Below are 57,671 nucleotides of genomic sequence, written 5' to 3' on the forward strand. Positions count from 1 at the left end.
AATCGCTACGTTGTATTTCTTAATGAGTACCTTCTTTAGTTCAGCAACTGTAATATTTTCACAATCGATTTGTAATGCTGGCTTACTTACTTCTTCTTGTAAATGTGTAAATAATAGTACTTCAATCATATTCTCATCTCCTCTTCAGGCTCACCATTCTCATATGCTACATTCTCTAACTGATCACCAATCCATGATTCACCATCTTCCCAAAATTCTTTCTTCCAAATTGGAACGATTTGTTTTATACGCTCCATAATATATTCGTTCGCCTCATAGGCTGCTTTCCGGTGTGGTGTAGAAACAGCGACGACAACAGCAAGATCAGAAATTTGTAATGTACCAATGCGATGTGTAATGGCGACAAATGTCCCAGGCCACCTCTCTCCTACTTCAGTACCAATTCTCTCAAGTTGTTTTTCTGCCATTGTTTTATATGCTACATACTCTAAATGTAGCGTACGACGTCCTTTCGTAAATTCTCTAACAGTACCAACGAAAGTAGTAACTGCGCCACACTCACGACGAATTACTTTGTTTGTAACTTCCTCAATTGAAATAGGTGTATCAATTACTTCATAATACGTTTGTATCATTTTGCACCTCTTATCTTTGTATAAGTTAGTAATCTATTTTTCTATTATTTGTATGATCGAAGTGGTTCTTCCCAAGGCCACTCACTTCCAGCGTTTGATTCTAATAACAGTACCGAAACAGTTATTCCTGCTTCAAATCCTCTCGTTCCTCCCGGCAGGACGATAAATGCGTTCGCCTCTGCAAGTGAAGAAATTGCACTAGATTTATCTAAACCAACTGGTATAGCTTGCAATGTTCCATCTACAATTTCCACTTTCCCTCTTACAAATCGAGTAAATGGATTTGCTTTCGGAAAGTCTTTTTGTAATATTGCCTCTGCACGAAATACGTGCGGATTTTTCTTATACAAGTATGTTCGAATAACTGGCCGAACAAATAATTCACAACCGACATAGCAAGCAGAAGGATTACCAGATAAACCAAATAGTAGTTTTCCTTCTACCTCAGCTACAGTTGTCACACTTCCTGGTCGCATCGCTATTTTGTTAAAAAGTACATTAGCTTGTAACCTCTTATGAATAGCAGGTAAATAGTCATAATCTCCTACCGAAACGCCACCAGTTGTAATTAAAATATCGACTTCTTTCATCGCTTTTTTTACAGTGTTATAACACGTCTCTAAATCGTCAGCGAATTGCCCATAATACTGTACAACTCCGCCGGCTCGTTCAATTTGAGCAGCAATCATATAAGAGTTACTATTTCGAATCTTTCCTAGCTTTAATTGTTCATGTACTTCAAGCAGTTCGCTTCCTGTCGTTACAATTCCAATAACCGGCTGTTTTATAACATGTACGGAACTATAACCAAACGTAGCAAGAAGCGCTGCTACTCCAGGATTAATAACAGTCCCTTTTTTCACAAGGATGCTATTTTGGTTTACATCTTCTCCTTTAAAAGAAATGTTATCGCCAGAAGAGAAAGAACGTTTTAATACCATATAAATCTTTTCGTTTTCTTCAAATCCTTCCGTTAGCTCTAACATAACAACCGCATTACACCCTTCCGGAATTGCGGCACCTGTCATAATACGGACAGCTTGAAATTCTTTCACTTCTTCTGTAAAAACAAAGCCTGCTCCAATTTCGCCAATTACTTCAAATTGAATGGGGTTACTACTACTCGCTTCTTTTGTATCTTCCGCTCGAATCGCAAACCCGTCGTACGGAGAGCGATCAAAATGCGGAACATCATGATCTGCAATAACATCTTCTCCAAGTGTTCTACCGTAGCTTTCTATAAGAGAAACCTTTTCCATTTCACCTTGGTAGGCATATTTCATTACACGAGCAACTGCTTCTGCTACTGGAATTGGTATACGTTTATCTAACATTCTTTTTTCACCTCGTTTTAATAAGGAAAAAACGATTTTTCTGTTCATCCTATATATTTGGCGTATAATCGTTTTGCTATTTTTACATCATTTGTCCCATGAATAAATGCCCTACCGTCTATAAATAAAACAAAACGATATTCATCAACTAGAAATGATAGTAAGTAAGGCGTTTTTTTAACATGTACACTTTTTTGTAATCGTTTTTGAATTTCGGTTAAATTAAGATTTCTCTTTATTCCTGAACGGATTTGAACTGTATTCCGTCCGCATAACACTTCCGTTTTCATTTGCGCTTCAAATATTAGGCTTGGATACGTTCGTGATTTCCCACAAGAAGGACATGTACTTTTCTTCTGTCTATTTACTTTTAATGAGAGATATTGATTGTTCCAAATATCAAATGACAACATCGACCCTCTTAATGATTCATAATCACCCACCAATATTTTCATCGCCTCTGTAACTTGGTGAGCAACGACCATTTGTACAGCTGGCTGAATGATTCCGGCTGTATCGCATGTTGCACCGCCCATAGGATGATCCATTAGACAGCGAAAACATGGTGTTTTCCCAGGAAGAATTGTATACGTTACACCGTAACTCCCAATGCATCCGCCATATATCCAAGGTATATTTTCTTTTTGTGAAATGTCATTTATAAGTAGACGCGTATCGAAATTGTCAGTCGCATCTAATATGAGATCCACATCTTTTGTTAACTCTTCTATTTCTCGCATTGTGACATCTGTTACAACTGGTACAATTTCCACTTCAGAATTAATCTTTCTTACATGTTCTGCTGCTGCAATTGCTTTTGGTTTACACTGCTGCGCATCTTCTTCTGTATATAACTGCTGCCGCTGTAAATTACTCCATTCGACGTAGTCACGATCAGCAATTGTCAATTTCCCAATTCCCATCCTAGCAAGTGCTTCTGCATTCGCAGCTCCTAGCGCACCCGCACCGATTAGGAGCACATGCTTTTCTCTTATTTTTCTTTGTCCCATTTCACCAATTCCAGAAAACAACACTTGTCTTGAATAACGCTCTTGCATAAGAAATCCTCCTTTCACTATCCACCAATGTAAGACATTTCAACTTTTGGACGTTTACTTGTATTCTCAACCGTTCTTTCATCTGAATATCGATCTGTTCTATATCGCCATGTATCATTTAAAATTTTTAATAGTGATGCATCAGAAATATTTTCTCGAAGAAGCGTTCGCAAATCCGTTCCTTTCGCTCCAAATAGGCACGTGAAAAACTTGCCGTCTGCCGAAATACGAGCTCTCGTACAAGAAGAACAAAATGACTCAGAAACAGAAGTAATAAATCCAACTTCTGCATTACTCCCTACATATCGATACAATTTCGCAACCTCTCCAAAATAACGAGGCTGAGCGGGCTCAATTGGATATACACGATTAATTTTCTCTATTAATTGTTCCTTCGTAATGACTTCTTCAAAATTCCATCCGTTTGTACTGCCTACATCCATAAACTCAATGAAACGGAGCTGAATTTCTTTTTCTTTAAAATAACGAGCCATATGAAGAATTTGACTATCATTCATCCCTTTTTTTACGACCATATTTACCTTTACTTCTAATCCAGCAGCATTTGCTGCTTCTATTCCTTTCAGTACAGGTTTTGTACTTACATTTCTTCCGTTAATTTTTTTGAAGACATGGTCCTCTATCGCATCTAAACTAATATTTACACGTTTTAATCCCGCGTCTTTTAGCGCCTTAGCTTGTTTTGCTAAATGAATTCCGTTTGTTGTGAGTCCAATGTCTTTTAAGCCTTCTAGATTTGTAAGTCTTGCAATTAATTTCGGTAAGTCTTTACGCAATAAAGGTTCACCGCCAGTAAGCCTAATTTTATTAACTCCCATACTTATAAATAATCTAGCTAACCTTTCTATTTCATTAAATGTTAATAAACACTCTTTCTGTAAAAAAGCATAATCAGGTCCGAACACTTCAGCAGGCATACAATATGTGCACCTAAAATTACAACGATCAATAACTGAAATGCGTAAATCTTGAAGTGGCCGCTTTAAAGAATCTTTCATGTTCTCGTGCATCTATATCCCTTCTTTTCTGCTGCAATCCTTAGTAAGCTTTCATTTTTTTATTTGCCTTCATTATAAAAAAGAAGCTACATATTCAATGTGACTTTTCTCACATCACTTTCCCCATTCAAAAAATTTTCACAAATCCGTTCGCATTTTGTTCACATCTTTAGCCACTCCTCCTTACGGTCATTGAAATTTCAATTTATTTTTAAATAGCTCTTGCATTTTCATCATACTTACACTCAAAATAGGAAATGTATTGCTTATAAGAAGAAAGGTGATCACTGTGGCAAACAGTATGACATTATCTCAAGATTTAAAAGAATTACTTGCATCTGTTGAATATAAAATGCAGATAAAAAAAGGTAGTTTTATTTTTCAAGAAGGTATGGAGGCAACAGAACTCTATATCATTCACTCAGGGAAAGTACAAATTAGTAAACTTAGTGCTGACGGACAAGAATTAACACTTCGAATTTGTTCGGAATATGACATTATTGGAGAATTAACATTGTTCACGGATAATGCAAAATATTTATTAAACTCAAAATGTCTTGAAGATGTTGAAGTAGGTGTAATAAAACGTGAAGCGTTAGAAAAAGCATTACTCCAAAAACCCGCTCTTGTATTTGAATTTATGAAATGGATTAGTGAACATTTAAGAAGAATGCAAACGAAGTTCCGAGATTTAGTATTACACGGCAAAAAAGGTGCCCTGTACTCTACTCTTATACGAATGACAAATAGTTACGGTGTATTAAAAGAAAATGGCATTCTCATCGATTTACCATTAACGAATCAAGAACTCGCTAATTTCTGTGCAACTTCACGTGAAAGTGTAAATCGAATGTTAAATGAATTAAAAAAGCAAGGTACAATTTCAATTCATAAAGGAAAGATTACAATCCACGATTTACAATTTTTAAAATGTGAAATTGCTTGTGAAGATTGCTCTGCTTCTGTTTGTAGCATTGATTAGCATCTTATTTAGATGCTAATCTTTTTTCAATTTAAACTACTTATTAACATTTATTCCCTATGTAAACAAAAACGAGGCCTTCCATATTAGACCTCGTTTCGTTTTAACCATTAGCTCCTATCCGTTTACAGCAGTATTATTTTTTCAACTCATTAGGAATACGTCTTCTGTAAATCACATAACTACGGCTTACATATTTAATTGGGGCACTAAATACATGTACAAGTCTTGTAAATGGCCACACTGCGAAAAGCCCCATCCCTGCGAGAATGTGAATTTTAAACCATATTGGTACTTCCATCATATATTCAACTTTCGGTTGGAAAATAAAGAGACTTCGGAACCAAGGGCCAATCGTTGTACGATAATCAAATCCTTTTGAATCGATATTTAAAAATGTTGAGGAAAGTCCTGCTAGCATTACGATAAGTAATAAAATAAGCGCAATATAATCTCCCTTTGTACTCGTTGCAATGATACGTTTTACAGTTACGCGGCGGTACGTTAATATAATTAAACCGCTAATAGAAGCAACACCTGCCGGAAGCCCAAAACTAATTGCTACTACATGATACATATGCTCAGAAATACCTACTGAACGGTATACAGCTTCTGGAATTAAAATCCCCATAACATGACCGCCAATTACGAACATGATCCCAAAGTGAAATAATAGACTTCCGAGTCGGAGCATTTTCTTTTCTAATAGTTCACTAGATTTTGATGTCCATCCAAATTGATCATAGTTGTATCTAAAAATATGTCCACCGATAAAGATTGCAAAAATGATATAGGGAAACAATACCCATAGAAATTGATCCATCATTTTAACAACTCTCCTTTCTAATTTGTCTGTACACCCCATGTTTCGATAGCGAGTAGAACAGCCGCAAGAATTGGTTCATACATACTGTCTGCTTCTTTTAATTGAACGTGTAACGCTTGTATATTCTCCGTGTATTTACTCATAATTGGTTCACTGTCTATCTCATTTGCATTTGCAAAGAACTCAAGCAATAGCGGTAAATAATCAGGTAATTCTTTATCTGTTACTTCAAAACCAGATTTTTTATAATGCTGTTTTAACTCCAGTAATTCAATACCTCTTTCTCTTTGTTCACCAGTGTTCATATAAGTAAGATACATATTTGTTTTCTTACCAAAATCGAATGTATATACGTAACTATCAATGAGTTGATCATTCGTTTTATCTAGCACTTGCTTTATAAAGGCTGTAAGTGACGCTTTAACGTCTTCCTGTTCTATTGTTTCAACCTCTTCTTGCAATTCAGTTACAGCTTCTCTCCACCCTAGTTCAGGATAGGAGAGAAGAAAAGAAGAACAAGAAAAAGCTGTTTGTAAACTTTGTCTCATAATTTTCTGCCCCCTTTATTTAAGAAATTGTCATACAAGAGCCTGGACCACCTGTGAATGATAAACCACAGCTTCCTTGTTCGCTATATAAATCTGCCACTTGTTCACGGTGAGATGTCGGGATAACGAAGCGATCTTTATATTTCGCAATGGCAAGAAGACGATACATATCTTCTACATCCTGTTTCGTTAAACCAAGTTCTTTTAATACAGCTTCATTTGGCTCTTTATTAATTTGCAGTGCTCTCATATATGTTCGCATAACAGCCATTTTTTTCAATGTAAGACGAATGTGTGATTCATCCCCTGCAGTGAGTAAATTCGCTAAATATTGAATTGGAATACGCATATTATCAATTGCAGGGAAAACCTCTTCTGCTTGCCAGTTACTACCTTTCCCTTCCACCATGTTCATAATTGGGCTAAGCGGAGGGATATACCAAACCATCGGCATTGTACGATACTCCGGGTGAAGAGGCAGAGCAATTTTCCAATCGATAATCATTTTATAGATAGGTGAATGTTGTGCTGCTTTAATCCATTCTTCAGGAATGCCTTGTTTTTTCGCTTCAGCTGCTATTTCTGGATCATTTGGATCTAGGAAAACAGTAAGCTGAGATTCATATAAATCTTTTTCGTCTTCAACAGAAGCTGCTTCTTTTACTTTATCAGCGTCATATAGCATTACTCCAATATACCTGATACGTCCTACACATGTTTCTGAACAAATTGTTGGCATACCAGCTTCAATACGTGGGAAGCACATTGTACATTTTTCAGCTTTATTCGTTTGCCAGTTAAAATACACTTTTTTATATGGACAAGATGATACGCAGAATCTCCATGCGCGACATGCATTTTGATCTACAAGAACAATTCCATCTTCTTCACGCTTATACATCGCACCAGATGGACAAGATGATACGCAAGATGGATTCATACAATGTTCACATATGCGTGGTAAATACATCATAAAGACGTTTTCAAAATCTGTTTTAATTTCTTCTTCCATTTTCTTTACGTTTGGATCTTGCAATCCAGTTATATGTCCGCCTGCTAAGTCATCTTCCCAGTTTGGACCCCATTCAATTTTGTCGATAAATTCGCCTGTAATTGCTGATTTCGGACGAGCAACTGGCTGATGCTTACGCTGCGGACTATTTGTTAACGTTTCATAATCATAGTTCCAAGGTTCAAAGTAATCATCAATCGTTGGTTGATCTGGATTGTGGAAAATATTCATAAGACGTTTCATTTTCGAACCGGATTTTAGCTGAATTTCACCATTTTTCAATTCCCAGCCGCCTTTATATTTCTCCTGATCTTCCCATTGTTTCGGATAACCAATACCTGGTTTCGTTTCTACGTTATTGAAATACATATATTCAGCACCTGGACGATTTGTCCAGGTGTTTTTGCATGTTACGCTACAAGTATGACAGCCGATGCATTTATCTAGGTTCATTACCATTCCGACTTGTGCTTTAATCTTCAAGCCAATCTACCTCCTTCAGTTTACGGATTACAACATTTAAATCACGCTGGTTCCCAGTTGGACCATAATAGTTAAATCCATAACTTAATTGACCATATCCACCAATCATATGTGTCGGTTTTACGTGAATTCGAGTTGGACTATTATGCGTTCCCCCGCGATTACTTGTTAATTTCGTACCAGGTACGTTAATGTGACGATCTTGCGCATGATGCATAAATGCCATTCCTCTCGGTATACGGTGCGTTACAACAGCACGCGCTACAACAACACCGTTACGATTAAAGCACTCAATCCAATCATTATCTGCAACACCCGCTTCAGCAGCGTCCTCTTTATTCATCCAAACAGTTGGACCACCTCTAAATAGCGTTAACATCGGTAATGAATCGAAGTACATACTATGAATCGACCACTTATTATGCGGTGTTAAATAGTTTAATGTAATTTCTTTCCCTTCTACTTCAGGTCGTGATTTACGGAACGGTTTATGTTGCAGAATTGGTTTAAATGTTGCCATCGTCTCACCAAATTCTTTCATCATGTCATGGTCTAAGTAGAAAGATTGTCGACCAGTTATCGTTCTCCAAGGGATGAGACGTTCCACATTTGTTGTAAACGGTGAGTAACGTCGTCCACCTTTTTCTGAACCTGTAAAGGCCGGAGAAGTAATTACTGTTTTCGGTTGTGCTGTAATTTGTTCGAATGTAAAGCATTCTTCTTCACGTTCTTCTGCTAAATCACGTAGTTTTAAATCTGTTTGTTTTTCAAGTGCTTCCCATGCTTTTACTGCCATATGACCGTTTGTTGTAGAAGATAGTGTTAATACCGCTTCAGCAGCATTGATTGCTTCTTTGATGTCTGGACAACCTTTCGCGATAGAATCCGTTCGAACGACTCCTAATTTGCTCTTTAATTGCTCATACTCTTTTTCTGCTGACCAAGAAATCCCTTTCGTACCAATCGGTTGTTTTCCGGCATTTGGTCCAAGCGCAGTCATTTTGTCATAAATCGTTTTATAATCCCTTTCAACAACGTGAATTTGTGGCATCGTTTTACCCGGGATTGGTTCACATTCACCTTTACTCCAATCTTTAATCTTGCCAAGTGGTTGCGCTAATTCTTGCGGTGTATCATGAAGAAGTGGTGTTGCAACAACTTCTTTCATTGATTCAAGATCAATTTTCTTCGCTAAATCTGACACAGCTTTAGAAAGTGAAGTGAAAATATCCCAGTCAGAGCGCGCTTCCCACGGTGAACCGATTGCCGGATTAAATGGATGTACAAATGGATGCATATCTGTACTGCTTAAATCGTGTTTTTCGTACCAAGTTGAAGCAGGTAAGACGATATCAGAATACAGTGCTGTTCCAGCCATACGGAAATCTAAATTAATGAGTAAATCAAGCTTCCCTTCTGGCGCTTCTTCATGCCACTTTATTTCTTCTGGTCGTAATGAATCACTGTCGTCATTCATTAACCCATTTGTTGTACCTAATAAATGTTTTAAGAAATATTCATGTCCTTTACCAGAACTCGAAATTAAATTTGCACGCCATACGAATAAGTTGCGCGGGAAGTTGTTTTTGTTATCAGGATCTTCAATTGCGAATTTCAGTTCTTTTTCTTTTAGTTTTTGCGCAACGTATTTTCCGATTTCTTCTTGCGTTGTTGCACCAGCAGCAACAGCCTCTTTATATAATTCAATTCCATTTTTCTCGAATGTTGGATAAGAAGGTAACCAGCCAAGTCGTGCAGCTAATACGTTGTAATCACCGTGATGTTGATAACGAGAGTTACCTTCAACTGGTGATGCTAAATGTCCAACAGGTGTATCTTCATAACGCCATTGATCTGTTACGAAATAGAAGAAGGATGTACCGTTTTGTAATTTCGGTGGACCTTGCCAATCTTTTGCCATCGCGATTGTTTGCCATCCTTCTGCTGGTCTTAATTTTTCTTGACCAACATAATGAGCCCAACCACCGCCGTTTACACCTTGTGCTCCAACGAGAAGAACAAGATTTAAAACGGCGCGATAAATCGTATCAGAGTTAAACCAATGGTTAATACCTGCTCCAACAATTATCATTGAGCGACCATTCGTATCAACAGCATTTTGTGCGAACTCACGAGCGATTTGAATAATAAGCTCACGTTTTACACCTGTCATTTTCTCTTGCCATGCAGGTGTAAACGGTATGTCATCATTGAAGTCTTTTGGTCCTTGTCCGCCAAGCCCTCGGTTCACACCGTAATTTGCTAACGTTAAGTCGTATACAGTTGTAACGAACAATTCGCCCTCTTCTGTCATAACCTTTTTCACTGGAATCGTACGTTCTAATATTTTGTTTCCATCATCAGAGAAGTACGGAATTTGTACAGTTTGAACACTATCCTCCATTCCAAGTAAAGAAAGACGTGGATCAATCTTTTCACCTGTTTCTTCATCTTCTAAACGCAAGTTCCATTTCTTTTCATTATCCCAACGTGATCCCATTGTGCCGTGAGGTGTTGCAAAATCATTCGTATTCTCGTTCCAAAGAACAGGTTTCCATTCCCCTAACTTCGTTTCTCGTCCAATATCAGAAGCATTTAAGAACCGATCAGCAACGAATTGATCTCCTTTTTGTTTCAATGTGACGAAGAAAGGAAAATCAGTATATTGCTTCGCATAATTTGTGAAATATTCCACTTGATTATCTACGTAAAATTCTTGTAAGATTACGTGCCCCATTGCCATCGCAAGTGCACCGTCTGTACCTTGTTTCACACTAATCCAATCATCCGCAAACTTTGTTGATTCAGCGAAATCAGGACTGACAGAAACGACTTTCGTTCCTTTATATCGAACCTCTGCTAAAAAGTGTGCATCTGGTGTTCTCGTCATTGGTACATTTGAACCCCATGTCATAATGTAACCAGAGTTATACCAGTCACTACTTTCTGGTACATCTGTTTGATCGCCCCAAATTTGAGGAGAAGCTGGTGGTAAATCCGCATACCAATCATAGAAGCTAAGCATCGGTCCACCCATAAGTTGCATAAAGCGACTACCAGCAGCATGACTTAACATCGACATAGCTGGAATTGGTGAAAAGCCAACATTTCGGTCTGGACCGTATTTCATTACTGTGTACAGTAAAGAAGCTGAAACGAGTTGTAACACTTCATCCCAATTCGTACGAATGAATCCCCCTTTACCACGCGCCTGCTTATACGTACGTGCCTTTTCACGGTTTTCCACAATGCTTTTCCAAGCCTCTAATGGTGACTCGTTATTTTGCAATTCTTCTTGCCACATATTCCAAAGAACACCACGTACATACGGGTATTTCACACGAAGTGGACTATAAATGTACCAAGAAAAACTTGCTCCACGTGGGCATCCTCGCGGTTCAAAATCTGGCATATCAGGACCTGTAGTCGGATAGTTAAGCTCCTGCCCTTCCCAAGTTACAATTCCATCTTTCACATATATATTCCAGCTACATGAACCAGTACAGTTCACGCCGTGTGTAGAACGAATTACTTTATCATGCTGCCAACGCTTTCTGTACACATTTTCCCATTCGCGATCTTCATATGTTTCTTGTGTATGATTATCGTTATAACGATCTATTGGTGAAAAATATTTTAAACGTCTCATTAGTGCTGAAGTTTTTTTCTTCATACTGTTCACTCCTTTAATACGTCTCTCTTACATACCCTTACTATAAGAGAGGTTGTAAAATACAGATGTGACATTTCGCACAGTTCAAGAGATTGTCAAAAATTCCGGAAAAAATATAAAAAAGTGAACATCTAATCAGTGTGGAGGGCTCACATCCTTCACTGACTGTTAAATTACTTCCTTGCTTCTAGCAAAGTTTAAGATGAAGTACAGATAATAATGAGCTTGCAAAAAATTTCTTATATAATAGAGACAGTAATTTGGGAGTAGTTAAATTTAATATACCTAAATCGTTAAATGAGTTAATAAATGAAAATACAATACTTTAAATCCACCATATCAAGGGCAACTATCCTGAAAATAGTTGAACAAAAAACGCCAGGAAATCCATATGAATTGTCAGCAACTTGGATTGAATCAATAGAAGAATACAACAAGAATGGCAGGATTTTAAGATAATAATACAAGGAGTATATTATGAAATTAGAACCGCTTTACGCAGAAAACATTATAGTAGCCGTCATATATAAAAATGAGTTTAGATGGTATGTAACAGATAAAGAACTATGGTTTTTAGATTATAATAAATTAGATAATGCATATAAAAATTTAGGTATAAGCATTGAAGATAATGACGAAACGGAAGAAAGAAATGGAATAAAAGTATTAGATCATGAAAATGTAGAAGTATTTTTAGTAAGGATTAATCAATATAAAACAACTAAAGAAGAATTAAATTATTTACTACTTGAAAATATTAAAAGGAAAAATGCAGGAGAAGATCTATTAGATTTTAGTCCAATCTTATTAATTAACTTTGATAATAAAATACTATATTCAATGTTTCCAGAACCGGCATCCTACGAAAACTATGTACCAAAAGATTGAAGTGGTACATATGAAGATTTCACTGAATTCATACCTACATCAGAGAAATATTGGATAGATAAGTTTAATAATAATCTACTTTTACTATAATTTAAGTAGGAAAATAGTGATGATAGTATAAGAATTTATTACCTTAATAGAGCTTATGAGATTAATAGAGAAGTAAATAGAGTCACTAAAGCCAGAAATAAAGGAGTAAAATAGTCATGAAATATCCATATAGTTTTGAAGTGCTTAACAGTAGTGATTTAGTTATGAGACTTCCTCAAGAAATTAAACTTGTTGAAACTTTTTTAGGAATTGAAGTTACAGCTTTTGGAGATTGGATTTTAGAAGAAATACATAATGTTTTAAACGGAGAAAAAAATTATGTAGTAGTAAATGGCAATATTTGTGGTTTAGAAATTCGGAACGACACAACTACTGTGTTAGACAATTTAGCCGAAGATGGTAAAGGAGAATATTGTGAGATTGAAACAATGGAATTGGTAGAATTAATTCATATTTGGTTAAATAAACGAAAAGAATATAAGAAAGATAAAAAATAAAAGAGTGTAATAATTTAAATAGCTGACCTCTTCATGTGAAGTCGACTTTATTTTTTATTCATATACATTTTAATCACAAGGCATATTAATATATGTTCCAAACTTTACGCGTAGGGTTTCCTACGCTATTTATTTTGCTCATTGAGGACAATCTTTCCTTCCCTTCCTATATGTTTTACCCACAACAATAGTTTATATCAAGATATATTTTACATAAAACTACAAATCATTATTTACTGTATTGCCCTTAGTTACGGAAACAATTATACTAGATATAATCAAAATAAATAATCTGAATATTCTCAGAATTAAAGTTGGAAGTTTTACTATCTACAAATAGAATTAGAAATATGTCCACTAAATAGATTAGAAAACGATAATAACATTAGGAGGATTACGATGCCCCAGCTTGATTCATTACATCCCACTGTAGAAAAAATAATCAATAATATTGAAAAAATAATGGTCGGAAAACGAAAAGAAACGATCTTAGCTTTGACAGCTCTCTTAGCTGAAGGTCATGTGCTATTAGAAGATGTTCCTGGTGTCGGAAAAACAATGCTAGTACGTGCTCTTTCTAAATCCATTGATGCTGATTATAAGCGAATTCAATTTACACCTGATTTATTGCCGTCAGATGTAACAGGAGTTTCTATTTATAATCCGAAAGAGCTCCAATTTGAGTTCAAGCCTGGACCAATTATGGGGAATTTTGTACTTGCTGATGAAATTAATCGTACATCTCCAAAGACACAATCTGCTTTACTTGAATGTATGGAAGAAGGAAATATTACAATAGATGGTATTACAAGACCTTTACCAAAGCCGTTCTTTGTCATGGCTACACAAAATCCGGTCGAATATGAAGGAACATATTCTCTACCAGAAGCTCAGCTCGATCGTTTCTTATTGAAACTAAAAATGGGATATCCTACACCAGAAGAAGAATTTGAAATTTTAAACCGGATGGAAAAAACAAATCCACTCTCTCAATTACAGACCATTACTACAATACAAGAATTAATTTATTTACAACAAAGCGTACGGGTAGTAAGTATGGACAAAGCAATTAAGCATTACATTGTAAAGCTTGTTAATCAGACTCGTACGTACAGTTCTATACAGTTAGGTGCAAGTCCACGTGGTTCGATTGCTTTAATGAAAGCTTCACAAGCTTATGCATTTATCCATGGCAGGAATTATGTTATTCCAGACGATGTTAAACTTTTAGCCCCTTACGTTTTAGCACATAGACTCATTATAAAAATGGAAGCAAAATTTGAAGGAATAACTGGCGAACAAGTTATCGCAAAAATCGTTGCACGAACTACCGTGCCTACTCAAAGGACAATGAACCCTTGATGAAACGAATGCTGCGAGCGCTATATCACGTTATGAAGTTATTGCTACTCCCTTTATGCCTAGTCTTAACATTTGTGTACGCTATGTTTCAAGGAGGGTTTGTCAGTTGGTTTTTATTTTACAGCATAATTCCCATTGCTCTTTATTCACTACTACTCCCCTTCTACGCTTTACGGGACGCTGAAGTAAAGCGAATAACAAACCAAAATGGATATGTAGTAGGAGAACAATTTGTAAGCACGATTACAATAAAAAGAAAATTTCCTTTTCCCTTACTTTATTTAGTTATAGAAGATGAACTGCCACCACAATTTATAAGTTGTAAACAAATAAAGATGAATAAGGTAGTACTCTTCCCAGGATTGAAACGAAATATTTCGTTTCAATATGTTATTGACACAATCCCTAGAGGCGAGCACACTTTTTCAAGCGTTCGTGTCAAAACTGGCGATTTATTCGGCATGATGGAGAAAGAAGTAACTTTTTCAGTTCCAAATACATTTTTAGTCTATCCCCAGTATGTAGATATAGCGTATCGACAATTGGAAAATCATTTCGAACAAGGAGCGCTTTCAGCAAATATAAATTCAGCAAAAGACTCTACAATCTCGGTCGGTGTCAGAGACTATAAACCTGGCGATCGCTTTTCATGGATCGATTGGAAAGCAACTGCACGAACAAACAATATTATGACAAAAGAGTTTGAACAACAGCGCAGCCATAATATCATGATATTCATAGACAGAACCGAGTCTCCTCTATTCGAATCAGTCGTCACATTTACTGCCTCTATCGTAAGGGCTGTCTTGAAACAAAATTCACCAGCATCATTCGTGTCTATCGGAAAAGAACAAACTATTTTCCCTTTAGACAATGGAGATACGCAGTTACAACAAATCCTTTGTCATTTAGCAAAAGTACAAGCAGACAGTGTATTCCCGCTCTCCCAGAGTGTAGACATGGAACTAAGAAAAATTTATGAGCCCGTCACGGTTATACTCGTGACCAGTAATCTTTCTCCCGATATTCAAAAGGCGGCTGATTGTGCTGCTATAAGAAATAGAAAATGTATGGTTTTTGTCGTGAAAGAAAAAGCGAATCAACTTTCACACCGAGAACTCAGTATACTAGAAACTCTAAAAAAACGACAAATATTTGTAAACACGGTTTATGAAAACCGGTATACAAACGTGTTTTTTGAGGTGAACAAATGATGATATTACAAGCAAAATACAAGTGGGATACGAACAGATTCTTCATGCATGCATGTGTATTTCTTCTTTTACTAGAATGGCTAAGACCTCTTATAGGTATTACAAATGTAGGTAGATTAGATATTTTCGTAACATTTATAGGAATTTGCTTCGCTCTCTCTTTTTTTCAAACGAGGTGGCAGATTCCTATAAAAATTGTCACAGTCTTATTTATCATTCATTCCCTATATTATAAAAATGCTTTTATAAATCCATCTTGGCTAACAACATTCTTTTCTGATATGTTTCGAAATTCCTCCCTGTTTTTCCAAGGGAATTTACTAGATATTTCTCCAGTTTTTCCGACGTTTTTATTTTTTCTCTCATTTTGGTTTTTGAGTTCTTTCACTTCATTTTGGATTATTCATAAAAAACGTGGGTTTCTATTCCTTGTATTGACTATTATTTATATCGCAACTTTTCATAACTTACATTTATACAATGCAAACTACGCTATTATTCGTACTGTTGTCATCGGCTTTTTTATGCTTAGTCTTCTTCAAGTAGAACGAATAAAAGAACGTGAACACTTACAAAATTATGCTAGAGAAATCTCAAAATTACTTAGACCACTTACAATATTTATCGTATTATTAGCAACCATTGCATACTTTGCTCCAAAATTTGGCCCTCAATGGCCAAACCCAATGGATTTTTTAAAATTCAACACATCTGAAGCAAGTAAAGAACAAAAAATTTCTACAATTGGGTATGGTTTAGATGACTCGCGATTAGGCGGTCCTTTTAAGGCGGATCCTACAGTTGTTTTCACAGCACGAACGCAAAACAAACAATATTGGAGAGTAGAAACAAAAGATTTTTATACAGGAAAAGGCTGGGAAATTTCTGAAAATCCGAAAAAGATTTCTTTTAAAAATAAAAACGACGTCGTAAGCTGGTACGAACAAAATACAAAAATGAAAACGACTGAGGCAACAATTACCATGCAAAAAAGTTATCCTCACCTTACCTATCCAGCAGGATTAGTATCAGTTGAGGCTGCTTCTGATGTATCATACAGTGTTGACCCGTTTTCAGAAAAAATTTATACAATGAATGGAGACTCTTCTACTACTTTACATTCGTATAAAGTAACATATGAGATCCCTGAGTTTTCCATAGAAAACTTGAAAGCTGTAAAAACAAATGAAGGTCAAGAAACAAATCCTTATTTTATGACAAAGTACACACAACTTCCCAAGTCATTACCACAGCGCGTAAAAGACTTGGCTGTCAATCTTACAAATGATAAAGACAACCGATATGATAAAGTATTAGCTATTGAAAATTACTTTACAGACAACTCTTTTACATACGAATCAACGAATGTCTTATTCCCTGCCAAAAGCCAAGATTATGTAGATCAATTCCTTTTCGATACAAAAAGCGGCTACTGTAATAATTTTTCGACGTCTATGATTGTACTACTTCGTTCTGCCGGGATTCCTGCTCGCTGGGTAAAAGGCTATACAGAAGGAACTCTTGACAATACACTTGCCTCTGCAGAAGGTGAGGATGTTTATACAATCACGAACGATAACGCACACTCTTGGGTCGAAGTATATTTCCCAGGATACGGATGGATTCCATTCGAACCAACAAAAGGATTTACTAATCCCTATAATTTTATAAATAATACGCCTGCTCCTATTTCACAAAATAGCGAAGCAAATAATTCTAATAACACGCAAATACAACAACGAAATAATGAAGCAAAACTTAAAAGTTTAATAAAAAATACAGAAGAAGCTTCTACTAAAAAGGTCACAAATTCTCAAACTAGTTTTTCTTGGTGGTACGTATTCCTCTCTACGATACTAATTAGTATTATGGGATACATTCTCTTCACCACTAGAATGATATGGAGGACATTTCTTATTATTCATTTCTATAAATACCGAAAAAATGATGCTGTTTATCAAAAAGCTTACGGTGCACTTTTAAAACAATTTGCAAGAATTGGCATACCACGGGGTGAAAGTCAAACATTCCGAGAATACGCTCTCCATATCGATACACTTTACAACTCGGCCGATATGCAACAACTTACTGCCAGTTATGAGAACGCTATGTATAAACAGGGGCAGGCTGCAGCAGAATGGAAGAAATCCGTACACTTATGGGAAGTGCTTATGAAAAAAGCAGCTTCTCTACCTAAATCAGATGGCTTTGATACAGTAATTTAATCTTGAAAATGTAAGTTTAAAGAAAACGTCTCAAAGAACTACATTGTTCTTTGAGACGTTTTTTAATAAAGTGAAACTCCTAATTATTCTCCAAGTACCTTCTCAATCTCAACCTCTAAATCTACCGGCTTCGTCTGTGGTGCAAAACGCCCTACTACTTTCCCGTCTTTTCCAATTAAAAACTTCGTAAAATTCCATTTCACTGCTTTCATACCGAGTAAACCTGGTGCTTGTTCTGTCATGTATGTATATAAAGGATGAGCCTTATCACCTTTCACATCAACCTTTGCAAACATTGGGAAGTTTACACCGTAGTTTAATTCACAAAAACTAGTAATATCCGCTTCTGTACCTGGTTCTTGTCCTCCAAATTGGTTACAAGGGAATCCGAGTATTTCAAGTCCTTGGTCTTTATATTTATCATACACCTCTTGTAATCCTTTATATTGCGGTGTGAAACCACATTTACTAGCTACATTTACAATAAGAAGTGCTTTTCCTTCGTAATCTTTTAACGATTTTTCTTCACCGGTAATTGTTTTAGCTGAAAAATCATAAACTGTCATTGTCTTTGCCCCTCTCTTCACTATCATTCTATGTTTATACTATACTACATTCGTGAATATACATCTCTTATTACGTACTTATAAGATATAATGATAACGCTTTATTTCCGTTCAAAATTCGACACATACTACTAGACTTTTATGATGGAAAGTTTTACAATTGAAATGTGAACAAAATGTGACAGTTTATATTCCATTATAAAAGAAAAGGATGGTGTCCATTATGAAAACTGCACAACATGAAACGATTTCAAATCGCGAGTTTTATTTCGTACTATATATGATGTTATTGTATGTTACTGGCTGGGTAATCGATGTAAATGGTTTATTCTTAAGCTCCTACTTTAATTTAGCAGGAGAAATTATGCTTCCATTAGTAGGCGGGATTGTTGGACTGTTCATTATGTCTATTAATAAACAACAAACGAAATAATAATATTACAAAAAGGCAGAAGACGAGCTTCGTTTTCTGCCTTTTTTCTATTTTAGCGTATAATAGAAACATGCAGTATATAAGGAGTGGTAAATATGAAAAAAGTAGAGCAATTATCTTCTCACCTATATCTGATTGATGATTTCGATTTACAACATAATGAACGAACTGGTACGTACGTTTTATTAGGTGACGATATTACTTTAATTGAAACTTGTGCAGCCCCTTCTCTTCCGTATATTTTAGAAGGCTTACAACAATTACATATTGATTTAAACGCAGTTAAAAACATTATCGTTACACACGTTCATTTAGATCACGCAGGGGCTGCTGGTTTAATGATGGAAAAGTGCCCAAATGCTACTTTATATGTGCATTCTCGCGGTGCTCGTCATATGATTGACCCAACAAAACTCATTTTAGGTGCAAAAGCTGTATACAAAGAAGATTTTGATAAACTATTTGATCCAATTCTTCCTATAGAAGAAGAACGTGTTCGTATTGTACAACATGGTGATACGTTAAAAATTGCCGAAGAACGTATCCTTACATTTTACGATACACCGGGGCATGCTAAGCACCATATTAGCATTCACGATTCATTAACAAACGGGATTTTCACTGGTGATACAATTGGAATTTATTATAGAGAACTCGCAAACGTTGGTGTAGAACTGTATCTACCATCAACGTCCCCTTCACAATTTCAACCAGATGCGATGATTGCTTCTAAAAATCATATTCAAAGTATGGATGTAGATACTATTTATTTCGGTCATTACGGCGCATCCTCTCATGTTACAGAAGTATACAATCAACTGGAACATTGGCTACCTATTTTCGTTCAGACTGGTAAGGAAGTCTTTGAAAAGTATAATGATTTCGATGAAGCGACTAAAGCTTTACAAACTTTGTTAATGGATAAAATCTCTTCTCATCTTACAAGGTTAAACGTTCCATCAGATCATTCCGTTTATAATATTTTACATCTAGATATAGAAATTAGTGCAATGGGCATTATTGATTATTTCACGAAGCAAGAAAAAGCAAACTCCACTATTAACTAACAGTAAAAGAAGAGATATACAACAGTAGTTATTGTATATCTCTTCTTTTTTTGAATATATTTTGAGTAAAGGATGGTGGAATATAATGCAAAAAGTGATGCTATACCTCTGCTTTACATTATTTATCGTCTTATTATTATTTGTAGGAGTAAAAATTCAATTTTATTTAGATACAGACACGCAAGTGAACTTTAACGTTTATCCAAGATTATTCTACTTTACACTCTTCCCTCTTATAGTTGGCATTTTATTACGATTCCTTCAATCTATTAATCGCGAAACAAGTAAACAAAACTGGAGCTTTCAACCGGATAAATTTATTGCTATTACAGTGCCTACACTATTCATTTCCTTTTCCCCAGCACTACTCTTTTCACCACTTGCAGAATACCTACCTTATTTAGTTAATATTATTCTAATAAATACAACTTTTGTTACGATAATTAGTTTAATAGCTGGTTATTCCCTTTTAGATTGTTTTATACAAAAAGATACTGCAAATATGAAAAAATATAATTGAACACTCTTTTTTTGTTTTAATAAAAAAGCTCAAAGCTAAAGCATTGAGCTTTTTACTTATCTCACCTTTTCATCTACATACTCCATAAACTGCTCCGCTTGAATAAATCTTTCTTTGTACGCCTCAGGTACTTCTTCTACTTTCATCCCACCAGTTGATTTTGTCTTCACTTGTACGATTTCATATGTCATTAAAGCTTCCACATAACGGTCAAACTCTTTTTGTGTTAATACTTCTTTACTAGACTTATGACCATTTAATTTATCAAAGTATGGCTGAAGACCCATACTTACCTTTTTCATTTCTTCTCTTTTTGCTGGTGATAATTGATCATAATCAATATTACCGTTCGAATCTCCGTATGCAAGCTTTGCATTTGTTAATTTTTTTAGTTCTTTTGTAAACTCTTCATATTCTTTCGCACCCATTTCATTTTTTGCTTCTGATAATTTTGCACTAAAACGCATATACGCCTCTAATGTCATCGTTCCGGCATGTTTTTTTAAATTCTCGAAAGATCCGTATATACCGTCCGCCATAATAGATTGATACGCAAAACCTGTCGTCGGGATTAAAAGAGCTGCTGCAAGTACTCCTGCGATAAGGCGTTTCTTCCTCTTACTCCGCCCGTGCTTCATTTTTATTTGTACGATTACTTTTTCTTTTAAATCCGGCGGGGCAACAATACCTTTTGCTTCTTCTTGTATAGATTCCCTAACTCTACAATCTAAACTCATTTCACATTCCCTACCTCTCCTAAAAAGATTTCTTCTACTTGCTCTTTTTGACGTAGTTTCTTTAATGCCGCATGAATTCTAGATTTCACAGTACCAATTGGAATATGTAATATTTGTGCTACTTCTTCTTGTGAATAATCATGTAAGTATCTTAAGATAATAACTTGTTTCAATTTATACGGTAATTTATGAATGAGTTCAATTAGTTTTTGGTTTGATATTTTACTTACAACATCGTTAGAAAAATCAATTTGCACTGACTTTCTTTGCTCTTCTGCTTTTTTTATAATTCGTAGTCGCATCCACCTCTTTCTTCTATAAGAGTGAATTTGTTTAATCGCAAGTCCAATTGGCCAAGGACGAAATGGCTTCTCGCTATCATACTTACGAAGCGATTCATATAGTTGTATGTATATTTCTTGAACGACATCATCTACATCCGTTTTATCCTCTATTAAAAAATGTGCTGTTTTATATATTTCTTGAATCGTTTTATCATACAACTTGCTATATGCTTCTTTATTTCCTGATAAAGTTAATTGGATTAAATGTGCGTAATCTATTTCACCCTTCATATTCCAGCCCTCCTTTGTCTTACACTATATATTGGCAGGTAATTCATATTTCGTTCGATTTTTTAAAGTTTTTTTATATAAATTAATATTATGATTCATTGAGTTCATAAGCTTCACTTATAACCACACATAACTATTATATATTTTTCCAATTTCTGATAAAGATTTAAAATAATTTATATAGTCAAATTTAGGAGGATATATGATGAAAGCTATCGTTGTAACGTCGTTCGGTGGTCCTGAAGTGATGAAATATACAGATTTGGATATACCGGCTATTTCAGAAGATCAAGTTTTAATTCGCGTTGTTGCTACTAGTGTAAATTTCGCTGATATTAAATTACGTTATGGTAAAAAAGGAAATAAAGCACTACCTTTTATTCCAGGTATAGATGCCACTGGTATTGTAGAACGTGTCGGTTCTCATGTGAAAAATATTCACCCTGGACAACGTGTCATTGCTTTTCCTCAAAATGGATCTTACGCAGAATACGTTGTTGCAAATGAAAATCTTACTTTCGTATTACCCCATGAAGTTGACTTTCAAACTGCAGCCGCTTGTCCAATCGTATCTTTTACAAGCTATAATTTACTCGCAAATGTTGCAAGGCTTCAACAAGGTGAATCTGTACTCATTCATGCGGCTGCTGGCGGAATTGGCACTACTGCTATTCAACTTGCTAAACTATTAGAGGCTGGAACAGTTATAGGCACTGTCGGAAGTGAAGCAAAAAAAGAAATTGCTTTAGATGCTGGAGCTGATTATGTTATTTGTCATCAAGATGAAGATTTTGTAGAGAAAGTCAATGGGCTGACAAACGGAGAAGGAGTGAATATCATTTTGGACTCTATTTCTGGAACTGTTTCTGAAAGAAGTTTAAACTGCCTTGCTGATTACGGTCGCCTCGTTCATTTCGGTAATGCTAGCGGTGAAATTGGTAACTTTCAAACGAAAGATTTACATGCAAGTTGTCGCTCTATACTCGGTTTTAGCTTTGGAACCACACGAAAAAAGCGTCCTGAACTGCTCCAAGAAACTGCAAATGAAGTTTTCCGTTATTTGCGTGACGGACGTTTACAAATTAAGGCTACGAAATCTTTTCTACTTCAAAATGCAGGGAAAGCACATGAATGGGTCGAAAGTAGAAAAAGTACAGGGAAAGTAATACTAACTGTTTAGTCCTCTTCCTGAAATGAATACTGGAAACAGAGGTGGCATTCATGGGATCACGAATTATGCATGTTATTATCGCTAACGGTATTGCTGAGAAACTATCTATTCACGATAAGACTTCTTTCTTACTTGGAGCTGTAGCCCCTGATGCTGTTCATTCAAAAAAAGAAAAAGGAACCTCACATTTTTATGCCGGTACAACGAAGAACTATACGAGAAGAATAGATTATGATTCATTTTTTCATAAATATGAATCACATATAGATTCCCCATTTATTTTAGGCTATTATACCCACCTCATTGCCGATGATAATTGGCTAAGTGGATTTTTTCTACCTTGGCTAAAAAATAGAATAGAGAATGACGAAACTATCGCACCCCTGTACTATAACGATTTTAAATTGTTAAATGCAAAGTTGCTTCATCATTACGATCAAGAACAACAGCTTTTCTCTCTTCTCAATCAAGAGGCTCACATTGTGGATATTGAAGAGGTTTCTAAAGAAAACGTTTTAGCTTTTCGAAAGTATCTTTTTGAAGATATGTTGTATCCAAAGCAACATTTGCATGAAGACTTACAAGTATTTACGTTTGACCAAATCGTTGGCTATATTGAGACAGCTATTAAAAAAGGAGTATTTTTTATTAAACAACTCTCTAATGAAAAATCCACTTCAAAAATTTAATCCCCCTCAAATATATTTGAGGGGGATTTTCACATAGCAATATTATTATTGGTTCTTCTCCATAACCGCAAAATAATTCCCTTCGCTATCAGCAAAGTTAAACACTTTACCAGAAGGCATGGTTACCATTTCTCCAACAGTAACATTTTTATTTGTTAAATCTGTATATAATTGATCAAGATTTTCTGAGAAGAACATTAGGGACGGTGTACCAAGATTCAATTCTGGGCTCATTTTAGAAATAATTTCTTTATTATGTAATATAATGCTCGTTTCTGCACCGCTTTTCGGAGCGATTTCAATCCATCTCATTCCTTGCTTATTATCTTCCTCTGCAACTACATAAAACCCTACCTTTTCCGTCCAAAAATTTACTGCCTCATCTTGATTATTTACATATAACATAATTTGTCCTACTTTATGGATCATTACATTTCCCCCTAATGGTTTTTATATTCTATGTAGCTTTCTACAAATACTATCGTTATTCCTTTTGAGTTGGTATGTACTTCTTTGCAAAATTTATCGACTGACTCATCCCATCCAGTTCATCAAAATAATCATTTCTTTCAATCATGTTATATCCGTCGAATCCAATTTTATCTAATACTTTGAAGAATATATCGAAATCTACTTCACCATTCCCTGCTGCGACTTCAATATACTTACTTGAACGATCACTTTTCACTTCTTTACAATCTTTAATATGAGTTTGTACTATATAATCTTTTAATAGTAATAAACCTTCTTCCGGATTTTCATTTACATCACTTATTAAATTTGCTGGGTCAAAGTTAACAGCTAGTCCTTTCGAGTTTGCAGTTTCTAAAAATCGTTTTAATACTATTGCTTTTTCAGATCCCGTCTCAATAGCAAAGACTCCCCCAAATTTGAACGCTAATTCCCCTATTTCATTACAAACACGTAGCATTTTATCATAGTAGGCACTTTTTTCATCATCTGGAACTTTCCCAATATGAGCTGTTATGTTCTTTGCCCCAAGCTCCAAACCTCTGTCAGTAATATATTTAAACTGATCTATTGCACTCTCAGCTTCTATTCCCATAATTCCATTTTCTCCAAAACTAATTGCTAATGATGGAATCTTTATTCCATTAAAAGATACGCTTTTCTTTAAAGCATTCCACTCTGCCATTGGAATATTAGCTAAGTTAAAGTTTTTATTCATAGCATATAATTGAATATATTCTAACCCCCATTCTCTCGCCTTTTTTATTCCTTCGTTTACTTCAATATATTTTGTATTCAAAAACATTCCTAATTTCCTATCCATATATGTACCTTCTTTTTATTATTTCGCATCATTTTAATATTCGACTTTTTTATATTATTTCCTCGTATAAACCAAATAAATAAACTACCCTTTTTTCGATACTCCCAGTAGAAGCATATATATGATAGGCACATTAAAAACACTAATACAATTCCCATTATCACTTGTTTACAAACAAAAAAGACGTAACTACAAATAGTTACGCCTTCTCCATCATTTATCTAGGCTTTTTCTTCCCAGTAAATGCTGGTTTCTTTTTCTTTGGTGCTTTCGGTTTCGTTTCTACGAATGATCCTTTGAACATTTCTTGCTTCGTAAATACGATGCCTAGTTTTTTCGCAAATTGCAGTAATTTGCGCTCTTCTTGTGGAGTTACAAGAGATACGACAGTTCCTTCTTTACCCATACGTCCAGTACGTCCTGAGCGGTGAATATATTGGTCTACTGTGTCTGGTAACTCTAGATGAATTACATGTGTTAAATCGTCAATATCGATACCGCGCGCTGCAATATCAGTAGCAAGTAGAATTTCTAATTTCCCTCCGCGGAAAGCACGCATTGTCGCTTCGCGCTCTTGTTTACTTGCTTCTGCATGAAGAGCCGCCGCTTTCATTTTACGGAATTTCAATTTCTCTGTAATTTCATCTAAACGGAATGGATCGTTTAAGAAAGCAACTGCTTTTACATCGCCCATATGCATAATTCTTCTTACGTAATCATTTTTTTCGCGTCGCTCACAAATGATATACGTATGCTCAACTAAGCTTTTTGATTCTGCACGTGTTACACGTACTAATTGTGGTTCCACTGCTAAATCACGTGCCGCATCTTCTGCCGCTTTTGTCATTGTCGCCGAGAAGAATACTAATTGACGATCGCGCATCGTTGATTTAATTACATCTTGCACTGCGCCCATCATTTTTTGCTTTACAATTTGATCAAACTCATCAAATACAATTGTTTTTACTTCATGCATTTTTAGCTTTTTCATACGAATTAATTCTAAAATACGGCCTGGTGAACCGACAATTACTCTTGGGTGTTTCTTTAATTTTTCAACTTGGCGCTTAATATCTGCACCACCAATTAAAGATGCACCTGAAATTTCAGTTCCTGCTGTAAACTTTTGAACCTCTTCATGAATTTGCATTACAAGTTCACGTGTTGGCGCTAAAACAACAACTTGTGGCTGTTTTACTTCAGGATTAATTTTATGTAAAAGTGGTAATAAGTACGCTAATGTTTTTCCTGTTCCAGTTGGAGATTCAGCTATAACGTCTTGTCCTTCTAAAATAGTTGGAATCGCTTGTTTTTGAATTTCAGTTAACTCTTTAAAACCAGCCTTCTCCCAAGCTTGTTGTAAAAATGGTTGCATATCTTTTATCATTTGTTTTTCTCCTTTATCTCTATTTTTGAAGAAAATGCTGTATTGTTCGCACCGTTTCTATCATGTGTGAAATAACAGCTATTAAATCATCAACATGGTCTTCTGTAATCGCTTTTTGAAATAGAACCTCTACCTTATTATGATATGAAATCGCTCGCTTATTATATTCGTATGAAACTTTCTGCATAATCATTCTTTCTTTTCCCCATATAGAACGCATTAATGTTTCAATTTCTTCGCATTTTACTTCTGGTTGTTCTAACGGGAATGAAAATGCTAGCTTCATTTCACAACCTGGTGTAAACTGAGGCACTTCTAGTATTTCACCAGACAAGTTCTTTGCATCCACAGATAATGAAAATGTTGCTTCTACTAATGGTTCAAACGGTTCTGTTAATTGAAATGAGATATGATATATACGACTTAATGAAGCAAGATCCATCATATCTTTTCGATCTGTTACAAGAATATCTCCATGTAGATCAAAATCATACACAGCACCTTCTACGATTACTTTTAAATTGTCAAAAGCAGTTGGATCAAACATAATTTCCTCCAAAAAACAGGCGCCTTTCGATGGAAAGGCGCCACTTGATGTATATATAGTTTACAGATAAACGAGATGAATTACAACCTTTTAGAATAAACCTACTGCTTTTCCATCTTCATTTACATCCATTTGAAGTGCTGCTGGTTGTTTTGGAAGACCTGGCATTGTTAACATTGTACCTGTTAACGCAACGATAAAACCTGCACCGATAGATGGTTTTAACTCACGAATTGTAACAATAAAGTCAGATGGACGACCTAATTTTGTTGCATCGTCAGAAAGAGAGTATTGTGTTTTCGCCATACAAACTGGTAGGTTACTCCAACCTTCTCCTTCATATTGAGCTAATTGCTTACGTGCTTTCGGAGCAAATTCAATATCTTTTGCGCCATATACTTTTTGAGCAATTGTACGAATTTTTTCTTCTAAGGGTAATTCTAATTCATAAAGTGGTGCGTAGTTGTTTTCACCTTTTTCGATTTCTTTTAGTACTTTTTCAGCAAGGTCAACTCCGCCTTGGCCACCTTTCTCCCAAACTTCTGTTAAGGATACTGCATAGCCACGCTCATTACACCACTCTTGTAAGTATGTAACTTCTGCATCTGTATCTGTAATGAATTTATTAATTGCAATTACGAAAGGCACACCGAAGCTTTGAATTGTTTCAACATGCTTCTGTAAGTTTTCCATACCTTTTGCTAATGCATCTACATTTTCTTCTTTTAATTGATCTTTTGCAACGCCGCCATGCATTTTAAGCGCACGAATCGTCGCAACAATAACAACTGCTTCTGGTTTAATGCCAGCTGCACGAGCTTTAATATCTAAAAACTTCTCAGCGCCTAAATCAGCACCGAATCCAGCTTCTGTAATAACATAATCACCTAATTTTGCTGCCATTGTTGTAGCGATAACACTGTTACAACCGTGAGCGATATTCGCAAATGGTCCGCCATGAATGATAGCTGGTGTATTTTCTAACGTTTGTACTAAGTTCGGCTTTAATGCGTCTTTTAATAATAGTGTTAACGCACCTTCTACACCTAAATCTTTAACCGTTACAGGTTGATTTGCAAAGTTATAGGCAACTACGATGCGAGATAAACGTGCTTTTAAGTCTTGAATATCTGTTGCAAGGCAGAACACGGCCATAATTTCAGATGCTACTGTAATGTCAAAACCGTCTTCACGTGGTACACCTTGTACAGGTCCACCAAGACCAATTACTACGTTACGAAGGGCACGATCATTTAAGTCAACGCAGCGTTTCCAAACGATTTTACGCGTATCAATTCCAAGTGTGTTTCCTTGTTGGATATGATTATCAATAAACGCTGCTAATGCGTTATTGGCAGTTGTGATCGCATGGATATCTCCAGTAAAGTGAAGGTTAATGTCTTCCATTGGTACGACTTGTGAAAAACCGCCACCTGCTGCTCCACCTTTTAATCCCATCGTCGGTCCAAGAGATGGTTCACGAAGTGCAATTACTGTTTTCTTACCAATTTTGTTAAAAGCTTGACCTAAACCAACTGTTACTGTTGATTTACCTTCTCCAGCTGGAGTTGGGTTAATTGCTGTTACTAAAACAACTTTACCGTCTTTCTCATCTTGTAAGCGCTTAAAAATATCAAGAGATAACTTACCTTTATAATGCCCGTATGGCTCTAATTCATCTTCTAAAATATTTAAATCAGCTGCAATTTCTTGAATCTTCTTCATACTCGCTTCTTGTGCGATTTCAATATCGGATTTCACTGTTGTAGTAGTTGTCATATACCCTAGTCCCCCTTTAATTGGTTCTGATGATATTGTATCAGTTTTTTGTATTTTCTGCACTTATTTACCTCCTAAAAATTCTTTCATTTCTTTATACGTTTTTTAACATAAATACCCATAAGAATGTTAACGATTGTTGCAACTCTGTAGGTAGTTGACCTAACATCTTCTCGTTTACTCCGCGCTTATATACGCCGATGCCATCTACAACTTTAAAACCTTGTTCTTTCGCTAACTGTTCAAATTCCCAAGGCATCATTGTATTACAAACAACGTCTTTTCCGTACAAGCGAGGATAACTATTCTCTCGTGGCTTTGCTGTCGGTCCTAAAATTGCAATACATGCATATCCATCTTTCTTTAACACACGCTTTATTTCATTTAACGCTCGTAATGGCTCTTCCGTCCATTCTAAAGAATTAATTGCCATAATTGATTCAAATTGCTCATTTTCAAATGGTAATGCAGAAAGATCTCCTTTTATAAAAGATAAATTCGGTCCTTCCCCGCGTTCCTTACCTTTTTGAATCATCACTTCCGATAAATCTACTCCCACTGCTTTATAGCCTGCGCGACTTAATTTATATGTACCGTACCCATCACCACAACCAACATCGAGCACTAGTGCTTCTTTCTTCACGTATTGTTCAAAAAACGGAATAATTGTGCTCCTACTCCCGCTGTCCCACATCTCTTGACTATTTTGATTCCAAAACTCTGCACTACTATCCCATTTCTTTTCTGCTGATTCATGCCAATTAAATTTCGTCATACATTCCCCTACCTTCACGTATTATCATTCATTTCATTCTACATCATTTTCCAAAATTCCTGTTTTATCCCGCTTGCAGTAAGATACCTACCTCAAAATTCAATGGATGCGGACCAGTTAATGGGAGAGAACTGCTCATAAAAATCCAATTGTTGCTGGCTGATAATCAGTCCTAGTGAAAAAAATCCCACACTTTATCTTCACTAGGAGATGGATATGTTAACGATGGAATGCGTATTCTCCAATTTTTGCTTTACTTGGGTTTAACTCATACTCATGCTCTTCTCATTTTGAAAGATACTATAGATACACCCAATTGAAAGAGAGGGATGTACATGCGAAGAAAGAGAAATCATCATTTTAAAAGTGGTGAAAAAAACGAAGAGTATGCTGCTGAAATATCACCAGCTGGCATTCCAATTAGACATAAGCGTAAAGAAATTGCAAATGAGATAGAAGGTACAAATACCGGCGCAATGGTAGGCTATGTCGCTTTATTTCTTTCGTTATTCTCCATTGCTTTTTATCCCGTTACGCTCGGCTCCCTAGCAATTTTAGTTGGCTTATTAGCTGTCAATTTCGGAGCAAGAACACTTGGATATACAGCAATTGGTTTTGGTAGTTTTTCTGTTTTATTTACTTTACTTTATCCGCTTGCTTTGTCAGCGTTTTAAAAAAACACACCAAGTTATACTTGGTGTGTTCATTCGTGATACAACATAATATGACCGCATCCACAACAATGTTTCGCTGTAATTTCTTGAAACACTGGATAATTTTCTTCATCTCGATGCTCAATAAATACTTTTTCAAATCGATACATGTTTGGTGCATATGCCCAATCTTGTTTCGTTCGTGCATATAACGTTGAGGAAAAAAACTCCTCACCACCGCAAACGATACATGTGTTCTTCATCGCTATCCCTCCTATGCTTGTCTTACTTCATCTATATGAACATAAGCATAAAAAAAAGACCTTCTATTACTAGAAAGTCTTCTCTGAAACAAAAAGAAATGTACCAAACATTCCTACTCCGCTATATTCTTTTGAAACACCAGCTTCTGTTTTAAATGTTTGCTTTACAGTCATAAAGAATACACCATTTCGTGCATCTGTACTTTCAAATTGTAGTTTTTCTTTTTTACCATCTACATTTTGCGTGCATTCAAAACTACTCTCATTACAATTCAACGCATACTTATCCTCTACATACACTTTAAAATCTGATTCTTTCGGACAAGTTATAAGTAATATTGCCACGAGAATAATACTTATAATACCCACAATTGTATAATATTTCTTCATTTGTACTCCTTTCAAATGACAAGAAAACTTGACTTCATACGCCAAGTTTTCTTAGTCAACAACCCATTGCCACTCTTGTTCTTTCTTATCAAAAATGAGCCAACCTGTTTCTGTTGCTTCCTCTTTCAATTCATCGATATTATCTAACACCTCATCCGTACTTTCATACGAACCAACTACATATACCGGAATTTCAAGACCTCTTCTTGACTCAATCTTCCCTGCTAGATCTATGTAAAGACCATCTTCCATTAGTGGAATCAGTCCCATGATCAATTCTTTTGAAATTGCTGGGAAAATTTTTGATTTTTGGAAGAAAGAAAAACGTTTCTTACCGAAAGCACCGAGTTTATACGGAATGACTTTACTTAACATTCCTACAAAATCAGCAATTCTACGATAATACACTTTGTTGTACCATCCGTCATCATGTGAAAAATAAACAAATCGATTTTTCAACAGCGGAAAGAATGTTCTTGCAAGTGGTTCTTTTTTGTGAGCCAAATATAATAATTCTGCAATTTCTTTCGGCTCTAATTCATCTAAATCGCTTGCATCATCAAAATCTACCCAACAAAATTCATCAAATTCATCAATCTCTGCTTGAATTAACTTATGTATATTTTCTTCCTCAACATATTCAAATAAAGTATGATAATGAAAATCCGTCCATTCAAAGTTGTGCTTCAAAAGCAACACTTGATGAAGCGGTGAAGGGATGTTACTCGCAAACTCTTTAAACGTAATTCCTGATGTAATAAAACAATGACCTCGACGATTACCATTAATATATATCATATTCTTTACTTGGTCAGATCCTCCAGACAAAGCACCTAGCCACCTTCGTTTTATATGTTTCAATTCTATAGCATATTTTAACATGAAAAATTTTAGAAACATAGAAAAAACTTCAAAAACTATTTACAATTTCATGTGTTTTATTACATAGTGATTACAAGAAAAAACGCCTGCTCATAAGCAGGCGTTTTTAAAGGATTTCATCTGGGTTTTGAGGATGATGATTTCCCTCTTTCTTTTCTTCTTTTTGGAACATCGATTGAATTTTATCAATTGTTTGTGGAGCTAATTCAATCATTTTTTCTGCTAAATGTGTCGCATTTTGTAGATGAAGAATATTTACTCCATCTTTATTCACCACAAGAAATGCTACTGGTGTAATCGAAACACCACCCGCGCTACCGCCACCAAATGCAGCGTTACCGTTCGCTCTTTGTCCATCATTCGTTTGGAAATCAGAACCTCCTGCTCCAAAACCGAACGCTACTTTAGAAACCGTTAACACCACACCACCGTCAGCCGTTTGAACAGGCTCTCCAACAATCGTATTTACATCAACCATTTCTTTTAAATTTTCCATTGCTGCTTTCATTAACCCTTGAATTGGATGATCCACCGTTCATAACCTCCTTTGTCATATCTTTCCTAGTTTTTCCGAAAGTTTGTGAACTAAACATAAAATTTTATATTGATTTCAAAAAACTTAAGTTGTAATATTTAGAAAAATAAAAAAAGAGGTCGATTCGTTATGATGCGAAAATTAACAAAGAAAGATCATGAACAAGTATTCACTTACCTAAAAGAAGAAGCAGCCCTTAACTTGTTTATTATTGGAGATATTGAAGCTTTCGGTTATGACACAGATTTTCAAGAACTATGGGGAGTATTTAAAGAGAATGGAACATTAAAATCAATTTTACTCCGATTCCACGATTCATTTATACCATATAGTAAAGAAGACTTTGTTACCACTGATTATGAGGCACTTCTTTCCGCATATAAGCCACTTAAACTCTCTGGTAAGTCAACTATTGTAGAAAAGTTTGAAACTGCTCCAAGTCTACAATTAGGCGTCAAAAATGAAATGTATTTTTGTGAATGTCTAAATGACAACAACTTACCTGACACGCCTATTCATGAAACGATTAAACTTGCGTCACTCGATGATATAGAACGAATTATGAAATTACGAAGTGACATTGCTGAATTTCCGACTACTAATGAATCAGAGAAGATATTAAGGCAGGCTATCGAAACGAATACAGGACGCACATACTATATTGAAAAAGACGGCGTGATCATCGCATCCACCTCTACTTCCGCTGAAAATTCATTATCCGCTATGGTAGTTGGTGTATGTACACACCCGAATTATCGTGGAAATGGATATGCTTCACTCATATTACAAAAAATGATTCAAGACTTTACGAAAGAAGGCCGAACACTTTGTTTATTTTATAACAATCCAGCTGCTGGACGAATTTATAAACGTCTAGGGTTTAAAGACATCGGGATGTGGACGATGTATCGATAATAAGAAGTACTCTATAAGAGGAAATAGTTGTAACTTAGCAATAAAAGCCGATTACACAAAAATTTCACACCGTTATTATGAAGATGGAGAAACTACTTGTAAAGCCGTGCCCCTAACTAAAACATGTCATGTATTCAAGCTAAATTTAGACAGATAAATGCCCCAGTTGCATCTACTCCAGCAATTGGGGCGTTTACCCTCAAATTCTTTCCACTATATTTATGAAACATTTATTCCACTTATGTCGCTATTATCATTACGTGCAAATGCTCTTTTTAATATTACTGCTTCTTATTATACTGTGCTTTAAAATCAATATATTCCTGTCTCGCGTCCTGATTATTACCTTGTTGACTATCAAAGTATGTGTGTATTTGTGATATGTGTTCTACTGACTTTCCTTCTTCATTTCTCTTTTTATAATTCACTACAATACTCACTTCCAATATCTGCTCTGAGCCCTTTGTAAACTCAATATGCAGTGCGATCGATCCACCACCATATTCATCATATTGTATTTTCAACTTATCATTAATAATATTTTGAAACTCTGATTCAGTTAATGTATATCCAACAGTACTAGGCTGACCAAACTTTTTTATATCACCTCCTGGCTTCATCTTTAGTTTCCCTATCCCTTTTAAACGATCTACAATTAAGTTCACGTATGAAACATCCAGACTTGAATCCGTACTTTGTACCTGTCCATTCTCATAACTAATATTTGTACTATAATTAACTTCTTCTTTATAATTTTTATTATCTACTTCCGAGGTAATTTCTTGTGTTGTATTTCCATATAAACTTTTATCTTTCGTATTATATATGCCTTTCGAAGTTTGATAGATTGTTTTACTGTGCTCTCCATCTTCCTTTTGCTCATATGTACTATATATACCTCTTTGTTTCACATAGGCATATCCATCATCACTAGCGGACATAACCTTTTTCATATCACCTTCATCCAAAGCTTTGACAAATGGCTTATAATCTATCTTCGTCTCCCCAAAACTACATCCACTTAATAAACTTGATACTATTAACAGAACTATCATCATCCTAGCTTTCTTCTTTAACTTCATACTGACACCCCCTTGATTTCTCTAGGCATTTTTAGGTTCATTACATTCCCATTTTGATAGTAATATAGTTCACCTTTACTTACCGGTATTTATTAACTCATACAGATTATATTGAAGATACTTTAATTTTTAATAGCATCGATTTTTATACAATCCTTAATTGTTTATATATTCCGTTCGAATTTTCAGAAATCAAAACTTATTTTATTTCTTTGGCTTGCTTTTTTTCCTTTTCTTCATAAAGCTTTAGTCTTTTCTGACGTTCCTTTTCGTGCTCTTCCCACGAAATATAAAATGACGGAAACTTAAATCTACAATAGGCTAATAATTGGAATTCAGCTGCACCTATGGCTACCGCGTACATTACAAGAGTTCCTGCTATATACCCTGCTAATATCTCTATTTCATAATCATTATGAAAATAAATTAAAATAAGAAGGATTAGTGCATATACCGTAACACCAATCATTACGTTGTTTTTTGTTTTACTAAAAAATGAAGCTGTCCTTTCATCCATACTAAATGCTCCACTCTCTGCTTGTTTAAAGGTATCAATTGTTGTCACCAGATGAACAAAAACTGCTCCTAGAAACAATAAACCCACATACAATAATGTAATTTGATCAATCGAATAATTTGAAATTGCTGGAAGTATAAACAATGTGAATCCTATAGTTCCCAGCTGAAATGTACATAATAATATCACAAGCGCTTGCAACCTTTGACATTTAAAACGAACTTTTGGAAATAGATATAGAATTAAAAAGATTACTTGCAAGGTATATAAAACTAATTCAATACAAACAATTATTTTGTCAAAGAGATTTGGATAGTAACCCCAGCCAAATTTAACTAATGCTCCAAAAATAAAAAGCATGAATAATGAACTATAAACAGTTGCGCCAAGTATAAACACCATGGAGCGTTCTGGGCTTAAACGATTTCTACATGTAATTCTAAATTCATCTAAATCTTCTTCTTTTATGTTCCACATTTGTTAGCTCCACCTTTCCCCGAACTATAGTATATTACCAAAATAAAGATTCAATTTTCGTAGTCACTGATTTTATACCTTTTTATGTTCATCACCACTCTTAACTATCTCTTTTGTTGTACTGCGCCTTGTATTTTAAATATTCCTGTCTCGCATCTTGGTTATTATCCTGTTTTCTATTAAAATACGTTATTATTTGGAACATATTTTCTACTAATTTTCCATCCTCATTCTTTTCTTTAAAATCTATATCTATCCTCATTTGCAAAATTTGTTTTGGATTTTTTGAGGCATCCAGGTGCAATACGATTGTTGCTCCATCAAATTCATCGTATTGTATCTTTAATTTATTATTAATAATATCTTTAAATTCAGATTCAGTTAGTCGATATCCCACTGAATTAGGCTGATCAAACTTTTTTATATCACCTTCGGGCTTCATCTTTAGTTTCCCTATCCCATTTAAACGATCTACAATTAAGTTTACGTATGAAACATCTAGATTTGAATCCGAACTTTTCACCTGTCCATTTTCATACTTAACATGAGTACTATAAATAGTTTCTTTTTTATAATTCTCATTTGTCCTTTTTCCCTTGTCTTTTTCTATATCAGTCATAACTGTTTGTATCGCCTCTCCATATAAACTTTTATCTTTTGTATTATATACACCTTCCGTAGTTTGACGAATTGTCTTACTATACTCTCCATCTTCTTTTTGCTCAAACGTACTATAAATACCTCTTTGTTCCACAAAAGCATACCCATCATCACTTGCAGACATAACCTTTTTCATGTCACCTTCATCCAATGCCTTAATAAATGGCTCATACTCTACCTTTTCTTCAAAAAAACTGCATGCTTGTAGTAGGCTGATTGTTATTATGATAGTAATCATTTTAGAAACCTTTTTTATGTTCATTTCATCATCACACTACCCACTCTACATTTTCGATCAGATAACCTTCTAATCACTTTAATCACCTTACATAATTAAATTTTCTTTTAGAAGTTAAAATACTCTCTTGTAAATAATTACTTTTCTATCATCAAAACGTACAATACGCACTTTCTTTATGCCTTACGTTTCGATTTACCTTTTTTATTTTTCTTTCGATATCTTGGAGTCTCTCTTTTATGTTGCTCCCACGTTTTATTAAATGATGGAAATTTAAATCTGCAATATGCTAATAGCTGAAATTCAGCTGCACCGATTGCTATCGTATACATTAAAAAGGTCCCTACTACATACATAAATAAATCATCAAACCCATAATCGTTATGAAAATATATCAAAATAAGAATAGTTACTGCGTATAGTGTAGCCCACTTCATCATCTTTCCTTTTGTTTTACTAAAGAAAGAAGCAGACCTCTCATCCATACTAAACGCACCTTCACTTGCCAATTTAAATGTATCTATTGTTGTTACGATATGAAAAATTACTGCTCCTAAAAGCAATAAACCCGCATACAGTATTGTAATCCAATCAATTGAATTATTAGCCATTTTAGTAACAGTCAAAGCAATAGGAGCTATTGTTGCCAATTGGAATGAACATAATAATACGACAAGGGTTTGTAGTTTTTGAAATTTAAATTGAGCTATCGGAAATGAATAAATGACGAAAAGAATTATTTGTATAATATATAAGAATACTTCTAACTTAACAATTCCTATATTAAAGAGAAGCATGCAGTAATCCCACCCGGCTGATAAAACAATAGAAAAAATGGTTATTGAACTAAATAGTATTCCTCCAAACATAAATCCTGTAGCCCCCTCAGGACTTAAACGATCATTACATGTCATCCTAAACTTATCTAAATCTTCTTCTTTTATATTCCACATCCTGGCTCTTCACCTTCTATACGTTTCAATTATTTTTCGAACACTAAAATTCTATTAATATATTATTTATTTTTCGTTTTGAATTTCTTATTTTGTTTTCGAATTCTCCCACCCATTCTCTCATTCTCTTCCCATGACATATTAAATGACTTGAATTTAAATCTACAGTACGCCAATAGTTGGAATTCTGCCGCTCCAATTGCAACCGCATACATTAATACAGTTCCCACTCCATACATAACAAAAAAATCAATTGAATAATCATTTTGAAAATACATCAAAATAAGTAGTATTAATACATATATTATAGCCCCCTTAATCATAGCTCCTTTTGTCTTACTAAAAAAAGAGGTGGATCTTTCACCACTACTAAACGCACCTTCACTTGCTTGTTTAAATGTATCTAGCGTTGCTACAATATGAATAATAACTGCCCCTACAAATAGTAGCCCAGTATACATCCTACCAGTTGAATTGTCAGCCATTTCAGAGACAATCGAAACTACAAATAATATCGTTCCAAGCTGAAACGCATATAATAATATAACGAGCGTTTGTAACTTTTGAAATTTAAAACATGCTTTCGGAAATAGATATATAATTAAAAATATAATTTGAATACTAAATAACACAATTTCAGTTTTAACAATTGTTCTATCAAAAAAATTGTTGTAGTAATTCAAATTCCCTACAAAAATAATAAACATAAATATTGAAATATAAAATATTGTTCCAAGCATAAAACCCGTAGCACCTTCAGGACTTAAACGGCCTTGACATGTTATTCGAAATTTATCTAAATCTTCTTCTTTTATTTTCCACACCCTGACATTTCACCTTCTATACAGTTTAAATAATTTTCATCCACTAAAATTCTATTCCATTCTTAATATTTTTAAGTACATAGATTTTTGTACAACTAAATTCAGATAATCTTTTAGGTATATCATTACCATATTAATTACCATAATCATCTAATCAGAATGCTTTTTGATGGTTCAAGTAGTGTCTTTTTTCCTCAAAAGTTCCAAATATTCTTCTTTCAATTAAGTATAACCGTCTTCTTGTCACCTTCATCCAATGCCTTTATTAGACTCTCATACTCTATTTTGATTTACCAAAACTATACGCGCTCAGTAAAACATAACTGTTATCACAGTAACTATTTTTCACTACCCCTTTACTCATATCTTCACAACATTTATCGTTCTCAAAATTCAATTAAAATATATTATTTTTGATTTATATACTCTTTTTCATAATTTACATATTCTTTTTTGGAACTTTGATTATTATCTTCCCTGGTATGATAATATGTTGAAATCTCTTGATTGCATTTTATAAGCTTATCTTCTTTTTTTTCTTCATAATTTACCGATATTGTTATTTGTGTTATTCTCATTTGATTTTCTTTTGTATCATTAGGCGTATTAAACTCAATCATCAATATTGCAGAATCAAATTTATCATATTTTAAATTTAACTTATCATTCATTATGCTTTTAAACTGTAATTCAGTTAAATCATAGCTTATTATGCTCGGTTCACTAGATCTTTTTTTATCTTCACTCGGTTTCAATTTACTAAGTTCATTTAATCCTCTAAACATTAATTTTACATATGAAACATTCATAGCTTGATCCTGGGCTACTGAACGGGATTTTTCATTTTTTAAATTTGTACTATAGACCGTTTCTTTTTTGTAATTTTGATTACTACCAACGTTTTTATCATTTTTTATATCAGTAACAACCTTTTGAGTTGTTTTCCCATATAAGTCGTCTTCTTTCACATTATATACTCCATGGGTTGTTTGATATATTATCCTGCTATGTTCACCATCTTCTTTTTCTTCATAAGTACTGTCGCTAGTCTCTTCTTTCACATATGCATATCCATCATCACTCGCAGACATAACCGTCTTCATATCACCTTCATCCAATGCCTTTACTAATCTCTCATACTCTATCTTCGTCTCCCCAAAACCACATCCACTTAATAAATTTGCTATTATTGACAGAACTATCATCGTCTTGGCTTTCTTCTTTAACTTCATACTGACACCCCGTTGATTTCTCTAGGCATTTTTAAGTTCATTATGTTCCTTTTTGGAAAGTAATACATCTCACCTTTACTTACTGATATTTACTTACTCGTACAGATTATATTGAAGATGCTTTAATTTTTAATAGCATTGATTTATATACAATCCTTAATTGCTTATATATTCTATTCGAATTTTCAGAAACCAAAACTTATTTTATTTCTTTCGCTTTCTTTTCCTCCCTCTCTTTATAACGTTTTAAGAATTCCTGACGTTCTCTTTCATGCTCCTCCCACGAAATATAAAATGATGGAAATTTGAATCTACAATAGGCTAATAATTGGAACTCTGCTGCACCTATGGCTACCGCGTACATGATTAGAGTCCCTCCCGCATACAATCCTAAAATATTTAGTGTATAATCATTATGCACATAAATTAAAATGAGAAGCGTTAACACATAAATTAGAGCACACTTAATTGCAATCCTCTTTGTTTTACTAAAAAATGAAGAGGATTCTTCTCCCGTATTAAATGCCCCTTTACTTGCCTGTCTAAAAGTATCAATAGTCGCTAAAACATGTAAAATGACTGCACCTAAAAATAATAACCCAACATACATTAATGTAATTTGATCAATTGAATAATTTGACATTCCCGGGATTATCAACATTGTAAATGTAATAGTACCTAGCTGAAACGCATATAACAGTACCACAAGTGTTTGTAGTTTCTGAAATTTAAATGGCATCTTAGGAAACAAATAAATAATTAAAAAAATTACTTGAAGACTATAAAGCACTAACTCAAGACTAACAATTATTTTATCAAAGAGAGTCGGGTAATAACTCCAACCAAACCTTATTAACCCTACAATAAGAAAAAACATTATTAATGAAATAAAAAACATCGTTCCAAACATAAACCCTGTAGCCCAATCGGGACTTAAGCGATTCTTGCAAGTACTTTTAAATTCATTTAAATCTTCTTCTTTTATATTCCACATATAATTACACCATCTTTTCTAAAATCATGTATTAACTCTATATTTGTAAACAAACTAGAAATAAATAAATGTTTTGATATTTCATATTAAACTAGCCTTTTTTACTTTTTTTAACAAACACAAAATACAGCGATAGCATTAGTATTAAGCCTATTCCACAAACCAATACACCTCCATATTCTTTCTGGTATAAAAAAATAAACATAGTAACAATATAGCTCGGTATTGACAAAATAATGAGCCACTTCCCCAGAAACTCTGCTATTTTATATAGAATTAAAAAAATAAACATAATCCCAGCAATAATAGGTGCTATTACACCTTCAAAAAAACCTTTTTCTTTTTTTACGGCTTTAGAATCTTTATTCAAGATCTTACATTCCTCCCTTTACTAGTTAATTTATGAATAATGTATTCATTCTATCTTCAATATAAGTTTACAAGTATCATTTATAACTTTCATTTCAGCTTTTGTTTCGCCTTTGCTCTTTCTCTCTTATTCTTTTTCTATTTGCTATAAATTCCTGGCGTTCCTTTTCATGTTGTTCCCACGTAATGTTAAATGATGGAAATTTAAAGCGACAATACACCAATAGGACGAATTCTGCTGATACTACAGCGAATATATATAATATTATTGTTTGTGTCACATAAATTGCCATTTCATCAAATGTATAATTAAGGTTTAAAAAAATTAATACAAGTAGAACTATTACACCGATCGTTATTCCAATCAATAAATATAATTTCGTGTTAGTAAAAAATGAGACAGCCGGTCCTTCTAATTTATATCCTCCATGCTTTGCTTTTCTAAAAACATCGATCGTTACTACAATGTGAGTACAGATTGCACCTAATAGTATTAAACCGATATAAACCAATGTTTTATTGTCACATGGAAAATCATATATTCCTTCAACAACCATAACTAGGAAAGGTAATGTCGCTAACTGAAAAGCATAAAATACAGTTACGATTGTTTGTAGTTTCTGTAATTTAAAAGCAATCTTTTTAGACATGAATAATATTAAAAAAACGAACTCCAAAACATACAACTTAACCTCAGTTTGTACAACTATCTTTTCAAAAGGAGTTAGAGAAATCTTATCACCGTTCAGCAAAACACCTAAAAACATGATGAGCATTGGTATAGAAGTATATGCAAAAACTCCCCCATAAAAGATTCTTATATAATCCGGACTTAATCGGTTTTTATTTGTAATTTGAAAAAAACCTAAATCTTCTTCCTTTATTTTAAGCATTCATCTTTCCCCATTTCGACGCAAAACTTATTTTATTTCTTTAGTTTTCTTTTTTTCCTTCCCTTCATAAAGCTTTAGTCTTTTCTGACGCTCTCTTTCATGTTCCTCCCACGAAATATAAAATGATGGAAATTTAAATCTGCAATAGGCTAATAATTGGAACTCAGCTGCACCTATGGCTACCGTGTATAGTATAAGGGTCAATACAGAATACCAACCTATTTGCTCCATCGTATAATCATTATTAATATAAATTAAGATTAAGAGAGTTAATACACATAATATAGAGGCAATCATTAAAAAATCTTTTGTCTTACTAAAAAATGAAACTGAATTTTCCCACTTACTAAATGCGCCTTCGCTAGCTTGCTTAAAGGTATTAATCGTTGTAAAAATATGAATAATAAAAGCTCCTAACAATAATAAGGCTACATAAGTCAATGTAATACGATCATTTGAATAACCAAAAATACTCGAAACAACTACTGTTACAAATCCTATAGTCGCAAGTTGAAGTGCATATAACAATATAACTATAGCTTGTAACTTTTGAAATTTAAAACGGGCTTTGGGAAATAAATATACAATAAGAAAAATGATTTGTAAGCTATACAAACATAACTCTATTTTAATAATTGTTTCCTCTAGTAAACTAGGATATACGGACCAACCAAATTTCACCAAACCATAAATTACACCTAACATGATTAATGAGGTGTATATGATTGAACCTAGCATAAAACCTACGGCAGCCTCAGGACTTAAACGATTTCTACATGTTATTTTAAATTCATCTAAATCTTTTTCTTTTATATTCCACATCCAATTGTCCCACCCTTAACTACATTCACTTAAATCATGTAGATTAAAAATAAAAACCTTCTCATTTTAACGAAAAGAGAAGGTTTTCTTAGTGTTATACATTCATGCCATATTCAAAACTTTCCCTCTTCAAATAACGTATTATAGTTGTTAATCTTTGTATTTTTGCTATTAATTTAGGCATTTTTACTTTTCTTAAAAAACACCAAATATGCAAATAATGACGAAATTAAGAGGAATACACCCACCCCTATACCCTCATATATTTTAAAATAAACAGCAGCAATTATCACAAATATTGACATTATTATTATTAGAATCATTGTATATTTCATTATAAATTCTAACGCTTGATAGATAGATACTATTGTCCTTTGAAAAAAACTTTGCTCTGTTTCTGAAACATTCCGATCCTTAATCAAAATAACACCTTCCACTCTTTACAAATTGACTTTTGAATAAACTTTCCCCTTCAAACTAGCAACAAAGCGAACTATAGCACGTAACTACTACCAATACAGAATGAGCCCGTTGAAAATCATATGTCGAAATATTAAGTTAATTACATATAAATTTGAGAACGCAAAACCTCCTCATTCTAACGAGAAGAGAAGGTTTTATTTATGATATTTCCCCAAACCCTATTCAAAACTATCTCTTTTATGATATTTCATGATGTTTCCATATGTTAAAAGTCACAAGCTTAAAATATTATTCTTCATTAAATACAGCAATCTTCACTTCAACATACTGTAAAGACTCATCACCGCTAAACACATGATAAATTGGCGAGGCTAAATTCAGATTATTATCCTCCATATACAGAAGCATTTCACCATATACCTGCTCTGTTAATTTTTCATAATCTCCCGTATATCGTTTCATGAGCATCTCATCAACATAATAATAGCTCCTAAATTGAAGTGTTTCTGATGCTGGAATTTTATCTTCATTTACTGGCATGAATAATTCAACGTACATATTTTCATCAGATGGTATATTTTTCAAAGCATAAAACATCGGACCTTTTACTGTTAAATTCGCTGTTGCAATTTCTGACATAAAATGTTCAATTGCTTCTTCCATATCTTCGTAATGAAAATAGTACTCCTTCGAAACAACATTTGTATATGCAATACTTTGTCCTTCAATTATCATTTTATTGTTTCACCTACTTCTATAATAGGAGCATAAATATCTAGCCACATGTCACCGTATACGTCTAAACATACGTGATAAAAACCGTTATCTAATTTAATATGATGCTGTTCTGCAAACTCATGTATTAAATTATAAGCCTCCTCAATATCACCATCTTCATCTGTAAATCGAACACTTAATGCCTCTTCAATAATTAATCCATCAACGTATTCATATGCAGAATTCTCTCCCAATTTAACACGCTCATTTACTGGAACAGAATACGTATATTCACCGTACTCTGGTTCATTTTCCAATGGCTGATATTTAAAAAGAACAGGACCTACTGCATATATTCCATTATGAACAACTTGATTTCTCAGTGCGATAGCAGGTAATAACCAATCTTCTTTTTTTACAATTTGAGTAATACTAATTAAATTTAAAAGTGATAATGCTTTATATTGAATTTTCATAATAACTACTCCTTTTACTATATCTTGGCTATATTTTTTATGTTTCTTCAAATGTCACTTACGCTCTCCTTCATATTCCTTCCACATTATAGTAAATGACGAACATTTAAATCTACTATACTCATTTCCTTTACGCCTTACGTTTTGATTTACCTTTTTTATTTTTCTTTTGATATCTTGGAGTCTCTCTTTTATGTTGCTCCCATGATATGTTAAATGAAGGGAATTTAAACCTACAATACGCTAATAGCTGAAATTCAGCTGCACCTATAGCTACTGTATACATTAAAACAGTACCTATTACATATCCAATAAAAGTGTCAAACGTATAATCATTATGAAAATAAATTAAAATAAGTAGGATTAATGCGTATATTGAAGCCACTTTCATCATAGTTCCTTTTGTTTTACTAAAAAAGGAAGTGGATCTTTCATTCATACTAAACGCACCTTCACTTGCCTGTTTAAACGTATCAATCGTTGTCACAATATGAATAATCACTGCTCCTAAAAATAAGAAACCTACATATACTAATGTAATTCGATCAACTGTATAATCAGACATTCCAGGAAGAATTAGAGCCGTGAATAATATCGTACCTAATTGAAATGCATATAATAATACAACAAATGTTTGTAACTTTTGAAATTTAAATCGAGCTTTTGGAAATGAATATAGAATTAAAAAAATTATTTGCAAGCTATATAGCACAAGTTCCATTCTAACGATTGTTTTCTCAAAGAAAGTAGTATAATAGTCCCAACCAAACGTTACTAAAGTACCAATAAGAAAAAACATCATTATTGAAACAAACACTATTGTTCCTATCATAAATCCAAAAGCACCTTCAGGACTTAATCGACGTTTACATGTCATCCGAAATTTATCTAAATCTTCTTCTTTTATATTCCACATTACCTATATGCACCTTTCTTGTAGTCTTATTACCAAAATATAGATCCAAGTTTGTGTGTTACTTTTTTAACTCCTTTTTTAGCAAGATCAATTGCATTGTCTTCTCCTCCTAAAAAAGACCATTTTTTATTAATTGCCCATGTAAGTCCTACGGCAACACCAGCTCCAACCACAGTTCCAAGCGGCGGAAGGAAAAACGATCCTGCTACAGCTCCAGCTGCCATCGCTCCAGCATTTGCTCCAATATCTACAGCTGAATCTGTTGCTATATCAGCTACATCATGTAACTGCCAACCATCATCTTTAGTAGCGTCTACAACATTCCCTCCGACTGACACAACAGCCCCAAAAATACCTGCTCCTTTTAATACTGTGGCCGGTTTCCCCATACCTTTAAACATTTCTTTCCATTTCCCAGGATGTAAATCCTTTAAACCGTCTGCATAAGCAGTCTTAAATGCACTCAATCCTCTCTCCCCAATTGCAGTAGGCAATCCTTTCTTCTCCCAATCAACGTGGAAATCTTGATAACTTTGAAACTCTGGTAATTTTAAAATAGTTTTTCTTGCTTTTTTTATTTGTGAATTTGTTGTTTTTAAATTACCAAATTCAAATTCTAATTTATTCTTGATAAATCGAACTAAAACATCATCATTATTATCCATTGTAAGGATTTTTGCTACTTTAACCAAATCTTCTTTCTTTAATGTCGATAGTTCATATACTCCTTTCCCTTTTCGACCTTTAGGATCAAAAAGGACGTCTAAAGCATAATTCTTTTTAACATAATGCATGCGTATATAGGAAGCTAAAAGAGCCTTAGTTCCCTTAACACTAATGTCGAATTTGGTCATTGTATCTGCCATTACCTTAATGATATTTCCAATTGCCACGCTAGATATAAGTTTCCCTATTGAAGCGATAGACAAATTCCCATTATTCACTTTTATTTGCTTCATTCCCTCATCTATCTTACGCATTAATTCATCAAACTCTTGCAGGTCACTTTGCTTACTGTTATAAGTCTCTAATTTTTCTAATGTATCACTAATTTCTTTTTGGCTTTTTACAGCGCCTTCAGTGATGCTTGATGATGATGGATATTGAATTGCGACGATGTCACTAATCGTACCTACTGTTTTTTTCGCCTCTTCATTAGAGTAGCTAAACCCTTCACTATATCGATTAACTTTTTTCTTTACATCATCCAAATAACTTCCATGAATTTTTGCATCTGCATCACTGTCAACCTCACTGTTAAACTCCTCTATTGCTTTTTGAAATTGATTTTTTAACATTTCCGTTGTAACTGTAAATCCCGTGATAACAGCTCCATGAACTGTAGATAAATGATTCTTAATAGTATCAGCAGCTTTCCCTTGAAAAGAGTTAATTTGTGTAAAGTCCTCTATTTTTTGTTGCAATGTTTCCAAATGTTGATTTAACTCTTCAGCACTTGAATTAAACCGCTCTTGCAGTTCTTTTACTTCTTGTAACTCTATGATTTTGCTCATATTTTCTCCCTCCTATCCCTTTACATAGCACGGTGAGCTGAACTGTCTTTCAAATCTTTTCCCAGCTTTTCATCTTGCTGAACCATTTCTTGTCCTGTTTGCTGAATGCTACTAATATCCTTTTGTAGTATTTGTTCATATTGCTGCACTTTTTTCGATAACTTTTCAATCGCTTCACAATATTTTTTCAGTTTACTTAAATTCGTACGATGTAACTGCATACCATTAAATTTAGTCTTACCTAAATCACTAGCACCACTTTTCAAATCACTTACTTTCGCATCAAATACCCCTTTATTTAATTTAATTTCCCCCATTTATCATTTCCCCGCCTTCTGTACTTCTACTTGAATACTAGCGTCAACCATTGAAACACTTCTACTTAGAGAAAGAATACTAGACTCACATGTAGCGATTTCTCTTTCAAGCCGCCGTATAGCTTGATCGATGTCTTCTTGCACTCTCCCTAGTTCTCCGATAAACTTCCCCAAATTCGAAATGACTTGTTGTTCATACGTTTCTTTAAAAGTAGTTGCTCTTTGCCCTTTCCAACTACTCTCGTTTATTTCTAAAGACTTAAATTGCTCTTGATTTTGTTTAATTGCTTCAAGATTATTTACAAATTTCCCCTTAGCAGTTATTAGCCTTCGTAGTTTCATTTGTAATTCAGCCAATTGCCCTTGTTGATGACTTATACTACTTAATAAACCAGATTTTTGACTATTTAATTCCTCTATCCCCATGCAAATCCCCCCTTAAATAGTTGGCACTTTAATTCTAGTGGCAAAACGATTTTCAACAAAATACCCTTCAAATGGATTTAATTTTGTACTACTTAAATCTTTATTAGATACATCGAAGACCATTTGGCCTGATGATTTTCTAAGTAAAATAACATGAGATTGCGTTTTTATTGTTTTTGAAACTAAGTCGTATCGACTGTCAATTGAATCAACATCACAGCCAATTACGAAGTGGATGCCCATAAATGCACCATTTGTTATTAATTCCGCTAAACTATATATATCGCTATCTTCTAAATTACTTAAAATATCATTTACATCTGCAATTACGATTACAATCGGCTTAAATTTCTTAATAAATTCTGCCGGGTTCACTGTTTCACTTGATGCTTCCTGCTCCTCTTTAAACGCCGCTTCTCTCGATTTATAAGCGTTTGTAACTTGTTTAATCGTTTTCTCAATTCCTGTTTTTTCAGCTACATATAAAGCAGCGCTCTCTCTATAGTTTGAGAAATTTCGTGTTCTTGTATCAATTAAACCTAGGTCAAAGTGTCCACTGTCTGCTAACTGTTGAAGGAATTGATGAACTACATTTTCAACTTCATCTTTCTTAATTCCCCCTACAACAATATTAGACGCTTCCGTTAAATCTAATTCGAGAGGCGTAACGTTTTCTGTCTCTACACCAAATGTTAGTTTGCCTGCTTCAATAATTTTTCTTGTTTCTGGCCATGCAATGAATTCCTTGTATTCCAGAACTTCAGGTACCATAGGAATTGCTTTCGGTCTTTTTCCATCCCAGAAGGAATCCATCTCTTTTCCTTCAGCTTGTATATTTTCAATTCGAGTAAGGACATCTTCTCCATTTGTCGGTAAAGCTGTTTGGAAGATTGTTGGTTCGTCAATTTTAACTAAACCACGGCCTGCTAATTCTTCAATTTTTAAGTCTGTTCTTCCTACAATAGCTCTAGATTCTGCCTCATCTATCATATATAGAGCAATTTGTAGTTTAATATTTGTATTTACTTGTACTCTCAATGCATTTTGACGTGTAGCCGTAAGCATTAAATGAATTCCTACTGCTGCCCCTTCACGTACAATTTGTGCAATAATGCGTTCAAAGTCTTCGACAAATCCAGCTTCTCTAACAGCATCATAGTTATCTAACGTAATTAATATTGTTGGTAATACTTCTTTACTAGCTCTCTCATACATTTCAAGACTCGCAACACCATATTTACTTAGCAATTGCTTTCTATCTTTTAATAGGTCTTCTATGCGACGAAGAAATTTCTCGCATTTTTCAACTTGGTCTAATGTAATGATGTCTGCCACATGCGGTAAAGATTTTAATGGCATTAAGCCATTTGTTCCGAAGTCTAATAAATACACATGCAAATGCTCCGGACTATGCTGACGAGCTACATCCATAATGACTGATTGTAAGAATGTTGATTTTCCGTAGCCTGGACTTGAGAAGACCGCTACGTGTCCGTCTTTACTAATATCTAGTGTTAATGGTGTTTGTGATTGTAATTCAGGCTGATCTAGTAGGCCAATTGTTGCTTGTAATGGTTTCTTTTCTTTCGTCCATGCTTCTTTGAACTGAATAGCATGTAAGTCTTGTAAATATACGCTTTCTGGAAGTGGTGGTAACCACGGTCTTGCTAATGCTTCAATTTCATTTATTTCTGCGTAATCGTGAATGTAGTCAATAACAGCATCCAGTTCAGATGGTACGCTTATTACTTCTTTACTGCTACCAAGTCCACTTAAATCTTCACTTAATATTTCATATTGTCCTAGATCATTTATTGCATAGATTGTTGCGTCTAAATGTTCTTTATCCTCTTTGTTTTCTACATAGTCTGCTCCGCTCCAAGCTGATTGGAATAGTTCATAAATTTCATTATTCCCAACTTGTAAGTAAGCACGTCCTGGTAATGTAATTTCAGCGGCATCTGGCGTTTTTAAGATTTCATTACTATCTGACGTATTTTGAACTTTTAGTGCTAGTTTGAATTTCGAGTTACTCCAAATTTGATCATCTACAACACCACTTGGTTTTTGCGTAGCTAATATTAAATGAATTCCGAGTGAACGACCGATACGCGCTGTTGAAACTAACTCTTTCATAAATTCTGGTTGTTCTGACTTCAGTTCCGCGAATTCATCACTAATTAAAAATAGATGTGGCATCGGTTCACTTACTAAGCCTTCTTTATACAGTTTTTGATACTGATTAATATGGTTTACATCATTTTCGCCAAATAATCGTTGTCTTTTTTGTAATTCAGCTTTAATTGATGCGAGCGCTCTCATACTTTGTGCTCCATCTAAGTTCGTAATTGTTCCTAATAAATGCGGTAAGTTTTTGAATAAATTCGCCATTCCGCCGCCTTTATAGTCAATTAGTAAAAAGGCTACTTCGTACGGGTGAAAATTGACTGCTAGAGATAAAATATACGATTGTATAATTTCCGATTTACCTGAACCTGTTGTACCTGCTATTAATCCGTGTGGTCCGTGTGCTTTTTCGTGTAAGTTTAAGTTTACGATATCTTCTTTACCACGTAATCCAAGTGGTACAGCTAAAGATTTATGCGCTGCATTTTTCTCCCAACGACTTGTGATATTCAGTTCTTTTACTTTTTCAACGCCGTACATTTCTAAAAATGTTACGCTTTCTGGAATACTATTTTTTAAGTTTTGCAAATGATTTAATGGTGCTAATGCCCGTGAAATATCTTCTAAATTGAACCCTTTCGGTACGTGATTTAGTTTAAATTGACGGTTAACAAGCTCTCCTTGCTCTAAGATGATGTTCCCTTGTTTTGCATCTCTTATATCTATTACCGTTTTCACATGCTCCGGTAAACTTTGCATAACATCTTGTACAAATACAAGTGATACACCTAATTGACTCGGATCATCATTAAAGAATTCCATAACAACATGGTCTAATATTAGTTTTTCATCTGTAATGAGAACGACATAGTGCGGTGCAAAGTACATTTTTTCATTAGTAGAACTTTTTTCATCTAGTTTTAATTTTCGTTCTTTCAATATTTGATACAAACTATTTAACACTTGATCACGGCTACGATCATGGTATACAAATCCACGTACATTTATATCGCGAACACTTCCATGAGGTAACCAGCGCATCCAATCCCATTTTTCTTTTTCTTCTTCCGGAAAAATAGTAATAAACTGCAAGTCATAATAACTATGGAATAAAGCCGTTTGTGCAACTAATAATTGTAATTGCTCTAACACTAAAGAGCGTTGGCCAATATAACCGACTGGTCCATTCATTAAATCTGTTACAACTGGTACATCTTCCAATGATAGATAACGCTGTCTTAGTTCACGTGCTATATCGATTAATTCATCTTTCGTTTGACTAAACTCTTCTTCATTAAATTGAATTTCAAAACTCGTATTAGCTTGTCCTGTTCCAACGCTAAATGTTAAGAAATCATGATGTAACATTGTTTTTTCATAAATTCTAGGATTTACTTGAACTGCCATATTACGTATTACTTCTACATTTGGATTGTGATAATGTAATGCGTGACGCTGTTTTTCACTTTCTGCATGTAAATCTTTCGTTTTTTGTTTTATATACTCTCTATAGCTTTTATCTCGTTCAACAATGTCGACTTTATATTGCTTCAAATTTTTAATATACGATGTGACAGAAACAATGATTGTTACTAATGTCATCGCAATCGATGCGATAATAAACATTCCATATTTCATGAAAATAGCAAGTAATACAGTTACCACAATCATGACAAGTGAAGGTGCAATGATTCTTGCTAAATGCTCCGTTGGTTTTGATGGCATACTTGAAGGCTTTGCAATTGTCATTTTCTCTTCTGGTTCACGGTAAATAATACGTGGTGAACGATGATAGTCTGGATAACCACTTTGATAATTTGTTTCTGATTCTACTAAAATAGGTAACGCAGATTTCACTTTATTTTCTGAAGAAAGTACTTGAATGTCTTCACTACCAATCTCCAATAAAATACCATCAAAATATAATACGTCTCCTGATTCCAACATAACGCTATCTTTTAACTTCGTATAATTATGAAATACATCCCCGCCATACACGTTCACTTTAAAAGAATCGTACAACGTTTCGCGAGATAGCATTAAATCGACACTAGTCCCGGTAATAGAAATATCATCGTAATCGTTTTGACTCACTGTAAGAGAATGTTTCGTTCCAATATCAAACACTTTAGTTGTGCCAACAATAGATATAAAGATTTTCAAGCTCACATCTCTTGTTTTCCCAATCTCAATTTCCTTATTGAATTCTATTAATTGATCCTGTACCATCCAAGCATTTGCTTCATTATTCCACTTTAACTCTACCTCTTGTTCTAAACTTGGATTCGTAATATCATTTGTCCACTCTTTTCCAATCGACACTATTGATTGCTCATTTGGATGTAATGTGCACTTATATATTTTGTCTCCATAAGTCAATACTAATAGTTGCTCCATCCGTGTTCACTGCTCCTTTTCAACTGTCTCATCAAGTGCTTACTCTTTTTTCTCTGTGTCCGACAAATTTTTATCGTTTGATGAATTGCCATATTTCTTTTTATATTCATCTAATTGTTGCTCATATGTTTTTAACTTTTGATCACGTTCTTCCCCTGATAAATCTGGATTATTTTTCAGTGATTCAATTTGTTTAACAAGGCCGTACATAATAAGCTGAGGATCATCAAGTGTCTTAGCTAAATCTAATGATTTATCAAAATTACCTTTTCCGTTATACATCCAATACAGCAAATACTTTTCATCACTTTTCAAACTAATATTTTTCATAATCGATTTCTTTTGAGCTTCACCTAGTTTTTCAGCTGTAATGTATGCGAATGCTAACTCATACTTAGATGCAATCGGTAATGATTCAAACTCCTCTTCATTCAATTGCGTAATGACTTTGTCATAATCAGTTGCTATGAAACTTGCATTTGCTTCTAACAATTTATTTTGATAAGGAAATTTTATAAAAGTGAAATATATTAAAGGAGCAGCTAAAATAACTGTCGCCGCTATGAAGGAAAAAGCTAAGTATTTAAATGATTTGTAGCTTTTTTTAGGTACTAACTGCATATTTTTTTCTGTTTTTGTTTGTTCCTTCTCAAAGCTGTCATCAAGAAACTGCAGTAATGCATCTAAGCTTTCCATTTGAGCAACGGTCTGTTCAAATGTTGTTTCTTTTGCATCTTTTAGTAACCCAGCATACAAATCATCAAAGTTATGTTTTTGGGAGAATAAAGCAATAATTAGACACTTATATTGTGTTAAAAATTGCTCTTCTAATAACGGGGTTGGCGGAACAATATCTCGAATTCCTCTATGTATAATACTTGGTATTAAATTAGCATTAAAAACTATATTGTCTGGATGTAAAAAGAACGTGATTCGTTTATTTAAATATTTACGAAACTGCGCAACATTCCGAAGTAGTCTTAATTTCTCATTTCTTCCAAAACGGCTAAGATCGTCCCACTTATATAATTTTTTATCTACTTGATATAGAAACGTAAACATATCATCCGTTTCTTCTATTGTTAATGGTACAAATTCAGATGATTCGCCCGTAATTATATCGAATTGACGGAAGTCTTTTATACGTGTTTGAGATTTGGTCATCTCCAATTTCCAATTTTCTTTTTCTATTTGAAATTGATAGTTCATTGCATCAATTTGAATTATTTTTTCCGTCATGTTTATCCTCTTCTCCTTTTCTTTATAACCCGTAATAACTTATTTTCAAATAACTAAAAGTAAAAAATATTCTTTATAAAACTTGCAAAATATCTCCATCTGTTATTTGGTGATCAATTAAACGATCATTATCTGTTAAAACAATTGACTTATTTTTCACTTTAATTACAAAATGTGAACCTTCATGATTATCAATCTTTAGCGTATCTAATAAGTTTTTTAATAAATATTTAATAGATTGATGATTCGGAATACGCAAATCATATGTATTTCCATTCCATTTACTAAAATCTACTGTCACATTGATATGTGTTTGTATTGCCATCGCTTTACCTCCAACTTTTACGAAGAACCGTATAAATACCGATGCAAATAAGTAGAATGCCGCCGCCAAATAATAATATTATTGTTATACTAATTGGCTCTTCATTCATTGTTTCATTACTCGCTACTTCATCTGCACTTTTTCTGACAATGTATTCACTGCTAAACAAACTATTTTTCGTATCTTTAACACTATTATTCTCTTTTGGTTTTGTAAAAAGAGAATCTCGCAAAGCTTCCATATCTTTTTGTTCTTTCTTTTTCTTTTTCTCAATTTCTTCTTCTATATCTTTGTTAAATAACTCAATCGATGCTTTATCTAATTCTGTTTCCTTATGTTCCTTTTTATTTTTTTCTTGGTCGCTTTCTTCAAGTCGATCCACTTTAAACTTAATCTTCCCATCATCACCAAGATAACTGTCAGCCGCGCTCCTTATCGGTAGCGCGACAAACAGTAAAAGGATAGAGAGAAATGATAACTTAGCCACTATGCTCCATTGTTTGATCATTTACTTCTTTTTCCTCCCATTTCTTATGCCATACAAATAGATTACTAACCAATCCAATAATGGCAATTACAAACAATACGACAAAAATAACTTTCCCAGTATCTTTACCACTAATAAAATCATTTAGAAAACTTTCTATATACTGAAGCGGTGAGAATTGACGTATCTTTCCGACAGACGACATTTGATCTACTTTACTTCCAACTGCCTCAGTTAAAAATAGGTACATGCTTAAAAATACTAATAGTATAAACATTCCTACCATTTTTATTTGTCGTAATAAGTAGGTTGAGACTAATACAAACGCCATCATAATAAATGTGATGAACGCAATCCATAGTAAACTTTGATCCTGACCGAACTTTAAAAGACGCCCAGAAATGATACCTATACTAATCCCTTCCACAATTGATATACCGAAAGCTACTACTGTAGTTGGTACATTCATATCAATTAATGAGAATTTCTCTTCAAAATGATCTGATTGCATTCGTTTCTTTTCTTGATTCGCAATTGCGTATGCTGTAAATAATGCAACAATGAAACAAGTTAATACAATTAAGTATGGTGTAAAAGCATTTCCTGCTACAATTACTCCATCATTTTGCTTTTGAACTGGACTAGCTAAAAAGTCATATAGCATCTCATTTTGACGATCTCCAATACGGCTATTCGCTAAAATTTTCGTAAAGTTTTTGGAGAATGATTTATCATCTTCCATTTTCTTCGTAAAGTCATTTAATAATAGATCAGCTTTTGAAACAATTGTCGTTCCGCTGTCTTGAATTTCTTTTGCTTGTCCATTAATTTGATCAAATGTTTTATATACATCGTCTGAAGTTGCTAAGCTATGCTTCGAACTTTCGACCAATGACTGACTTTGCATCATTAATGATTTAATACCAGAATCTAACGATAAAATAGCTGTTTGCTCACCAGCATGATTTGTTGTTAATACTTGCTGCTCTTCAACTAGCTTTAAGCTATTCTCACGCCATTTCGCTAAACCTTTTACATACTCTCCTAAATTTTCATTCATACTAGTTGCTTGTTGCGTCGTTCCATTTAATTTCTCCGCTAGTAGCATAGAATTTTGATCCGCACTAGTAATAGATTGTTGATAAGAGTTTATTTTTTGTTTTAAACCTGACATATCTTGCTTTATTTCTGTAGTAATACTTGATGAAACAAGATTTGAAATTAAATCAATTAAACTTTGTTTATTTAATACGTAGTACAAAGATTGATCCGTCGCAATTGCATCTAAACTTCCCTCTTCTAACTTAGGACCTACATCTTTCGTTCTTAAATCAATCCCATAATACATTTCGTAAAGGCTCATTAAACCTTGATAACTTTCGACTGTATCTACTGCTTCTTTTATTAATACACTAGATATATTTTTTGTTAATACTTCTGCTTTTTGATGTACTACTTGATTCGTTGTACTTTCAGTAACTTTACCGTTATCTGTTCCCGTTTCGCCTCCTGGATTTCCTCCGGTCCCGTTGTCTGTTCCCGTTCCGCCTCCTGGGTTTCCTCCGGTTCCGTTGTCTGTTCCCGTTCCGCCTCCTGGATTTCCTCCGGTTCCGTTGTCTGTTCCCGTTCCGCCTCCTGGGTTTCCTCCGGTTCCGTTGTCTGTTCCCGTTCCGCCTCCTGGGTTTCCTCCGGTTCCGTTGTCTGTTCCCGTTCCGCCTTCTGGGTTTCCTCCGGTTCCGTTATCTTTCCCCGTTCCGCCTCCTGGGTTTCCTCCGGTTCCGTTGTCTGTTCCCGTTCCGCCTCCTGGGTTTCCTCCGGTTCCGTTATCTTTCCCCGTTCCGCCTCCTGGGTTTCCTCCAGTTCCGTTATCTTTCCCTGTTGTGTTTTCCATTTTTTTAATAATAGGGTTTTTAGCACTGTGTACTAACGGCATTATGCCATACTGTGATTTATGAACCACATTTTCCACCTTGCTATTTTCCGTTTGTGTTCCTTTATCTTCTTTGTTAGGTTTTTCTTTTTCAGGACTAGTTTCTTTTGTATGAGTCCCACTCAATTCCCACTGCCACATTACAGGAGAGAAAACATCTATATTGATGTTTGGATCTTTTAACTTCACATGCAGATCAATCTTTATATCCCCTTCATTACGAGGAGCTATTGTAATTTCTCCTGCTTCGCTTTGAAGAAAATCACTTGTACGATCCACATCATCAATATATAAAGCTTCTGTACTTCCATCTAGTTTAAATTCTTCTGGAATCTTTATCTTCAAAATTTGCGGAGATTCCATTTTAATTACTTTCGCAGTATCACTAAATGTAATTCCCTCTGTATAAAGTCTATCCTTTACTTCTTTAATAGCGTTTCCTAAAGATATTTTATTTACAGGATCATAATAAAAATTATTTTCTTTATTATATTTTTTTGTAAATTGAATTACATTTTGCAGTTGTAATTTCGTCGCATCTGGTAAATCGCTTTGACCGATTTCTTCCATGTTTAAACTAGGTAATTTCGCAATTAAATTCTCGATTTGTTTCTTTATTCGAGCATCTGGTTGTTTCATTAATGTATTTATGAAGATTTCTTGCTTTCCATCATTCGACATAGATTGCTTTAACTTCTTAATTACCGTCTCTTGAATATCACTTTCTAACTTTCCTGCAAGTTCTGTATCATATTCAGATACTTGTTTTTTTACATCTGCTAAATATTTTTGAATCGCTGCAGCATCAGTTAAAATATTTGGTTCTTTCTCTGAAAACGTAAATTGATTTGAAATACTTTTATTAGCGGATTCCAATGCACTTAATTGCTTTAAAGCATCGCCTGTATTCATATCATTCATATATTGATTGAATTGATTTGTGAAATTATTCGCTAACAAATTGTTATCAGTTTGCATTTTTTGAAAGTTATTAAAACCATCTAAGTACGTACTGTTAGATTTATTCCCTTCATCTAACGCTTGACCGAAACCTTTTAAAACATCCTGAAATCCTTTGAAACTATTAACAGAAACACCTGTATAATCTTGTACTGTTTTAAATTGATTTGTGTAATTTGCTAACGGACTATGTATATCTTTTTTATACATAGTTGTTTGAACGTTTCCTTTTTCAATTATTTTACCTATATTATCTTGTGCACCTTGTAGCTTACCGATAATACTCGCAAAATAAACGTCGATTATTTGCTTATTGAAATCTTCTAAAATAACAGAAGCTGTATTTTCTGCCTCAGCTTTCAAATCCTTATTCCCAGTTGCATTTACTTTGTAGTTTAACGTTAATTTCTCCGGAATCTCTGAATCAATCGCAACTGCTTTCCTAGAAAAATCATTTGGAATAACAATCATCATATTGTAATTATTATTTTTCAATCCATTTTCTGCTACCCCGCGACTAACTACGTACCATTCTTGTTTCGTATTTTTATTTACATTTTTAACAAATTGATCTCCAAATGCTATTTTATTGCCCTCAAATACAGTGCCCTGATCTTCATTTACCAACGCAACTGTCATTTTTGGTGTAGTATTCTCATTAGCTTTCTTAACATTTTGATTTAATGCTAAATAGGAGACCCCTGTCGATAGTACAAGAGCTAAAATAATAAACAACAAGATGCTCCATTTGAACTTTTTCACTACTTATCACTCCTGCGACTGCGAGTCTATCTGATGAAAGACTTCGTATCTTACTCTAGTTTTAAAGTAATTTAGCCATACAACGTATGGTTGCATGGCTAAATTATATATTTCTTTTTATCTGTCTTATTGTAGACCGAAATTACGAGAAAGATCTTCGTCATGTCTAGCAACAGCTTCTGCAGTTTTATTAAGCTGCATATTAATTTCTTGTAATAGCTGTGCGAAGTTTTGTACTTTTGGCTTTAATTGATTGAACTGTTGGTCAAAACCTTCGAAAGCACGACCTTCCCATTCTCCTCTTAATTCATTTTGTAAGTTTTGTAGTTGACGTAAAATGTCCTCAATTTGATTTGCACCTTGGCCATATCGAGTCGCTTTCGATTTAAGCTCCTCTGGTGACATACGAATTTGTCCTGCCATTATTAAATCCCCCTTAAAATTAAAAAATAGTAAAATTAACCAATAATCAATTCTACAAATTGATTATATCAATAATTTAAAAATTTCTAAACAAAAAAATGATATTTTTCCAAAATTTCTCTTTTACTATAATAACGATATATTATATAATACTAATTTATTTGTTTTTTAAGCACACTCTATAAATCTACTATAAAATAAAGGCAAACCATCTATTTTATACTT

The 57,671-nt window shown here is 34.1% G+C and carries 58 protein-coding genes and 1 pseudogene (1 of these 59 running past the window's edge); 13 read left to right on the forward strand and 46 right to left on the reverse strand.

From position 1 onward, the window contains the following. The 5 genes in view from moaD to moaA are tightly spaced (at most 44 nt apart) and all read right to left on the reverse strand, a layout consistent with a single transcriptional unit that may run on beyond the window. A protein-coding gene (gene moaD / locus EBQ15_RS09980; protein ID WP_000573694.1) for a molybdopterin converting factor subunit 1 crosses the window boundary here: on the reverse strand, positions 1 to 129 show its 5' portion. Its footprint begins 105 nt before the window's first position; 129 of the gene's 234 nt are visible here — the first part of the coding sequence; it begins with the start codon at positions 127 to 129; its stop codon lies off the left edge, out of view. Continuing rightward, positions 126 to 596: a molybdenum cofactor biosynthesis protein MoaE gene (locus EBQ15_RS09985; protein WP_000616829.1), complete on the reverse strand. Its 471-nt coding sequence runs from the start codon at positions 594 to 596 to the stop codon at positions 126 to 128. The genes moaD and EBQ15_RS09985 overlap by 4 nt, the downstream gene beginning before the upstream one ends. A 44-nt stretch (positions 597 to 640) precedes the next feature. Then, positions 641 to 1,930: a molybdopterin molybdotransferase MoeA gene (locus EBQ15_RS09990; protein ID WP_000884820.1), complete on the reverse strand. Its 1,290-nt coding sequence runs from the start codon at positions 1,928 to 1,930 to the stop codon at positions 641 to 643. 44 nt (positions 1,931 to 1,974) lie between these two features. Beyond that, complete coding sequence (locus EBQ15_RS09995; protein ID WP_001158129.1) at positions 1,975 to 2,988, reverse strand: molybdopterin-synthase adenylyltransferase MoeB; 1,014 nt, start codon at positions 2,986 to 2,988, stop codon at positions 1,975 to 1,977. A gap of 17 nt (positions 2,989 to 3,005) precedes the next feature. Continuing rightward, a complete protein-coding gene (gene moaA / locus EBQ15_RS10000; protein ID WP_000545033.1) occupies positions 3,006 to 4,019 on the reverse strand; it encodes a GTP 3',8-cyclase MoaA in 1,014 nt (337 codons plus the stop codon). 277 nt (positions 4,020 to 4,296) lie between these two features. Between moaA and EBQ15_RS10005 the strand changes: the two genes are divergently transcribed. Further along, positions 4,297 to 4,989 carry a Crp/Fnr family transcriptional regulator gene (locus EBQ15_RS10005; RefSeq protein WP_000013866.1) on the forward strand — a complete coding sequence of 231 codons (693 nt, stop codon included), beginning with the start codon at positions 4,297 to 4,299 and terminating at the stop codon, positions 4,987 to 4,989. Between the two features lie 136 nt (positions 4,990 to 5,125). Here EBQ15_RS10005 and narI read toward each other — a convergent pair whose 3' ends face one another. The 4 genes from narI to EBQ15_RS10025 are packed head-to-tail and all read right to left on the reverse strand — an operon-like array spanning position 5,126 to position 11,531. Further along, positions 5,126 to 5,815, reverse strand: a complete 690-nt coding sequence (gene narI / locus EBQ15_RS10010; RefSeq protein WP_000969222.1) for a respiratory nitrate reductase subunit gamma — start codon at positions 5,813 to 5,815, stop codon at positions 5,126 to 5,128. A 17-nt stretch (positions 5,816 to 5,832) separates the two neighbouring features. After that, positions 5,833 to 6,363, reverse strand: a complete 531-nt coding sequence (gene narJ, locus EBQ15_RS10015) for a nitrate reductase molybdenum cofactor assembly chaperone (protein WP_001249924.1) — start codon at positions 6,361 to 6,363, stop codon at positions 5,833 to 5,835. Between the two features lie 19 nt (positions 6,364 to 6,382). Further along, positions 6,383 to 7,858, reverse strand: coding sequence for a nitrate reductase subunit beta (gene narH, locus EBQ15_RS10020; RefSeq protein ID WP_000692662.1), 1,476 nt, complete (start codon positions 7,856 to 7,858; stop codon positions 6,383 to 6,385). Further along, positions 7,848 to 11,531, reverse strand: a complete 3,684-nt coding sequence (locus EBQ15_RS10025) for a nitrate reductase subunit alpha (protein ID WP_000730784.1) — start codon at positions 11,529 to 11,531, stop codon at positions 7,848 to 7,850. Before EBQ15_RS10025 ends, narH begins: the two co-directional genes overlap by 11 nt. A gap of 477 nt (positions 11,532 to 12,008) precedes the next feature. Here EBQ15_RS10025 and EBQ15_RS10030 point away from each other — a divergent pair. From EBQ15_RS10030 to EBQ15_RS10050, 5 genes and pseudogenes are all read left to right on the forward strand, one after another. Beyond that, positions 12,009 to 12,509, forward strand: a pseudogene (locus EBQ15_RS10030) (hypothetical protein). Between the two features lie 116 nt (positions 12,510 to 12,625). After that, a complete protein-coding gene (locus tag EBQ15_RS10035; RefSeq protein WP_000877039.1) occupies positions 12,626 to 12,967 on the forward strand; it encodes a hypothetical protein in 342 nt (113 codons plus the stop codon). A 399-nt stretch (positions 12,968 to 13,366) separates the two neighbouring features. Next, complete coding sequence (locus EBQ15_RS10040; RefSeq protein ID WP_001135808.1) at positions 13,367 to 14,329, forward strand: AAA family ATPase; 963 nt, start codon at positions 13,367 to 13,369, stop codon at positions 14,327 to 14,329. After that, the gene (locus EBQ15_RS10045; protein WP_000827541.1) at positions 14,329 to 15,543 is read left to right on the forward strand and encodes a DUF58 domain-containing protein; all 1,215 of its coding nucleotides are present in this window, start codon (positions 14,329 to 14,331) and stop codon (positions 15,541 to 15,543) included. Before EBQ15_RS10040 ends, EBQ15_RS10045 begins: the two co-directional genes overlap by 1 nt. Further along, positions 15,540 to 17,768: a transglutaminase TgpA family protein gene (locus EBQ15_RS10050; RefSeq protein ID WP_033682820.1), complete on the forward strand. Its 2,229-nt coding sequence runs from the start codon at positions 15,540 to 15,542 to the stop codon at positions 17,766 to 17,768. Before EBQ15_RS10045 ends, EBQ15_RS10050 begins: the two co-directional genes overlap by 4 nt. 83 nt (positions 17,769 to 17,851) lie before the next feature. On the opposite strand, the gene bsaA is transcribed toward EBQ15_RS10050, so the two are convergent. Next, positions 17,852 to 18,334 (reverse strand): glutathione peroxidase, encoded by a 483-nt coding sequence (gene bsaA / locus EBQ15_RS10055; protein WP_000219434.1) that lies wholly within the window; start codon positions 18,332 to 18,334, stop codon positions 17,852 to 17,854. A gap of 223 nt (positions 18,335 to 18,557) precedes the next feature. On the opposite strand from bsaA, the gene EBQ15_RS10060 reads away from it, so the two are divergent. The 3 genes from EBQ15_RS10060 to EBQ15_RS10070 all read left to right on the forward strand — a co-directional run bounded on the left by EBQ15_RS10060 (position 18,558) and on the right by EBQ15_RS10070 (position 20,354). Next, complete coding sequence (locus tag EBQ15_RS10060; protein WP_000844984.1) at positions 18,558 to 18,767, forward strand: DUF3925 domain-containing protein; 210 nt, start codon at positions 18,558 to 18,560, stop codon at positions 18,765 to 18,767. Between the two features lie 95 nt (positions 18,768 to 18,862). Continuing rightward, positions 18,863 to 19,834, forward strand: coding sequence for an MBL fold metallo-hydrolase (locus tag EBQ15_RS10065; protein ID WP_000755001.1), 972 nt, complete (start codon positions 18,863 to 18,865; stop codon positions 19,832 to 19,834). 85 nt (positions 19,835 to 19,919) lie between these two features. Next, positions 19,920 to 20,354 carry a hypothetical protein gene (locus EBQ15_RS10070; RefSeq protein ID WP_001174544.1) on the forward strand — a complete coding sequence of 145 codons (435 nt, stop codon included), beginning with the start codon at positions 19,920 to 19,922 and terminating at the stop codon, positions 20,352 to 20,354. A 56-nt stretch (positions 20,355 to 20,410) separates the two neighbouring features. Here the strand turns inward: EBQ15_RS10070 and EBQ15_RS10075 are convergent, their stop codons facing one another. Both EBQ15_RS10075 and EBQ15_RS10080 read right to left on the reverse strand, forming a co-directional pair. Then, positions 20,411 to 21,091 carry a DUF3600 domain-containing protein gene (locus EBQ15_RS10075; protein WP_000050677.1) on the reverse strand — a complete coding sequence of 227 codons (681 nt, stop codon included), beginning with the start codon at positions 21,089 to 21,091 and terminating at the stop codon, positions 20,411 to 20,413. Further along, entirely contained in the window at positions 21,088 to 21,666 is a 579-nt protein-coding gene (locus EBQ15_RS10080) for a sigma-70 family RNA polymerase sigma factor (protein ID WP_000675560.1), read from the reverse strand. Before EBQ15_RS10080 ends, EBQ15_RS10075 begins: the two co-directional genes overlap by 4 nt. A 205-nt stretch (positions 21,667 to 21,871) precedes the next feature. Between EBQ15_RS10080 and EBQ15_RS10085 the strand changes: the two genes are divergently transcribed. Together EBQ15_RS10085 and EBQ15_RS10090 are read left to right on the forward strand one after the other, a co-directional pair. Next, positions 21,872 to 22,846 (forward strand): quinone oxidoreductase family protein, encoded by a 975-nt coding sequence (locus EBQ15_RS10085; protein WP_000644628.1) that lies wholly within the window; start codon positions 21,872 to 21,874, stop codon positions 22,844 to 22,846. A 41-nt stretch (positions 22,847 to 22,887) separates the two neighbouring features. Beyond that, entirely contained in the window at positions 22,888 to 23,526 is a 639-nt protein-coding gene (locus EBQ15_RS10090) for a zinc dependent phospholipase C family protein (protein ID WP_000535620.1), read from the forward strand. 45 nt (positions 23,527 to 23,571) lie between these two features. Here EBQ15_RS10090 and EBQ15_RS10095 read toward each other — a convergent pair whose 3' ends face one another. The 6 genes from EBQ15_RS10095 to EBQ15_RS10120 all read right to left on the reverse strand — a co-directional run bounded on the left by EBQ15_RS10095 (position 23,572) and on the right by EBQ15_RS10120 (position 29,308). Then, positions 23,572 to 23,955 (reverse strand): VOC family protein, encoded by a 384-nt coding sequence (locus tag EBQ15_RS10095; RefSeq protein ID WP_000581486.1) that lies wholly within the window; start codon positions 23,953 to 23,955, stop codon positions 23,572 to 23,574. A gap of 55 nt (positions 23,956 to 24,010) precedes the next feature. Further along, the gene (locus EBQ15_RS10100) at positions 24,011 to 24,820 is read right to left on the reverse strand and encodes a sugar phosphate isomerase/epimerase family protein (RefSeq protein ID WP_000375213.1); all 810 of its coding nucleotides are present in this window, start codon (positions 24,818 to 24,820) and stop codon (positions 24,011 to 24,013) included. A gap of 217 nt (positions 24,821 to 25,037) precedes the next feature. Next, positions 25,038 to 26,207 (reverse strand): DEAD/DEAH box helicase, encoded by a 1,170-nt coding sequence (locus EBQ15_RS10105; RefSeq protein WP_000588613.1) that lies wholly within the window; start codon positions 26,205 to 26,207, stop codon positions 25,038 to 25,040. A gap of 19 nt (positions 26,208 to 26,226) precedes the next feature. Further along, positions 26,227 to 26,754 (reverse strand): hypothetical protein, encoded by a 528-nt coding sequence (locus EBQ15_RS10110; protein ID WP_000460220.1) that lies wholly within the window; start codon positions 26,752 to 26,754, stop codon positions 26,227 to 26,229. A 90-nt stretch (positions 26,755 to 26,844) separates the two neighbouring features. Next, positions 26,845 to 28,533, reverse strand: a complete 1,689-nt coding sequence (locus EBQ15_RS10115; RefSeq protein ID WP_014482011.1) for a formate--tetrahydrofolate ligase — start codon at positions 28,531 to 28,533, stop codon at positions 26,845 to 26,847. A gap of 94 nt (positions 28,534 to 28,627) precedes the next feature. After that, positions 28,628 to 29,308 (reverse strand): class I SAM-dependent methyltransferase, encoded by a 681-nt coding sequence (locus tag EBQ15_RS10120; protein WP_000160041.1) that lies wholly within the window; start codon positions 29,306 to 29,308, stop codon positions 28,628 to 28,630. Positions 29,309 to 29,643: 335 nt separating this feature from the next. Here EBQ15_RS10120 and EBQ15_RS10125 point away from each other — a divergent pair, with 335 nt between their 5' ends. Beyond that, positions 29,644 to 29,982, forward strand: coding sequence for a hypothetical protein (locus EBQ15_RS10125; protein ID WP_001253201.1), 339 nt, complete (start codon positions 29,644 to 29,646; stop codon positions 29,980 to 29,982). A 29-nt stretch (positions 29,983 to 30,011) separates the two neighbouring features. Here EBQ15_RS10125 and EBQ15_RS10130 read toward each other — a convergent pair whose 3' ends face one another. From EBQ15_RS10130 to ytfJ, 4 genes are all read right to left on the reverse strand, one after another. Beyond that, the gene (locus EBQ15_RS10130; RefSeq protein ID WP_000798747.1) at positions 30,012 to 30,224 is read right to left on the reverse strand and encodes a hypothetical protein; all 213 of its coding nucleotides are present in this window, start codon (positions 30,222 to 30,224) and stop codon (positions 30,012 to 30,014) included. A 69-nt stretch (positions 30,225 to 30,293) separates the two neighbouring features. Beyond that, entirely contained in the window at positions 30,294 to 30,614 is a 321-nt protein-coding gene (locus tag EBQ15_RS10135; protein ID WP_000761171.1) for a hypothetical protein, read from the reverse strand. A 51-nt stretch (positions 30,615 to 30,665) separates the two neighbouring features. After that, a complete protein-coding gene (locus EBQ15_RS10140) occupies positions 30,666 to 31,442 on the reverse strand; it encodes an oxalate:formate antiporter (protein WP_000014087.1) in 777 nt (258 codons plus the stop codon). 160 nt (positions 31,443 to 31,602) lie between these two features. Next, a complete protein-coding gene (ytfJ, locus tag EBQ15_RS10145) occupies positions 31,603 to 32,028 on the reverse strand; it encodes a GerW family sporulation protein (RefSeq protein WP_000349986.1) in 426 nt (141 codons plus the stop codon). 132 nt (positions 32,029 to 32,160) lie between these two features. Between ytfJ and EBQ15_RS10150 the strand changes: the two genes are divergently transcribed. Continuing rightward, positions 32,161 to 32,946, forward strand: a complete 786-nt coding sequence (locus EBQ15_RS10150; protein ID WP_000984782.1) for a GNAT family N-acetyltransferase — start codon at positions 32,161 to 32,163, stop codon at positions 32,944 to 32,946. 281 nt (positions 32,947 to 33,227) lie between these two features. Here EBQ15_RS10150 and EBQ15_RS10155 read toward each other — a convergent pair whose 3' ends face one another. The 24 genes from EBQ15_RS10155 to EBQ15_RS10270 form a co-directional block, all read right to left on the reverse strand. Continuing rightward, positions 33,228 to 34,028: a DUF3952 domain-containing protein gene (locus EBQ15_RS10155; protein ID WP_000768487.1), complete on the reverse strand. Its 801-nt coding sequence runs from the start codon at positions 34,026 to 34,028 to the stop codon at positions 33,228 to 33,230. Positions 34,029 to 34,227: 199 nt separating this feature from the next. After that, complete coding sequence (locus tag EBQ15_RS10160; protein WP_000267099.1) at positions 34,228 to 35,022, reverse strand: hypothetical protein; 795 nt, start codon at positions 35,020 to 35,022, stop codon at positions 34,228 to 34,230. Between the two features lie 100 nt (positions 35,023 to 35,122). Beyond that, a complete protein-coding gene (locus EBQ15_RS10165; RefSeq protein WP_000628352.1) occupies positions 35,123 to 35,920 on the reverse strand; it encodes a DUF3952 domain-containing protein in 798 nt (265 codons plus the stop codon). 176 nt (positions 35,921 to 36,096) lie between these two features. Further along, positions 36,097 to 36,873: a hypothetical protein gene (locus EBQ15_RS10170; RefSeq protein ID WP_000267121.1), complete on the reverse strand. Its 777-nt coding sequence runs from the start codon at positions 36,871 to 36,873 to the stop codon at positions 36,097 to 36,099. Between the two features lie 62 nt (positions 36,874 to 36,935). Continuing rightward, a complete protein-coding gene (locus EBQ15_RS10175; protein ID WP_000265485.1) occupies positions 36,936 to 37,697 on the reverse strand; it encodes a hypothetical protein in 762 nt (253 codons plus the stop codon). A gap of 218 nt (positions 37,698 to 37,915) precedes the next feature. Continuing rightward, a complete protein-coding gene (locus EBQ15_RS31565; protein ID WP_117616460.1) occupies positions 37,916 to 37,987 on the reverse strand; it encodes a DUF3952 domain-containing protein in 72 nt (23 codons plus the stop codon). A gap of 117 nt (positions 37,988 to 38,104) precedes the next feature. Then, positions 38,105 to 38,929 (reverse strand): DUF3952 domain-containing protein, encoded by an 825-nt coding sequence (locus tag EBQ15_RS10185; protein ID WP_000768466.1) that lies wholly within the window; start codon positions 38,927 to 38,929, stop codon positions 38,105 to 38,107. A gap of 199 nt (positions 38,930 to 39,128) precedes the next feature. Next, a complete protein-coding gene (locus EBQ15_RS10190; RefSeq protein WP_000267163.1) occupies positions 39,129 to 39,923 on the reverse strand; it encodes a hypothetical protein in 795 nt (264 codons plus the stop codon). Between the two features lie 91 nt (positions 39,924 to 40,014). Then, the gene (locus EBQ15_RS10195) at positions 40,015 to 40,293 is read right to left on the reverse strand and encodes a hypothetical protein (protein WP_001030793.1); all 279 of its coding nucleotides are present in this window, start codon (positions 40,291 to 40,293) and stop codon (positions 40,015 to 40,017) included. Positions 40,294 to 40,387: 94 nt separating this feature from the next. Then, the gene (locus EBQ15_RS10200) at positions 40,388 to 41,185 is read right to left on the reverse strand and encodes a hypothetical protein (RefSeq protein ID WP_000912763.1); all 798 of its coding nucleotides are present in this window, start codon (positions 41,183 to 41,185) and stop codon (positions 40,388 to 40,390) included. A 27-nt stretch (positions 41,186 to 41,212) separates the two neighbouring features. After that, positions 41,213 to 42,007, reverse strand: a complete 795-nt coding sequence (locus tag EBQ15_RS10205; protein ID WP_000267169.1) for a hypothetical protein — start codon at positions 42,005 to 42,007, stop codon at positions 41,213 to 41,215. A gap of 176 nt (positions 42,008 to 42,183) precedes the next feature. Beyond that, positions 42,184 to 42,429, reverse strand: a complete 246-nt coding sequence (locus tag EBQ15_RS31570) for a hypothetical protein (RefSeq protein ID WP_033683858.1) — start codon at positions 42,427 to 42,429, stop codon at positions 42,184 to 42,186. Positions 42,430 to 42,718: 289 nt separating this feature from the next. After that, the gene (locus EBQ15_RS10215) at positions 42,719 to 43,165 is read right to left on the reverse strand and encodes a DUF5085 family protein (RefSeq protein ID WP_000582716.1); all 447 of its coding nucleotides are present in this window, start codon (positions 43,163 to 43,165) and stop codon (positions 42,719 to 42,721) included. Then, on the reverse strand, positions 43,162 to 43,623 hold the full coding sequence (locus EBQ15_RS10220; RefSeq protein ID WP_000701784.1) for a DUF5085 family protein: 462 nt from the start codon (positions 43,621 to 43,623) through the stop codon (positions 43,162 to 43,164). Before EBQ15_RS10220 ends, EBQ15_RS10215 begins: the two co-directional genes overlap by 4 nt. Positions 43,624 to 43,753: 130 nt before the next feature. Then, a complete protein-coding gene (locus EBQ15_RS10225; RefSeq protein WP_000267114.1) occupies positions 43,754 to 44,539 on the reverse strand; it encodes a hypothetical protein in 786 nt (261 codons plus the stop codon). A 29-nt stretch (positions 44,540 to 44,568) separates the two neighbouring features. Then, on the reverse strand, positions 44,569 to 46,053 hold the full coding sequence (locus EBQ15_RS10230; protein ID WP_000034619.1) for a T7SS effector LXG polymorphic toxin: 1,485 nt from the start codon (positions 46,051 to 46,053) through the stop codon (positions 44,569 to 44,571). Between the two features lie 20 nt (positions 46,054 to 46,073). Further along, entirely contained in the window at positions 46,074 to 46,370 is a 297-nt protein-coding gene (locus EBQ15_RS10235) for a TIGR04197 family type VII secretion effector (RefSeq protein WP_000503887.1), read from the reverse strand. 3 nt (positions 46,371 to 46,373) lie between these two features. Further along, positions 46,374 to 46,796: a YwqH-like family protein gene (locus tag EBQ15_RS10240; RefSeq protein WP_000510565.1), complete on the reverse strand. Its 423-nt coding sequence runs from the start codon at positions 46,794 to 46,796 to the stop codon at positions 46,374 to 46,376. A 12-nt stretch (positions 46,797 to 46,808) separates the two neighbouring features. Then, positions 46,809 to 51,320 (reverse strand): type VII secretion protein EssC, encoded by a 4,512-nt coding sequence (gene essC, locus EBQ15_RS10245; RefSeq protein WP_000436728.1) that lies wholly within the window; start codon positions 51,318 to 51,320, stop codon positions 46,809 to 46,811. A gap of 39 nt (positions 51,321 to 51,359) precedes the next feature. Next, the gene (gene essB / locus EBQ15_RS10250; RefSeq protein ID WP_000136611.1) at positions 51,360 to 52,559 is read right to left on the reverse strand and encodes a type VII secretion protein EssB; all 1,200 of its coding nucleotides are present in this window, start codon (positions 52,557 to 52,559) and stop codon (positions 51,360 to 51,362) included. Positions 52,560 to 52,632: 73 nt separating this feature from the next. Next, positions 52,633 to 52,884 (reverse strand): EsaB/YukD family protein, encoded by a 252-nt coding sequence (locus tag EBQ15_RS10255; protein ID WP_001007571.1) that lies wholly within the window; start codon positions 52,882 to 52,884, stop codon positions 52,633 to 52,635. A 4-nt stretch (positions 52,885 to 52,888) separates the two neighbouring features. Then, entirely contained in the window at positions 52,889 to 53,392 is a 504-nt protein-coding gene (essA, locus tag EBQ15_RS10260) for a type VII secretion protein EssA (RefSeq protein ID WP_000595655.1), read from the reverse strand. Continuing rightward, complete coding sequence (esaA, locus tag EBQ15_RS10265) at positions 53,364 to 57,023, reverse strand: type VII secretion protein EsaA (protein WP_033693061.1); 3,660 nt, start codon at positions 57,021 to 57,023, stop codon at positions 53,364 to 53,366. Before esaA ends, essA begins: the two co-directional genes overlap by 29 nt. 126 nt (positions 57,024 to 57,149) lie before the next feature. Then, on the reverse strand, positions 57,150 to 57,446 hold the full coding sequence (locus EBQ15_RS10270; RefSeq protein ID WP_000918601.1) for a WXG100 family type VII secretion target: 297 nt from the start codon (positions 57,444 to 57,446) through the stop codon (positions 57,150 to 57,152). Between the last annotated feature and the right edge of the window lie 225 nt (positions 57,447 to 57,671).

The organism is Bacillus sp. 2D03, from assembly GCF_003946765.1.
GTDB classification, from domain to species: Bacteria; Bacillota; Bacilli; order Bacillales; family Bacillaceae_G; genus Bacillus_A; species Bacillus_A cereus.

Bases quoted from the DNA above. Each gene is read 5' to 3' on its own strand.
- EBQ15_RS09985 (WP_000616829.1), bottom strand. From the start codon at position 596: ATGATACAAACGTATTATGAAGTAATTGATACACCTATTTCAATTGAG.
- EBQ15_RS09990 (WP_000884820.1), bottom strand. From the start codon at position 1,930: ATGTTAGATAAACGTATACCAATTCCAGTAGCAGAAGCAGTTGCTCGT.
- EBQ15_RS09995 (WP_001158129.1), bottom strand. From the start codon at position 2,988: ATGCAAGAGCGTTATTCAAGACAAGTGTTGTTTTCTGGAATTGGTGAA.
- moaA (WP_000545033.1), bottom strand. From the start codon at position 4,019: ATGCACGAGAACATGAAAGATTCTTTAAAGCGGCCACTTCAAGATTTA.
- narI (WP_000969222.1), bottom strand. From the start codon at position 5,815: ATGATGGATCAATTTCTATGGGTATTGTTTCCCTATATCATTTTTGCA.
- narJ (WP_001249924.1), bottom strand. From the start codon at position 6,363: ATGAGACAAAGTTTACAAACAGCTTTTTCTTGTTCTTCTTTTCTTCTC.
- EBQ15_RS10025 (WP_000730784.1), bottom strand. From the start codon at position 11,531: ATGAAGAAAAAAACTTCAGCACTAATGAGACGTTTAAAATATTTTTCA.
- EBQ15_RS10035 (WP_000877039.1), top strand. From the start codon at position 12,626: ATGAAATATCCATATAGTTTTGAAGTGCTTAACAGTAGTGATTTAGTT.
- EBQ15_RS10040 (WP_001135808.1), top strand. From the start codon at position 13,367: ATGCCCCAGCTTGATTCATTACATCCCACTGTAGAAAAAATAATCAAT.
- EBQ15_RS10045 (WP_000827541.1), top strand. From the start codon at position 14,329: ATGAAACGAATGCTGCGAGCGCTATATCACGTTATGAAGTTATTGCTA.
- EBQ15_RS10050 (WP_033682820.1), top strand. From the start codon at position 15,540: ATGATGATATTACAAGCAAAATACAAGTGGGATACGAACAGATTCTTC.
- bsaA (WP_000219434.1), bottom strand. From the start codon at position 18,334: ATGACAGTTTATGATTTTTCAGCTAAAACAATTACCGGTGAAGAAAAA.
- EBQ15_RS10060 (WP_000844984.1), top strand. From the start codon at position 18,558: ATGAAAACTGCACAACATGAAACGATTTCAAATCGCGAGTTTTATTTC.
- EBQ15_RS10065 (WP_000755001.1), top strand. From the start codon at position 18,863: ATGAAAAAAGTAGAGCAATTATCTTCTCACCTATATCTGATTGATGAT.
- EBQ15_RS10070 (WP_001174544.1), top strand. From the start codon at position 19,920: ATGCAAAAAGTGATGCTATACCTCTGCTTTACATTATTTATCGTCTTA.
- EBQ15_RS10075 (WP_000050677.1), bottom strand. From the start codon at position 21,091: ATGAGTTTAGATTGTAGAGTTAGGGAATCTATACAAGAAGAAGCAAAA.
- EBQ15_RS10080 (WP_000675560.1), bottom strand. From the start codon at position 21,666: ATGAAGGGTGAAATAGATTACGCACATTTAATCCAATTAACTTTATCA.
- EBQ15_RS10085 (WP_000644628.1), top strand. From the start codon at position 21,872: ATGAAAGCTATCGTTGTAACGTCGTTCGGTGGTCCTGAAGTGATGAAA.
- EBQ15_RS10090 (WP_000535620.1), top strand. From the start codon at position 22,888: ATGGGATCACGAATTATGCATGTTATTATCGCTAACGGTATTGCTGAG.
- EBQ15_RS10095 (WP_000581486.1), bottom strand. From the start codon at position 23,955: ATGATCCATAAAGTAGGACAAATTATGTTATATGTAAATAATCAAGAT.
- EBQ15_RS10100 (WP_000375213.1), bottom strand. From the start codon at position 24,820: ATGGATAGGAAATTAGGAATGTTTTTGAATACAAAATATATTGAAGTA.
- EBQ15_RS10105 (WP_000588613.1), bottom strand. From the start codon at position 26,207: ATGATAAAAGATATGCAACCATTTTTACAACAAGCTTGGGAGAAGGCT.
- EBQ15_RS10110 (WP_000460220.1), bottom strand. From the start codon at position 26,754: ATGTTTGATCCAACTGCTTTTGACAATTTAAAAGTAATCGTAGAAGGT.
- EBQ15_RS10115 (WP_014482011.1), bottom strand. From the start codon at position 28,533: ATGACAACTACTACAACAGTGAAATCCGATATTGAAATCGCACAAGAA.
- EBQ15_RS10120 (WP_000160041.1), bottom strand. From the start codon at position 29,308: ATGACGAAATTTAATTGGCATGAATCAGCAGAAAAGAAATGGGATAGT.
- EBQ15_RS10125 (WP_001253201.1), top strand. From the start codon at position 29,644: ATGCGAAGAAAGAGAAATCATCATTTTAAAAGTGGTGAAAAAAACGAA.
- EBQ15_RS10130 (WP_000798747.1), bottom strand. From the start codon at position 30,224: ATGAAGAACACATGTATCGTTTGCGGTGGTGAGGAGTTTTTTTCCTCA.
- EBQ15_RS10135 (WP_000761171.1), bottom strand. From the start codon at position 30,614: ATGAAGAAATATTATACAATTGTGGGTATTATAAGTATTATTCTCGTG.
- EBQ15_RS10150 (WP_000984782.1), top strand. From the start codon at position 32,161: ATGATGCGAAAATTAACAAAGAAAGATCATGAACAAGTATTCACTTAC.
- EBQ15_RS10155 (WP_000768487.1), bottom strand. From the start codon at position 34,028: ATGAAGTTAAAGAAGAAAGCTAGGATGATGATAGTTCTGTTAATAGTA.
- EBQ15_RS10160 (WP_000267099.1), bottom strand. From the start codon at position 35,022: ATGTGGAACATAAAAGAAGAAGATTTAGATGAATTTAGAATTACATGT.
- EBQ15_RS10165 (WP_000628352.1), bottom strand. From the start codon at position 35,920: ATGATTACTATCATAATAACAATCAGCCTACTACAAGCATGCAGTTTT.
- EBQ15_RS10170 (WP_000267121.1), bottom strand. From the start codon at position 36,873: ATGTGGAATATAAAAGAAGAAGATTTAGATAAGTTTAGGATGACATGT.
- EBQ15_RS10185 (WP_000768466.1), bottom strand. From the start codon at position 38,929: ATGAAGTTAAAGAAGAAAGCCAAGACGATGATAGTTCTGTCAATAATA.
- EBQ15_RS10190 (WP_000267163.1), bottom strand. From the start codon at position 39,923: ATGTGGAATATAAAAGAAGAAGATTTAAATGAATTTAAAAGTACTTGC.
- EBQ15_RS10200 (WP_000912763.1), bottom strand. From the start codon at position 41,185: ATGCTTAAAATAAAGGAAGAAGATTTAGGTTTTTTTCAAATTACAAAT.
- EBQ15_RS10205 (WP_000267169.1), bottom strand. From the start codon at position 42,007: ATGTGGAATATAAAAGAAAAAGATTTAGATGAATTTAAAATAACATGT.
- EBQ15_RS10215 (WP_000582716.1), bottom strand. From the start codon at position 43,165: ATGATAATTGAAGGACAAAGTATTGCATATACAAATGTTGTTTCGAAG.
- EBQ15_RS10220 (WP_000701784.1), bottom strand. From the start codon at position 43,623: ATGAAAATTCAATATAAAGCATTATCACTTTTAAATTTAATTAGTATT.
- EBQ15_RS10225 (WP_000267114.1), bottom strand. From the start codon at position 44,539: ATGTGGAATATAAAAGAAGAAGATTTAGATAAATTTCGGATGACATGT.
- EBQ15_RS10230 (WP_000034619.1), bottom strand. From the start codon at position 46,053: ATGAGCAAAATCATAGAGTTACAAGAAGTAAAAGAACTGCAAGAGCGG.
- EBQ15_RS10235 (WP_000503887.1), bottom strand. From the start codon at position 46,370: ATGGGGGAAATTAAATTAAATAAAGGGGTATTTGATGCGAAAGTAAGT.
- EBQ15_RS10240 (WP_000510565.1), bottom strand. From the start codon at position 46,796: ATGGGGATAGAGGAATTAAATAGTCAAAAATCTGGTTTATTAAGTAGT.
- essC (WP_000436728.1), bottom strand. From the start codon at position 51,320: ATGGAGCAACTATTAGTATTGACTTATGGAGACAAAATATATAAGTGC.
- essB (WP_000136611.1), bottom strand. From the start codon at position 52,559: ATGACGGAAAAAATAATTCAAATTGATGCAATGAACTATCAATTTCAA.
- EBQ15_RS10255 (WP_001007571.1), bottom strand. From the start codon at position 52,884: ATGGCAATACAAACACATATCAATGTGACAGTAGATTTTAGTAAATGG.
- essA (WP_000595655.1), bottom strand. From the start codon at position 53,392: ATGATCAAACAATGGAGCATAGTGGCTAAGTTATCATTTCTCTCTATC.
- EBQ15_RS10270 (WP_000918601.1), bottom strand. From the start codon at position 57,446: ATGGCAGGACAAATTCGTATGTCACCAGAGGAGCTTAAATCGAAAGCG.